The organism is Streptomyces aureus, assembly GCF_000725495.1.
GTDB classification, from domain to species: Bacteria; Actinomycetota; Actinomycetes; order Streptomycetales; family Streptomycetaceae; genus Streptomyces; species Streptomyces aureus_B.
The window spans coordinates 1-50,584 of the sequence record NZ_JNZD01000036.1 but is presented as its reverse complement, the minus strand read 5'-3'; the positions used below and the strand labels follow the sequence as shown (position 1 = coordinate 50,584).

The 50,584-nt window shown below is 69.7% G+C and carries 38 protein-coding genes and 3 pseudogenes; 23 read left to right on the top strand and 18 right to left on the bottom strand.

The annotated features are described in order from the left end of the window. Nucleotides 1–529: 529 nt before the first annotated feature. On the bottom strand, nt 530–2,692 hold the full coding sequence (locus IO36_RS33080; protein WP_037625368.1) for an MMPL family transporter: 2,163 nt from the start codon (nt 2,690–2,692) through the stop codon (nt 530–532). Nucleotides 2,693–3,087: 395 nt separating this feature from the next. Beyond that, complete coding sequence (locus IO36_RS33070; protein WP_078943597.1) at nt 3,088–5,760, bottom strand: LuxR C-terminal-related transcriptional regulator; 2,673 nt, start codon at nt 5,758–5,760, stop codon at nt 3,088–3,090. A 587-nt stretch (nt 5,761–6,347) separates the two neighbouring features. Here IO36_RS33070 and IO36_RS33065 point away from each other — a divergent pair. Further along, a complete protein-coding gene (locus IO36_RS33065) occupies nt 6,348–7,025 on the top strand; it encodes a GAP family protein (RefSeq protein ID WP_051901130.1) in 678 nt (225 codons plus the stop codon). Between the two features lie 541 nt (nt 7,026–7,566). After that, nucleotides 7,567–10,254 (top strand): FAD/NAD(P)-binding protein, encoded by a 2,688-nt coding sequence (locus tag IO36_RS33060; RefSeq protein WP_037625364.1) that lies wholly within the window; start codon nt 7,567–7,569, stop codon nt 10,252–10,254. Nucleotides 10,255–10,328: 74 nt separating this feature from the next. Here the strand turns inward: IO36_RS33060 and IO36_RS33055 are convergent, their stop codons facing one another. Further along, nucleotides 10,329–11,459 carry an RNA-guided endonuclease InsQ/TnpB family protein gene (locus IO36_RS33055; RefSeq protein ID WP_051901131.1) on the bottom strand — a complete coding sequence of 377 codons (1,131 nt, stop codon included), beginning with the start codon at nt 11,457–11,459 and terminating at the stop codon, nt 10,329–10,331. A 50-nt stretch (nt 11,460–11,509) separates the two neighbouring features. Here IO36_RS33055 and tnpA (IO36_RS47520) point away from each other — a divergent pair. Continuing rightward, nucleotides 11,510–11,914, top strand: a pseudogene (tnpA, locus tag IO36_RS47520) (IS200/IS605 family transposase). Nucleotides 11,915–12,522: 608 nt separating this feature from the next. Beyond that, nucleotides 12,523–12,696 (top strand): DUF6059 family protein, encoded by a 174-nt coding sequence (locus tag IO36_RS47170; protein WP_158997651.1) that lies wholly within the window; start codon nt 12,523–12,525, stop codon nt 12,694–12,696. Nucleotides 12,697–13,283: 587 nt separating this feature from the next. Here IO36_RS47170 and IO36_RS33045 read toward each other — a convergent pair. After that, entirely contained in the window at nt 13,284–15,401 is a 2,118-nt protein-coding gene (locus tag IO36_RS33045; protein ID WP_037625357.1) for an MMPL family transporter, read from the bottom strand. A 623-nt stretch (nt 15,402–16,024) separates the two neighbouring features. Between IO36_RS33045 and IO36_RS33040 the strand changes: the two genes are divergently transcribed. The 5 genes from IO36_RS33040 to IO36_RS33020 all read left to right on the top strand — a co-directional run bounded on the left by IO36_RS33040 (nt 16,025) and on the right by IO36_RS33020 (nt 18,396). Further along, nucleotides 16,025–16,486, top strand: a complete 462-nt coding sequence (locus tag IO36_RS33040) for a carboxymuconolactone decarboxylase family protein (RefSeq protein WP_037625355.1) — start codon at nt 16,025–16,027, stop codon at nt 16,484–16,486. Between the two features lie 291 nt (nt 16,487–16,777). Further along, nucleotides 16,778–17,188, top strand: a complete 411-nt coding sequence (locus IO36_RS33035; protein WP_037625353.1) for a VOC family protein — start codon at nt 16,778–16,780, stop codon at nt 17,186–17,188. After that, entirely contained in the window at nt 17,188–17,709 is a 522-nt protein-coding gene (locus IO36_RS33030) for a helix-turn-helix transcriptional regulator (RefSeq protein WP_051901129.1), read from the top strand. Before IO36_RS33035 ends, IO36_RS33030 begins: the two co-directional genes overlap by 1 nt. 5 nt (nt 17,710–17,714) lie before the next feature. Beyond that, nucleotides 17,715–17,906, top strand: coding sequence for a VOC family protein (locus IO36_RS33025; RefSeq protein WP_245173572.1), 192 nt, complete (start codon nt 17,715–17,717; stop codon nt 17,904–17,906). A 76-nt stretch (nt 17,907–17,982) separates the two neighbouring features. Next, entirely contained in the window at nt 17,983–18,396 is a 414-nt protein-coding gene (locus IO36_RS33020; RefSeq protein WP_037625349.1) for a VOC family protein, read from the top strand. A gap of 13 nt (nt 18,397–18,409) precedes the next feature. Here the strand turns inward: IO36_RS33020 and IO36_RS33015 are convergent, their stop codons facing one another. Continuing rightward, complete coding sequence (locus IO36_RS33015) at nt 18,410–19,642, bottom strand: RNA-guided endonuclease InsQ/TnpB family protein (protein WP_037625346.1); 1,233 nt, start codon at nt 19,640–19,642, stop codon at nt 18,410–18,412. 53 nt (nt 19,643–19,695) lie between these two features. On the opposite strand from IO36_RS33015, the pseudogene tnpA (IO36_RS33010) reads away from it, so the two are divergent. The 11 genes and pseudogenes from tnpA (IO36_RS33010) to IO36_RS32960 all read left to right on the top strand — a co-directional run bounded on the left by tnpA (IO36_RS33010) (nt 19,696) and on the right by IO36_RS32960 (nt 31,844). Further along, a pseudogene (gene tnpA / locus IO36_RS33010) lies at nt 19,696–20,095 on the top strand (IS200/IS605 family transposase). 128 nt (nt 20,096–20,223) lie between these two features. Beyond that, complete coding sequence (locus IO36_RS33005) at nt 20,224–20,658, top strand: YdeI/OmpD-associated family protein (protein ID WP_037625344.1); 435 nt, start codon at nt 20,224–20,226, stop codon at nt 20,656–20,658. Between the two features lie 255 nt (nt 20,659–20,913). Then, a complete protein-coding gene (locus tag IO36_RS33000) occupies nt 20,914–21,693 on the top strand; it encodes an alpha/beta fold hydrolase (RefSeq protein WP_037625343.1) in 780 nt (259 codons plus the stop codon). Nucleotides 21,694–21,810: 117 nt separating this feature from the next. Further along, nucleotides 21,811–22,383: an adenylyl-sulfate kinase gene (gene cysC, locus IO36_RS32995; protein ID WP_245173575.1), complete on the top strand. Its 573-nt coding sequence runs from the start codon at nt 21,811–21,813 to the stop codon at nt 22,381–22,383. 5 nt (nt 22,384–22,388) lie between these two features. Continuing rightward, a complete protein-coding gene (gene cysD, locus IO36_RS32990; RefSeq protein ID WP_107065857.1) occupies nt 22,389–23,318 on the top strand; it encodes a sulfate adenylyltransferase subunit CysD in 930 nt (309 codons plus the stop codon). Nucleotides 23,319–23,320: 2 nt separating this feature from the next. Then, on the top strand, nt 23,321–24,649 hold the full coding sequence (locus IO36_RS32985; protein ID WP_037625341.1) for a sulfate adenylyltransferase subunit 1: 1,329 nt from the start codon (nt 23,321–23,323) through the stop codon (nt 24,647–24,649). Beyond that, entirely contained in the window at nt 24,649–25,755 is a 1,107-nt protein-coding gene (locus tag IO36_RS32980; RefSeq protein ID WP_037625340.1) for an aliphatic sulfonate ABC transporter substrate-binding protein, read from the top strand. The genes IO36_RS32985 and IO36_RS32980 overlap by 1 nt, the downstream gene beginning before the upstream one ends. A gap of 59 nt (nt 25,756–25,814) precedes the next feature. Beyond that, complete coding sequence (locus IO36_RS32975; RefSeq protein WP_051901127.1) at nt 25,815–26,618, top strand: ABC transporter ATP-binding protein; 804 nt, start codon at nt 25,815–25,817, stop codon at nt 26,616–26,618. After that, entirely contained in the window at nt 26,605–27,522 is a 918-nt protein-coding gene (locus IO36_RS32970) for an ABC transporter permease (RefSeq protein ID WP_037625339.1), read from the top strand. The genes IO36_RS32975 and IO36_RS32970 overlap by 14 nt, the downstream gene beginning before the upstream one ends. 454 nt (nt 27,523–27,976) lie before the next feature. Continuing rightward, nucleotides 27,977–29,770: an ABC transporter ATP-binding protein gene (locus IO36_RS32965; RefSeq protein ID WP_037625338.1), complete on the top strand. Its 1,794-nt coding sequence runs from the start codon at nt 27,977–27,979 to the stop codon at nt 29,768–29,770. A 130-nt stretch (nt 29,771–29,900) separates the two neighbouring features. Beyond that, nucleotides 29,901–31,844, top strand: a complete 1,944-nt coding sequence (locus IO36_RS32960; protein WP_051901126.1) for a multicopper oxidase family protein — start codon at nt 29,901–29,903, stop codon at nt 31,842–31,844. 130 nt (nt 31,845–31,974) lie between these two features. Here the strand turns inward: IO36_RS32960 and IO36_RS32955 are convergent, their stop codons facing one another. The 3 genes from IO36_RS32955 to IO36_RS32945 are packed head-to-tail and all read right to left on the bottom strand — an operon-like array spanning nt 31,975 to nt 34,176. Then, entirely contained in the window at nt 31,975–32,637 is a 663-nt protein-coding gene (locus IO36_RS32955; protein ID WP_037625337.1) for a sulfotransferase family protein, read from the bottom strand. Nucleotides 32,638–32,655: 18 nt separating this feature from the next. After that, the gene (locus tag IO36_RS32950; RefSeq protein ID WP_037625335.1) at nt 32,656–33,087 is read right to left on the bottom strand and encodes a carboxymuconolactone decarboxylase family protein; all 432 of its coding nucleotides are present in this window, start codon (nt 33,085–33,087) and stop codon (nt 32,656–32,658) included. A gap of 60 nt (nt 33,088–33,147) precedes the next feature. Beyond that, a complete protein-coding gene (locus IO36_RS32945; protein ID WP_037625333.1) occupies nt 33,148–34,176 on the bottom strand; it encodes a methyltransferase in 1,029 nt (342 codons plus the stop codon). Nucleotides 34,177–34,397: 221 nt separating this feature from the next. Here IO36_RS32945 and IO36_RS32940 point away from each other — a divergent pair, with 221 nt between their 5' ends. Next, nucleotides 34,398–35,015, top strand: coding sequence for a mycothiol-dependent nitroreductase Rv2466c family protein (locus tag IO36_RS32940; protein ID WP_037625331.1), 618 nt, complete (start codon nt 34,398–34,400; stop codon nt 35,013–35,015). Nucleotides 35,016–35,046: 31 nt separating this feature from the next. Here IO36_RS32940 and IO36_RS32935 read toward each other — a convergent pair whose 3' ends face one another. After that, on the bottom strand, nt 35,047–35,925 hold the full coding sequence (locus IO36_RS32935; RefSeq protein ID WP_158997649.1) for an NmrA/HSCARG family protein: 879 nt from the start codon (nt 35,923–35,925) through the stop codon (nt 35,047–35,049). A gap of 103 nt (nt 35,926–36,028) precedes the next feature. After that, nucleotides 36,029–36,757, bottom strand: coding sequence for an SDR family oxidoreductase (locus IO36_RS32930; RefSeq protein WP_051901125.1), 729 nt, complete (start codon nt 36,755–36,757; stop codon nt 36,029–36,031). Between the two features lie 351 nt (nt 36,758–37,108). Between IO36_RS32930 and hemG the strand changes: the two genes are divergently transcribed. Beyond that, nucleotides 37,109–38,590, top strand: coding sequence for a protoporphyrinogen oxidase (hemG, locus tag IO36_RS32925; protein ID WP_037625327.1), 1,482 nt, complete (start codon nt 37,109–37,111; stop codon nt 38,588–38,590). 223 nt (nt 38,591–38,813) lie between these two features. Here the strand turns inward: hemG and IO36_RS32920 are convergent, their stop codons facing one another. The 8 genes from IO36_RS32920 to IO36_RS32885 form a co-directional block, all read right to left on the bottom strand. After that, entirely contained in the window at nt 38,814–40,565 is a 1,752-nt protein-coding gene (locus tag IO36_RS32920; protein ID WP_037625325.1) for an FAD-dependent monooxygenase, read from the bottom strand. Nucleotides 40,566–41,312: 747 nt separating this feature from the next. Next, nucleotides 41,313–41,807: a TIGR03668 family PPOX class F420-dependent oxidoreductase gene (locus tag IO36_RS32915; RefSeq protein WP_051901124.1), complete on the bottom strand. Its 495-nt coding sequence runs from the start codon at nt 41,805–41,807 to the stop codon at nt 41,313–41,315. 93 nt (nt 41,808–41,900) lie between these two features. Beyond that, nucleotides 41,901–43,178, bottom strand: a complete 1,278-nt coding sequence (locus IO36_RS32910; RefSeq protein WP_051901123.1) for an MFS transporter — start codon at nt 43,176–43,178, stop codon at nt 41,901–41,903. Beyond that, on the bottom strand, nt 43,175–44,545 hold the full coding sequence (locus IO36_RS43450; protein ID WP_051901122.1) for an SUMF1/EgtB/PvdO family nonheme iron enzyme: 1,371 nt from the start codon (nt 44,543–44,545) through the stop codon (nt 43,175–43,177). Before IO36_RS43450 ends, IO36_RS32910 begins: the two co-directional genes overlap by 4 nt. After that, on the bottom strand, nt 44,542–45,321 hold the full coding sequence (locus IO36_RS32900; protein ID WP_037625323.1) for a phytanoyl-CoA dioxygenase family protein: 780 nt from the start codon (nt 45,319–45,321) through the stop codon (nt 44,542–44,544). Before IO36_RS32900 ends, IO36_RS43450 begins: the two co-directional genes overlap by 4 nt. Then, the gene (locus IO36_RS43445; protein WP_051901121.1) at nt 45,318–46,682 is read right to left on the bottom strand and encodes an SUMF1/EgtB/PvdO family nonheme iron enzyme; all 1,365 of its coding nucleotides are present in this window, start codon (nt 46,680–46,682) and stop codon (nt 45,318–45,320) included. Before IO36_RS43445 ends, IO36_RS32900 begins: the two co-directional genes overlap by 4 nt. Nucleotides 46,683–47,321: 639 nt before the next feature. Beyond that, complete coding sequence (locus IO36_RS32890) at nt 47,322–48,863, bottom strand: alpha/beta fold hydrolase (RefSeq protein ID WP_037625321.1); 1,542 nt, start codon at nt 48,861–48,863, stop codon at nt 47,322–47,324. Nucleotides 48,864–49,025: 162 nt separating this feature from the next. Further along, the gene (locus IO36_RS32885) at nt 49,026–49,757 is read right to left on the bottom strand and encodes a gamma-glutamyl-gamma-aminobutyrate hydrolase family protein (protein WP_037625372.1); all 732 of its coding nucleotides are present in this window, start codon (nt 49,755–49,757) and stop codon (nt 49,026–49,028) included. Between the two features lie 312 nt (nt 49,758–50,069). Here IO36_RS32885 and IO36_RS32880 point away from each other — a divergent pair. Next, nucleotides 50,070–50,584, top strand: a pseudogene (locus tag IO36_RS32880) (RNA-guided endonuclease InsQ/TnpB family protein); the annotation flags it as partial.

Sequence of the window (50,584 nt, the reverse complement as noted above, 5' to 3'; positions counted from 1 at the left end):
AGGGCGCGAACAGGTCCTGCTCACCGACGTTGGGGAAAGCCAGGAAGAGGACCTTCTTGATGCTGCTCACGGTGTGCTCCTTACGGATGCGGGTGGATGATGCACTACGTCAAACTACTCATGCATCATGACTATTCCAGTTCGAAGAAAAAGTTTTCGAGGCGTGCCCCGCAGGCCTCCGGCAGCGCCTACCGGGCCTCTTCGCCGCGCCCATGCGCGCAGCCGCATCGGATGCCCGGCCCTCGGCACCACGCCGGTCGGGCAGTGCGCCCCGGCCTGGACGGCGGGACATCCTCGAAGGACATCGGCGCCGCCGGCTTCTCCTCGCCATGCGCGCACACCCCAGGGCCTGTAGCTGCGTCCGGGACGCACGGGGACGCTGCACCCGTCAGGTGTGTGCCCGACGGGTGCAGCGCTGCGACACCGACGTCCCCACGTCGTGCCGCGCATCCGGGTTGCCGCTCGCTCCAAGCGACCGGGCTGGGCCGGCCTGCCGACCAGGCCTCCCGCCCACCGGACGGCTGGGGAGTCAGGCTTCGACGAGCGCGTGGTCCGGGGCCGCGGCTGTCGTCTTCCGGGGAGTCCTGGAGAGCCCCTCCCCTTCGACATCGAAGTCGGGCAGGGCCCTTTCCAGCCGGCGGGGCAGCCACCATGCCCGGTGACCGAGCAGGGCAAGGACCGCGGGAACGATGGCCATGCGGACGACGAAGGCGTCGAAGAAGACGGCGACGGCCAGTCCGAAGCCGATCATCTTGATCATCTGCTCGCCCGAGCCGATGAATCCGGCAAAGACCGCGATCATGATGATGGCGGCCGCCGTGACCACGCGTGCGCCGTGCCGGAATCCGGTGACGACGGCATCGTGGGGCCGTTCACCGTGTACGTAGGCCTCGCGCATACGGGAGACGAGGAAGACCTCGTAGTCCATGGCCAGTCCGAAGACCACCCCGATCATGAAGATCGGCATCATGGACATGATCGGGCCGGTCTGCTCGACACCGAAGACAGAGCCCAGCCAGCCCCACTGGAAGACGGCGACGACGGCGCCCAGTGCGGCCACCACCGAGAGCAGGAAGCCCAGAGCGGCCTTCAGGGGTACGAGGATCGAGCGGAAGACGACCATGAGCAGGAGGAACGCCAGCCCCACGACCAGGGACAGGTAGGGCATCAGCGCACTGTTCATCTTCTGCGAGAAGTCGATGTTCAGTGCTGTCGTGCCCGTGACCAGGACGTCGTGTTCGGAGCGATTTCGGATCTCGTGAACCAGATCTTCGGTGGAGGCCGAAGAAGGGCGGTCCTGCGGGATCACGGTGATCACGGATGTGTCACCGGCGGCATTGATCCTGGGCGGACCGACGGCCGTGACGCCATCGATGCCCGTGATGGTCCGGGCCGCTTGTTCGCCAGCAGCCCTGTCACCGTCGACGACCACCAGGAGAGGGCCGTTGAAGCCGGGGCCGAAGTTGTCCGACAGCAGGTCGTAGGCCTTGCGCTGGGTGGTGCCGGAAGGCTGCGCACCGTCGTCGGGCAGGCCCAGTTGCAGGGAAGCCGCCGGGACGGCGATGGCGGCCAGCCCCAGTACACCGGTCAGGAGAACCATCAGCGGACGGCGCAGGACGAACCGCGCCCATCGGCTGCCCGCGTTGGCGTCGCTCCGGGCTCGCCGCGCCGTCTTCGCCTTGCGGTCCGTGACCCTGCTTCCGGCGAAGCCGAGCAGCGCGGGGACCAGCGTCAGGGCGATCAGGACGGCGACGACCACGGCGCCGGCAGCGGCCAGGCCCATCTTGGTCAGCATGGGAACGCCCACCACGGACAGGCCGGCCAGCGCGATGATCACGGTCAGGCCGGCGAAGACAACGGCGGATCCGGCCGTGCCGACGGCATGGCCCACCGCTTCCTCGCGCTGCTTTCCTCCAGCCACTTCCGCGCGGTAGCGGGAGACGATGAACAGGGCGTAGTCGATCCCCACGGCCAGGCCGATCATCATGGCCAGTGTCGACGTGGTGGATCCGAGATCCAGCGCGCTGGACAGGGCCGTGATGACGGAGATCCCGATGCCCACGCCGACCATCGCGGTCAGCAGGGGAAGCCCGGCGGCGACCAGAGAGCCGAAAGTGATCACGAGGACGACGCCGGCAATGACCACACCGACGATCTCTCCGGCACCTGGCGCCGGGGTCACGGTCAGGGCATCACCTCCGATCTCCACCTTCAGACCGACCTGCTCGGCCCGTTGTCCGGCCTCCTTCAGCGCATCGCGGGTGGCATCGCTGACCTCGGGCGGCGTGACCTTGTACGTGACGGAAACGTATGCGGTGGATCCGTCCTTGGAGACGGCTTGCGCCTGATAGGGATCCGCTACGGCCGCGACCTGACCGGAACCCGATCCGAGGTCGGCGACCACCTCCCGTACGGCGTCCTTCTGAACAGCGGCGGTCAGCTTCTGCCCGTCGGCGGCTCTGAGGACGACCCGGGCTGTCGCACCGTCAGCGCTGCTGTTCGGGAACCGCTTCTCGATCAGGTCAAAGGCCTGCTGGGACTCGGTACCCGGCAGGGAGAACGTCGCAGAGGTCGCCGACGATGCAGTCGCCGCGCCCACCCCCGCCACCGCCAGGAGGGCCAGCCACACCAGAACGGTGATGCGTCGCCGCCGGAAGGCGAAACGGGCAAGTCGATACAGATACGTGGCCACGGGAGCTCCCAGAGGCTCGGTCAGGCGGGAGGAACAGGGTCGGCCTGATGCTGCGGCCGGTATCGCCGAGCAGCTCTCTGCCCGATGCCGGATGGGGTCCGGTCGGGCAGTTCCTCCATGAGCGATGGTGGTCGGCCCGAGCCCCGCGTTCGTGAGCAGCCGGTGCCTATGTTCGCGCTCACCATCTACATGAGGTGCACTGGCCGCGGTCGATGACGCTGGTCGGGTTCGACGAATCGGTCGAGTCCACCCTCGTCACGTCGTTGGCCCGGCAGCCGTGGGATGTTGTGGTCGTCGGCGGCGGGATCCGCAAGGGCGGGCGCTGCTTGCGCTCTTCGAACGGATCGTGAACCTGCTCCGGCGCCATGCGCCGCAGGCCCGCGATTTCGTCGCGTCTACTCTGGCGCGTCCGATTCGAGGCGCAGGGATTTTCTGATGTCTCGGCGGCTTGTGATGCCCAGCTTGGAAAATATCTTCTGCAAGTGGTTGTTGACTGTGCGGACGGAGAGCACCAGCCGTTCTGCGATCTCAGCGCTGCTCATGTTCTGCGCGGCAAGGAGCGCTATCTGCCGTTCGCGGTCTGTCAGCTGGATTGCGTCTCCCACGGTCACGGACACTGGCGTACGGACGCCTGGGCAGTGCTCCAGAATTCTGGAACTGTTTCTCATCGTTCTGGCCGCAGCACGCTTGTTCCCCTGACGGGTGTAGATCCGTGACGCTCCGGCGTGAGACTCTGCTGCGAGGAGATGGGCGCCGCACGCCTCGAATCGCTTGCCCACGAGTTCCAGCTCTGCGGCATCTCTACTCGAGAGAGCTTCGATGTGCTGAACGCGAGCCGAGAGCAGCGGACCCTGGGGAGGCACAATATTCTGAAAGTAAAGTGCTGCTCTTTTGGCATCGCCGAGGCGCGCCAGTGAGTGCGCCGCCTCCAGTCGGATGGTCTCCCTCGCGTCATCCGGTCTTTCGAGGAATTCTGTGAGCTGTTGCTGCGCCGCGTCGATTTCACCGTCGGCGGCCGCAGCCCACGCTTCTGCGACGACTTGCGCTCCGACGGCGTAGGCAAGAGATTCATCGCCTGATCCGATGCCGGACCGCGCCATCGCCATGGACTTCTTGTCGTCGGTCAGGGCCCCTGCCTGCAGTAGACAGCAGTAGAGGTAGGTCCGGCCGAGAGGCCAGCCCTGTTCGACCTCGCTCGCAAGCACACGCGTCAATCGCACTGCCGCCTCACGCGCGTCCCCACTCAGAAGCTCGGCTTCCCCTCGGACTCCCTCCAGCATGGCCCGGGCGCTGGGAGATTCACGATAGACGCTCTCGATCCGGCCGCTGGAAAGCAGCTCTATCGCATCTCCTATCCGACCGGACTGCATCAGAGCGATTGCTTTGACGAGATCTTTCATGATCGGATGATGACTGATCAGCACCCGGCTGTAGCGGTCAAGTTCCGGGGGCTCGAGATTCTCTACGGCCCGAGAAGCGTCAGCCGGTCGCCCGTCATGAGCCAGGAGCAGTCCCAGAGTGATGCGTGCTTCCCATGTGACATAAGGGTCCATTGAATCCTGATATGAGCCGAGTATCTCTTCCGCTTCGGCTTTTCGGCTCAGGTGCAGCAGGAGCTTGGCTCTTCTTACCTGCAGGAGCCCGGCGTATTCGAGGTCGGGCAGGTCACCTTCACGTCCGGCCTCTTCGGGCTCGTTCTGGACCGCGAGCATCGCCTGCGTCAGGAGCTCCTCTGCCTCGTGGAACTTTTCGAGGCCTTCGAGTGTCGTGGCTCGTGCCAGTCCTACGACGGCTCTTTCCCGGGGGTCACGGACCCTGGACCATGCGACGGCAAGGACGTCCTCGGCTTCGCGGTAACGTCCCCTCATCCAGAGCACTGTCCCAAGGAGTGTGGAGATTTCGGCGGTCGGATCCGCCTTCCATGAAGCCTCTGAAAGTTGTTGCGCATTCTTCAGGTCGAGTGCCGCAAAAGAGATCAGCGCAGCATTGTGCAGTACGACAGGGTCCGGGTCCTCTCCCAGTTCGATGCTCCAAAGCGCAAGCTTCAGCGCCGCGTCGGCTCGGGATTGAGAATCCATACGATACAGCTTCACCAGTTCCCGAATATGACGGCGCCGCTGAAGCGAAGGCATGGAGTTCCGTAGAATTTCACTGTAGAGCGGATGGACGAAACGGACCTCTTCTTCAGCCCCTTCTTTCCGCACAGCAAGAATCGACCGACTCTCGAGTTCCTCCAGTTCTGAAATGTCGTAAGCATTCAGGAGATGCCTCAGCGGAACCGGCTCTCCCAGAGCCACAATTTGAAGCAGATCGATCTGCGGGAGCGAGGACTCCTGGATTCGCTCCTTGATGAGATCGACGAGCCGGCTTGCCGCGGTGATCTCACCTGAGAGCGACCAGGTTCCATTTTTGTGGGTGAGCTGCCCCTTCTCCTTGCTGGAAATGATCAGCTCCCGCACCGTCAGTGGTAGGCCGTCACTCAGCCGATAGATTTCAGAGGCGGTCATTGAGTCGACAGGGTCTCCGGCCACGGCTGCCGCGATTTTGGCGGAATCGTCCTCGCCGAGCACGGGCAGGTCGATCCGCGCAAGCAGGCCGTCTTTCCAGAACGCCATGATGTCATGAGCGGAGGCCACGTCCTCCCGGCATGTGGCTACCGTTGCTGCGCGGTGATGAGTAATCATCTGCCGCAGGAGAAGAATGGATGCACTGTCCAGAAACTGCACATCGTCGACACAGAGAAGCAAACGACGATTGCCTGCAACACGCTTCAGGGATTCAGCTGACCTCGCCAGAACCGAATGGGCTTCGGCAAGGCTGATCCTGTCGGGTGAAATCCATGGAGCAAATGCCCCCAGAGGAATTTCCCGGGATGCATGCGTTGCCGAGATGAGCAGCGGGTGAAACCCGTAACTCGAGGCGCGTTCATATGAATCCAATACCAGCCGGGTCTTCCCGGATCCGGCCGATCCCAGAATTATGGCGCCTCTCGGCGTGCCATTCTTCAGAATCTCTTCTATCTTCTGCTGTTCGGCGGCACGACCGATCAAAGGCCACTGCGTGTCCATGGTGCTGAGAATACCTCCGGAAGGCCGAACTCGCAGATGACGGCACTCATGGCCAGCCGACGAGACAGACCCAATACCGATTGGGCCGGTATCGGCCTGAATTCATGTCACCACCTCATAGCGCCAATGTGCTTGCTGGACACCCGCAGCGTTCAACCGTCCACCGTCGACTGCCTTCGCTTCTCGGCGCCACGAGCGCTCCTGGAAGTCCTGCGCCTCCTAGCACGCATCCGCCACGTGCTTGCGAGCCGGCGACGGCACGTGGCGTTCTCGTGAAGTCTGGGTGGCGGATGGCCGTCTCGAATGGGTATCCGTTACTCAGGTCGGGAGCGCGTAGCCGTTTTCTTGGGTGACAAGTAGGCGCGCGGAGAACTGACCGCCACATGGCCACGGCATGAGGCTTTGCGTGACGGGCGGCCGACCGATCTGGAATGTCCCTTCGAAGGAGTGCGCTCCGCCGGGGGCGGCCCGTTCCGCAGACGGGTGACGTCGGCGCGTTCGTACGGCGCGAGGGCTCCTGCTGGGGCAGCATCGGGATGCTGCCGGCGAGCGAAGCAGGTCACGCCGTGGGATGACGGAGGGATCGGGTGCTCAGCCAGGCGATGGGGGCCATGCTGCCGGCCGCGCTGGCGATCGCGCTCAGTCCCTTCCCTGTGATCGGGATCGTCCTGATCCTGTCCGGCGCGCGGGGCGGCCGCAACGGCCTGCTGTTCGCGGCCGGGTGGATCACCGGCCTCACGGTCACCGCGGCACTGGTCGTGGTGCTGTTCGGCGGGGCCGACACCCCCGGCAGCACGTCCTCGGCGATCGCGGACTGGGGACGGGTCCTGGCCGGAGGAGCCTTCATCGTGCTGGGAGCACGTACCTGGTGGAAGCGCCCGCGTGCCGGTGAGCAGGCGGAGCCGCCCCGCTGGATGGCCTCGCTCGAGGACGTCACGGCCGGGCGGGCACTGCTCCTGGGGGCGCTGCTGTCGGGCGCGAATCCGAAGAATCTCGTCCTGACGGCGTCGGCCGCCACCGCGGTCGTCGAGGCCGGCGCCCACGACGTCGGCCTCATCACGGCGGTCGCCCTCTTCGTGCTCATCGCCTCCTGCACGGTGCTCGCCGCCGTCGCCGTCCATCTCTCCGGAGGACAGCGCGCCGCGTCCCTCCTGGACGGTGTCAGACGGTTCATGGTCGCCAACAGCACCGTGATCACGGTGATCGTGCTGCTCCTGCTGGGTGCGAACGTCTTGGGCGAGGGGCTGTCCGGTCTCGGCCGATGAGAGCGGCGTGCCGACCCCCCGGCCAACTGCATTGGTGGCGCCCCATCCGGCGGTCCGGCAAACGACGGGCCGCCCCCAGGGCTCATCACCGGCGGACCTGAACGGGCGCCTTGCCCACCTGGAGGGAGCCGGGGGCAGCAACCGGCTCTTTACCGCCGGGAGATGGGCGGCTCAGGCCGTCGCCCCCGCAGGTACGGGGAGCGGTCCCGGCTGATGTTCCGGCGTGGTCCCGTGTACCCGGCGTTCCTCCCCCGTCTCCTGCCGATATGGAGCCGGGGGAGATCGGGGGCCGTCCGGGTTGCGAGCGGGCCTCGACCCGTCGTCGAGCGGGGGGCTCGAGGATGCGGCTGGGTGGGGGGTGAGAGACCTCCGTTCGGACGTGAGGAGTGCTTATGTGCAAGGTCGTTTCCCGTGACGGCATCACAGCCCCCTGCGAGAAGAAAAGGGGCTGCCCCGCGACCGTCCCGGGCTGCTGCACAGCCGGCGGGGGCATCACCGGCGTACGTGCGAACGGCGCCCCGGGCGCGGGAAGTCGGCTCTGATGCGCCGCGTCGCGGTCGTCGGGGCCGGAGCGGCCGGCTCGCTCACCGCCGTCCAGCTGATGCGGCAGGCCGACAGGCTCGGCCGGCCGGTCCAGGTCTGGCTGATCGACCCCGCCGAACGGACCGGGCCCGGAATCGCCTACAGCACCTGCGATCCGCGCCACCTGCTCAACGTGCCCGCCGGCCGCATGAGCGCCTTCCCCGACGACCCCGGGCACTTCCAGCGCTGGCTGACGGATCATCATCTGCCCACGGATCCCGGTGACTTCGTACCCCGCCGGGTGTACGGGCAGTATCTGAGCGACCTCGTCGAGCGCACCGCCGCCGCCTGCCGGCACGCCCGCCTGCACCGGGTGCGCGACGAGGTCGTCGCCGTACGCGAGCAGGGGCCGGGGCCGGTTCTGCGGCTCGCCGGCGGCGGTGAGCTGCGGGTGGACGCGGCCGTACTGGCACTGGGCAGCCTCGCCCCGGCACAGGACTGGGCCGGCGCCGGACTCAGGGACTCCGGCCGTTTCGTCGCCGACCCCTGGGCGCCCGGCGCGCTCGACCGGCTCGCCGGCGAGGGCGACGTCCTGCTCGTCGGCACCGGTCTGACCATGGTCGACCTGGCCGCCACGCTGGCCCGCCCGGACCGTGTGGTGCACGCGGTCTCCCGCCACGGACTCCTCCCCCAGGAACACCTGCCCTGCCCGGCCCCGCCGGCCGAGGCACCGGCGGGCCTGGACGGTTCGCTCGGTCTGGACACGCTGCGCCGGGTCGTACGACGGCATCTGTCCGCCACCCGGCGCGCCTGCGGGGACTGGCGGCCCGCCCTGGACGGACTGCGCCCGCTGACGGCAACCCTGTGGCAGCAACTGCCCGCCGCCGACCGGGCCCGCTTCCTCGCCGAGGACCTGCGGACCTGGGAGGTGCACCGCCACCGCATGGCCCCCGCCGCCGCGGCCACCCTGCGCCGGCTGCTGGCCTCGGGCCTGCTGCAAACCCGCGCCGGAACAGTGGCCGGTGCCGTGCCGGTCGACGGCGCGGTGGAGGTCGCCCTCGGCGACGGCACCCGGCTGCGGGTCGCCGCGGTCGTCAACTGCACCGGCGCCCGCACGGGCCCGCACGGCACGACGGACCCCCTGGTGCGCTGCCTGCTGGAACGCGGATACGGCCGCACCGGCCCCGCAGGCCTGGGACTGGACACCGCCGGCGACGGACGGCTGGTCCCCGCGCCCGGCACCCCGGGACTGCGGCTGTGGACGATCGGAGCCGCTCGGCGCGGGAACCTGCTGGAGACCACCGCCGTTCCGGAGATCCGCGCACAGGCCGCCGACGTCGCCACCCACCTGCTGGACGCGCTCACCGACCGCCGTGCCCCCGCGCCGGCCGACCGCTACGGGCAGCCCCTGAGCACGACACCCGAAGCCGCGGAGCTGTACGACCGGGCCCTGGAACGCATCCTGGCGGGCAGCCTCGGCGCCGAGGACCTGCTGAACCAAGCCGTCGCCGTCGACCCCGACTTCGCCGTCGCCCACGCGGCCCTGGCACTGCTCGGCCACGAACTCGCCGACGCCGGGCACACGCCCCCGGCACTCGCCGCCGCCCGCCGCGCCGCGGCCATGCGGGCCGACGACCGCGAACGCAGCCTGGTCGCCGCCGTCGACGCCTGCCTGACCGGCACCGAGGAGAGGGGCAAGGCGGCCCTGCTGGGCCACATCGCCGGCCACCCCCGGGACGCCCTGGCCGTGAGCGCGGCCGTACCGACCGTCTCCTTCAACGGGGTCACCAGCGCCGAGGAGGCACAGGAACTCGTCGAGGGACTGTCGACCACCTACGGGGACGACTGGTGGTACCTGGGGCAGCTCGCCTTCGTCCGCCAGGAACAGGGACACTGGGAAGAAGCCGAGTCCCTGGCCTGCCGGGCGCTGGCCGCACAGCCCTGCGCGGGGCACGCCGTCCACGCCCGGGCCCACGTGTACTACGAGACCGGCGAGCACCTGGCCGGCCTGGCCTGGCTGGACGAGTGGCTGCGCCTGCACGGGGGCGGGGCCGGTCATCGTTCCCACGTCGCCTGGCACGCCGCCCTGCACGAGCTGTCCCTCGACGACCGGCCCGCGCTGCTGCGCCGCTACCGACAAGAACTCATCGCCTGCAAGGTGGGCGGGGGACGGCTGCTGGTCGACTCCGCCTCGATGCTGTGGCGGGCACGTATGACGGACAGCTGGAGCGGCGAACTGCCCGTCGGTGAACTGCTGCACGCCGCCCCACGGCACTGGCTGGACGCACCGGCGACCGGCTTCGCGGCCCTGCACGGCGCACTCGCCCTCGCCGCGGCCGAAGACCTCGACGCCCTCGGGCAGTTGCGGGCCCACGCGCTGGCCCACCACCAGGCGGTGTTCGCGCTGGTGATCGCTCCGCTGTGCGAGGCGCTGTCGGACGTCGTCCGCGAGGACTGGGCACAGGCGGTACGGCGCCTTCGGCCGCTGCTCGCCCTGGTGGCACGCACGGGAGCCAGCAAGGCCCAGCAGGAAGTGGTCGAGGAGACCCTGCTGCACGCCCTGATCGCGGGCGGCGAGTACGACCGGGCGGCACGGCTGCTGGCGGACCGGCTGGACCGCCGCGCCTCGCCGCTGGACCGGCGGCGGCTGGACGCGGTACACGGACGGCATGCGGGACGGCGCGCTCCCGCCGTCATATCAACTTGACCCGGTCCTGACGGGCCGGGCTTGGAGGTGGTGCCCAGCTGGCTGCCGAGTGGACTCCTCCGTCCAGCACCCCCCTATGGGGTGGCAGGGACGCGTGACTCACGCCCCGCATTCCACACGCTCTCGCCACGGGTGGCGATGTTATGGGAAGCATTCCGGTCGGCGTGGGCAACGACCCCGCACCCCCGGCAGATGAAAAGCCCCTGGTCGACACGGTTGCGCTTATCGACGTGGCCGCACTCGGCGCACGTCTGCGACGTGTACGCGGGATCGACGAGGACCAGGGGCACGCCGGCCCTCTTGGCCTTGTAGACGACGAAGTCTCCGAGCTGGGCGAACGCCCAGGAGTGGAGGGCGACCCGCTGGGGCTTGCGGAGCCGTACCCGGTTACGGATGCCCTTGAGTTCTTCGAGGGACAGGCCGCGCCCGGTGCGTTCAGCCTCGGTCACGATCGTCTTAGAGATGATGTGGTTGGTGTTCGCTGCGTGCCGTGCTTCCTTGCGGGCACGGGCCTTGAGCCGCCGCCTGGCGCTCTTGGTGCGCTTCTTCTGGAGCTTGGCACGCAGTGCGAGCTGTCGTTTGCGGTACCGGTTGAGTCCGCGCCCGGCGGCCTGGTAGCCGGTGGATGTGGTGGCGATGTTGACGATGCCGAGGTCGATGCCGATGAACCCGTCCGGCTCGTACTGCTCGGCCTCGGGCACGTCACAGGTGGCGACGAGGTAGAACACGCCGTCACGCTCGACCAGATCGGATTCGCCCTGCCGGTATGCCTGGAGCATCCTGAGCGCATCAGCGGAACACACGAACGGCACGTTCTTGACCCGGCCGTCCACCGTCCAGACAGACACGGTCCGCTGACCATACTGCCAGCTCAGACACCGGTCGTCATACGGCTGAGCGGCCTCGGGCCGAAAGACGACCGGCTTGGACTCGGCCCTGCGGCGACGCCGGGAATCTTCCCTGCCGAGGTTCCCGGCCCGGATATTGGCCTTGAGCGTGGTGTAGGCGTCGCACACCTTCTTGATGGTGTGCTGCGCGGCTTGGGCCCCCAGCCCCCGCGCCTTCAGTTCCGCGTAGGTGTGCTTGCGCAGCTCGTACTCACGCGGCACGCCGTGCTCGAACGCCACCTCCGACACCCAGTTCGCGGCCTCGTTGACCGTGCGCAGGGTGCGCCCGAGCACAGAGGCCTGCACGGCATCCGGCATCAGCTTCACCTGCACAACAAGTTTCACGAACGTAACCGTAGCAATGCTCTATGTCACCACGCTGGGAACCGAACCCCAACATCCGCAGGGGCCGTAGCGTCGTCCACACCCTCCACGCACACTTGGTCTTCACCCCGAACACCGGCGCGGACCATTCACCGACGAGATCCTCAGACTCTGCGAAGAGGTCATGCGCGACGTGTGCACCGACTTCGGCGTGGAACTGCGGGACTTCAACGGCGAACACAACCAGTCCACCTGCTCGTGCACTACCCACCCAAGGTCGCCATCTCCCGACTCGTAGGCTCCCTCAAAGGGTGTCTCCGCACGACACCTACGGCAGGAGTCCCCCGGCCACATCCGCACGTCCCTGTGGGGTCAGCACTTTCGGTCACAGTCCTACTTCGCTCACCGTCATCAAGGCGTACATCGAGAACCAGAAACACCCCGGCTGAGGTCAACAGCGCAGACCCATGAGCCCGCGCGGGTCAGCGCAGCGTCAAAAAGCCTTTCCTCCCGGGCGTGAACGCCCGGGGTTCCGCGCTAAATCATGCTGAACGAGGTGTCGTCGGTTCCGCTGCAGCAGTCAAGGCGTCCTCCTCTTCGGCGGGTCGGCAGCCTTTCCGGCGTGTTTTCGATCTGACCGGCACGTGCCACGTGCGACTGCGGACGCGGGAAGGCAGTTGAACGCTTCCCGGGCGGCTCCGGCCGGCCCGTCCGGAGAGCTCGCCCGGCGTCGCCGCAAGCGTGGCGCGGCAGGGCCCGCCGGGTGGTCCGGACCGTCCGGCGTGCGGTTGCGCACGGCCGGTCCGCGCCTGGCCATCGGCCGCGTCGTCCGCCGACGGGTGACGGGTGAGGGCCTGCCCGGACGGGACAGCGGCACAAGCCGGTTGCAGGCCGAGGCGGGCACGAACGGCGGTGGAGCGGTTCTCGACCGTGCCTGCGGCGGCTGTCCAGTGTTTCTCGGCCGCATCCCCAGAAGGTGGGTTGAACGGCCCGTCACCACGGCCCTGAAGTGAGGTCGGACATAATGCGTTCATTTGCCCGCCGTTGCCTGCGTGAGGTGTACAGCGCCTTGAAGGCATACGGCAGTTACTACACAGGGGTGGATCCCGAACACCCGGAGCGGCTCCTGGGGCTGGAGGGCCCCGTGCCCGGGCACCCGGAGCGGCTGAGCCGGAAGGTGCCGCTCACACCGAAGGAGCGGACGCTGGTCAAGGAGCTGGAGCCGCACTGAGCCCGTCTGCGTCTGCGGATGAACGCCGCTGCCGGGGCTCTTGGGAGCCCCGGCAGCGGCGTTCGGGATACGGGCAGGCGCTCAGGCCGCCGAGCGCTTCATGACGAGGTTCTCGCGTCCCGTCGGGTCGGGGTCCGCGGCCGCGCACGGCCGGCCGTACCGGTCAGAGGGCGGACCCGCTGGGGGGATCTGACGGCGTCGGCGCCGCCGAGCGGGATCCGGCCGGCGTCGGGCGGTGGCAGCGTGGTGAGCGTGCGGGTCGTGGTCGTCCTGCCCGAGGCGTTGGGGCCGGGCGGGCCGACCACCGGGTTGTAGGGGATGGTCGGGTCGGCGCGGTCCGCGTCGTCGTGTGCCGTGCAGTTTTCGGCGGGTGGCGAAGGTGCCGCCGCCACCCGCCTCCACCCGCCTCCACCCGGGCCTTCACCCGGACGAGCAGGCCGTCGGGGGAAGCGGCGCGCAGACGCAGGCGGCCGTCCCTCGGCGCTTCGTTGTCCGACATCTCGAAGCGTGAGGAACGGCCGCCCGCGTCGTCCCGGGAAGAACCGCGGATCAGCTCGTCGAGTGACCCGCGGCGTCACACCGCAGGCTCAGGCGGTGGACGGCTCTTCGGCCCGGCTCTTGGCGGACTCGTGCGGCGCCGTCTCCTGTGGTGTCAGGCCCGGCCGCCAGAAGCGCGGTCCCAGGTCCAGGGCCAGCGCCGGGACCAGCAGACTGCGTACCAGGAACGTGTCGAGGAGGATGCCGACCGCTACGAGCAGCCCCTGCTGCAGTGCGCTCACCGTGGGGATGGCCGCAAGGACGCAGAACGTGGCGGCCAGCACCACGCCCGCCGACGTGATGACACCGCCGGTCACCGTCACCGCGGTGAGGATTCCCTCGCGGTGCCCGCGCAGCCGCACCTCTTCCTTTGCGCGTGTCATCAGGAAGATGGTGTAGTCGACGCCCAGCGCGACGAGGAAGATGAAGCCGAACAGCACCAGCCCGCGGTCGATCTTCGCGTGGTCGAGGGCGTGGAACAGCAGCGAGGCCGTGCCGACGGCCGCCGCGAACGACAGCACCACGGACCCGAGCAGCACAGCGGATGCGATGGTCGCCCGCAGCAGGATGAGGAGCATCACCAGCACCACCGCGAGGATCAGCGGGATCAGCAGCATCTCCTCGTCGCCCTGCGCCTCGGAGACGTCGAGCGCCACCGCGCTCTGGCCCCCGACGACCGCGTCGGCTGCCGGCCCGGTCGATCCGTCCAGCGCCGTCCTGATGTCGCGGACGGTGTCCTTGGCGGCCGCGGAGTCCGGAGCGTCGCGGAGCACTGCCGTCAGGTGCGTCCAGCCGCCCTTGGCCGCCTGGGTGCTGACGGAGGACACACCGGGCACCTTGGCGACGACGGCCGTCGCGGATGCGGCCCCGGCGTCGCGGACGTACACGTCCGCGGGAGCGGACGAGCCCGCGGGGAAGTGCTTGGCCAGAACCTGCTGGCCGGTGACCGAGTCGACCTTGCCGGTGAACTGCTCCGCCTGCGTCTGGCCGGTGTGCACGCCGGTGATGCCCAGCACCATGACGCCCAGTACCAGCGCCGTGCCGATCCACACCGCGCGCGGGCGCCGTCCCACGGCCTCGGCGATCTTCGCCCATGTGCCGTGGCCCTGCGCCGAGTTCGGGTCGTATCCCGCGGTGACGCGCGGCTTCACGGGCCAGAACACCCAGCGGCCCAGGATCACCAGCAGCGCCGGCAGCAGCGAGGTCATGGCGAGGAACACCAGGACCACGCCGATGGCGACGACCGGTCCCAGACCCCGGGTGCTGTTCATGCTGCCGAACACCAGGCACAGCGACGCGATCGTCACCGTCGCGGCGGAGGCGGCCAGGGCCGGCAGCGAGCCGCGCACGGCCAGCGACATCGCCGTGTGGCGGTCTTCGTGCCGGTGCAGTTCCTCCCGGTAGCGGGAGATGAGCAGCAGGGCGTAGTCGGTGCCCACGCCTACCGAGATCACCATGAGTACGTAGGCGCTCTGGCCGTTGACCACCAGCCCCGCGTGCTTGGCGAGGAGGTAGACCACGCCGCTCGCCACCTGGCTGGCCAGCCCCACGGTGATCAGCGGGATCAGCCACAGCACCGGGCTGCGGTAGGTCACGAGCAGCAGCAGCGCCACCACGCCGAGCGCGACACCCAGCAGCGCGCCGTCCATGCCGGAGTAGACGTCGGCGAAGTCGGCGATGCTCCCGGCCTCGCCGGTGATCTTGATGTCGAGGCCGGCGGGGGCGCCGGCGGAGGTGATCTTGCCGGCTTCGGTCACCTTGTCGGTGAGCACCTTGTTGTCGCTGGGCGAGGTGCGCAGCGGAACGCTCACGAAGGCCGCGACCTTGTCCTCGGAGACCACGGCGGAGGAGACCTTGCCGATGGCCACCTTGTCGGCGAGCCGGGCGCGGTCGGCGTCGATCCGGGACAGGTCGGCCTGGGTGAGGCCTCCTTCGCGGGCGTAGACGATGACTGCGGTGCTGGAGTCCTTGTCGGCGAAGTACTGCTCCGCGAGCTGCACCGTCTTGGTCGACTGGGCGCTCGACGGCAGCCAGGCCTCAGGGTCGTTGTCCTGTACGTCTGCCAGGCCGGCGGCCAGCGAGCCGCCGATGCCCATGAGCAGGAACCACAGCACAAGCACGACCCACTTGGAGCGTCGGCCGGCGACGAAGGCAGCGTATCGGCTCACAACGGTTGGGGATGGAACGGGCGGTGTAACCGTTTCTGTGGGGGATGGTGCCGGGATCTGGATCGTCATGTGACGCTCACCGAGGGTCAGGAGCCGTGGAGCGGGGGCTCGTACGGAACTGGGTACACGAAGGTTCTTCACCAGAGGGATGGAGTCCTGGTGGAGCGTCCCTGGAGTTGGCTTGAACTCGGATTTCCTCGCCCGATGGCGGTCCGTTTCCGGCCGAATTCCTGCTTCGGCCCTATGTGGTCGAGCAGGGGGCGCCCTGTGGGAGCTCAGCTTGGGAAGGGGCCCTCGCCGCTGCTGCCGATCTCGTCGAGCAGCGCGTACGACCGGGTGCCGCGACGCCGGGGGAAATCGCACCGGTGGACCGGGCACCCGTCTGCTGCGCGCGGTCGTACAGGAGTGCTTGAGGTTCCCTGGAGCGGTGGCACAGGCACGCATGAGGCTCGCTCGAGCCGTGACACAGACGCGCTTGAGGCTCCCTAATCGCCGCTGGTCACCGGAGGGGGGCGCGCCGCCGCTCGAAAGGTTCGCCTCGTTCGCCGGTCCCCCTCGCGGGGCGGGATCCGTCAGTGTTGTGACGGACGGAAGAACGAAGAACACTGCTGAGGGAGTACCCGATGAAGGCTCGTATGACGAACGCCGCCAAGGTTCTGCCGGACGCCATGAAGGGCATTCAGAACCTCTACAAGGCCATTCACCAGGGTGGGGTCGACCAGCACACGCTGGACCTGGTGCACCTGCGCGCGAGCCAGATCAACGGCTGCAGTTCCTGTGTCCACGCCGGCGTCACGGGTGCCAAGAAGGCCGGGGAGACCGACGAGCGCCTGCACTCCGTCGCCGCCTGGCGCGAGACGCCGTTCTTCTCGGACTCCGAGCGCGCCGCCCTGGCACTGACCGAGGCCGCCACCCGGCTGGCCGACCGCAGCGGGCAGGCCGTGCCGGACGCGGTCTGGGACGAGGCCGCCGACCATTTCACGGAGGAGCAGCTCGCCGCGATCATCCTCATGATCGCGACGACGAACTTCTTCAACCGGCTGAACGCCACCGTCCAGGAGCCCGCGGGCGCCGCCTGGAGCTAGTGCCGCAACAGGCACTCCCCAAAGGCCGGCGGGAGGGCCGCGAGGCCGTCCTGCCGGCCGGTGCGCGGAGGCGGGAAGGCGGGATCGCGAGGGCTTCACGGATCGCGGCCGCCGGCGGTGCGCAAGGCCTTCGCCAGGAGCGCGGCCGGGTGCTCGGGACCGCCCGCGACGAAGCTGTAGAGGCCCGCGGACACCGGAGGCGGGCCCGCCTTGGGAAACTGCGCCGGGCGGGTCCGGATCGGTCAGGAATCGAGAAGCCCGGTTCACGCAGCCGCCTCTAGCCTGCTCGCCATGGACATCACCATCCACACGGCTTCTCTGCCGTACGACGACCCGGACGCTTCGCTCGCCTTCTATCGCGACGTCCTCGGTTTCGAGGTCCGCGGCGATGCCGGCCAGGGCAGAACGCGCTGGATCACGGTGGGCCCGGCCGGTCAGCCGGGCACCTCGATCCTGCTGACACCGCCTGGCGCCGATCCCGGCGTCACCGAGGGCGAGCGCCGCATGATCACGGAGATGATGGCCAAGGGCACCTACGGATGGATCCTGCTGGCCACCCCGGACGTCAACGCCACGTTCGAGAAGGTGCAGGCCGGTGACACCGAGGTCGTCCAGGAGCCGACCGAGCAGCCGTACGGCATCCGCGACTGCGCCTTTCGCGACCCGGCGGGCAACCTGGTCCGCATCCAGGAGCTTCGCTGATGTGCAAGCCTGAATGGCGGCGTGCACGCATCCAGGCGCAGCGCCTGGCCGATCTCGCGCGGCTGCGCCGCGTCCGCGACCGGATCGACAGGGAATACGCGCAGCCGCTGGACGTGGAGGCGCTCGCCCGTGATGTGGGTGTGTCCGCCGGGCACCTGAGCCGGCAGTTCCGGGCCGCCTATGGTGAGTCGCCGTACGCGTACCTGATGACGCGTCGCATCGAGCGGGCGACAGCGCTGCTGCGGCGGGGCGACGTCAGCGTCACCGAGGTCTGCTTCGCGGTCGGCTGCGCGTCGCTGGGCACGTTCACCACCCGCTTCACCGAGCTGGTCGGCATGCCGCCCGGGGCCTTCCGGCGCCAGGCGGCAGAAGCGGCGGCCGACCGTGCCGGTGCTGCGGGTGCCCCCCGCGATGCCGGGTCGGCGATCACGGTGGAGGGGATGCCGGCGTGCGTGGCGAAGCAGGTCTCAAGACCGGTCAGGAATCGAGAAGCCCCGGCGGCCGCACGGCCCCTACGGTGATGGTCATGGCAACCACCGCTTCCGCCCCGGTCACCGCGTCCGTCGCGGCCGTCACCCTTGAGGTGGCCGACCTCGAGGCCGCCCGGCGCTTCTACAGCGCCTTCGGCGTGGACACGTACCTGCACCTACGGGCGTCCCAGGAGCACTCCGACCCGGACGGGTTCGTCTGGGAGGCTGCCGCCCCCACACCGTCCTGACCTGCGTTCCCGTGACAGCCGGGCCCCGGCCCGGATGTCCGACACGTACACCTCTACAGCTCCAAGGAGTTACGGCATGAAGGCACACGTCAGCTCGATCCTTCTCGGCGTCCGGGACATGGACCGGGCCAAGCAGTTCTACACCGAGGGGCTCGGCTGGAAGGTCCAGAACGACTACGGCATCTCGGTGTTCTTCGAATCGGACGGCGCCTCGCCCGTCGGCTTCTACAGCCGCGAAGGACTGGCCGACCAGGTGGGCACGGACCATGAGGGCAGCGGCTTCAGCGGACTGGTCCTGACCTACGTCGTGCGCAGCGAGGCGCGGGTCGACGAGGTCATGGCGGAGGCCGCGAAGGCCGGCGCCACGGTCCTCAAGCCCGCCGGCGCTCTGCCGTGGGGCGGGTACGGCGGCACCTTCGCCGACCCGGAGGGCTACGTCTGGAGTCTGGGCTTCAGCGCCCAGGGAACCGACCAGCCCTACGCCGAGTGACATCCTCCCGGGCCTAAAGGCCCGGGATTCCAATCTGCTCCCACTGCGGCGACGCGGTGGGCAGCTCCTGGCGGGTTCCTGTTTCGCTGCGCTGTGCCGGCACGGATGCCGGTCTTACCTGCGCTCCACAGGCTGATGCCGCCAGTCCGGCGGCCTTGGCGACGTTGAGTGCTGCGTTGACGTCCCGGTCAAGGACGGTCCCGCACGCCGAGCACGTCCACTCCCGGACGTTCAGCGTTTTGGGTCCGTCCTTGACGCCGCATGCGGAGCACACCTGGGAGGTCGGCTCGAACCGGCCGATCCGGTGGAACCGTCGCCCGTACCGGGTGGCCTTGTACTCCAGCATGGCCACGAACGCGGACCATCCGGCGTCGTGGACGGACTTGGCCAGGCGGGTGCGGGCGAGTCCTTTGACACACAGGTCCTCGACGGCGATCGCTTGGTTCTCGCGGATCAGCCGGGTGGAGAGCTGGTGGTGGAACTCGCGGCGTGCGTCGGTGACCTGCGCGTGAGCGCGGGCGACCTTCAGCCGGGCCTTGCCCCGGTTGTTGGAGCCCTTCTGTTTGCGGGACAGGTCCCGCTGCATCTTCTTCAGACGTTTCTCCGCCCGGCGCAGAAAGCGGGGGCTGTCGACCTTCCGGCCGTCGGAGAGGACGGCGAAGTGCCCGAGGCCGAGGTCGATGCCGATCTCTGGTGTCGTCTCGGGCAGTCCCGCGCAGGCGTCCGTCTTGACGACGAAGCTCGCGAAGTACCTGCCCGCCGCGTCCTTAACCACGGTCACGGTGGACGGGGTGGACGGCAGCGTCCGGGACCAGCGCACGGGAACATCGCCGACCTTCGGCAGTCTCAGTTTCCCGCCCGGCGTGATCCGCCACGAGGCGTTGGCAGTGAAGCGGATCGACTGCCGGTTGTCCCGCTTCGACTTGAAGCGCGGCGCGCCCGTCTTGGGGCGCTTGCCCTTGAGCCCGTCGAAGAAGTTCCGGTAAGCGGTGTCCAGATCGCGCAGGGACTGCTGGAGGATCACCGCCGAGACCTCGCCGAGCCAGGCCCGTTCCCATGTCTTCTTCGCGCCCGTCAGGTTTCTGGACAGTTCCGCCGAGGTGACGAACGGCGCCCCCGCGGCTCGGGCCTCCTCGCGGACGCGCAGCGCGTCGTTGAAGACGACCCGCGCACACCCGAACGCCCTCGCCAACGCCATGCGTTGACCGGCACTCGGGTACAAGCGGAAGCTGTACCGAAGCTGCACAGCGACCACCTTAGCGTTGGCCCATGTCGCCATGATGGGAACCAAACCCCGATATCCGCGCGGGTCGAACAGTCGTCTGCAACGTGCATACACACTTGGTGTTCGTCACCAAGTACCGGCGCGGCGTCATGAACGACGAGATGCTGACGCGCTGCGAAGAGGTGATGCGCAAGGTGTGCGAGGACTTCGGCGCCAAGCTGAAGGGAGTTCAACGGCGAGACGGACCACGTCCACCTGCTCGTGCACTACCCGTCGAAGGTTGGCCCGGCCGGCCTGGTGAGCAGCCTCAAGGGCGTCTCCTCGCGCCGTCTGCGTGCGGAGTTCACCGTCCGGGTGAACCGGGCGATCATGTACGGCCGGTTCTGGTCACCCTCGTACTTCGCCAGCTCGTGCGGCGGCCCGCCGCTCCAGGTGGTCAAGGACTACATCGCACAGCAGAAGCGCCCAGACTGAGCGCAGGTATCCGTGGGCGTGGGTGGATGGTGCGGACCCGTGCCCACAGCCGCGGTTGGAGCAGTCCGAAGATGCGATTCACCCTCGGCCTGAAGGCCGGGGCACTCTCTCAAGATCAGAGGTAGACCATGAAGTTTCTGTCCCACGTCGAGCCGCCCGAGCCCATGCGGGGCCTGCTGGTTCCGCCCGAGGTGGTGGAAGCTCTCGGCGAGGGCTCGCGGCCACCGGTGACGATCACGCTCAACGGGCATTCCTGGAAGAGCCGGGTCGCCTTCCTGCGCGGCCGCCACCTGATCGGCCTCAGCCACGCCAACCGGCAGGCCGCGGGTGTCGAGATCGGCGAGGAGGTCGAGGTCGAGCTGGAGCTCGACACCGAGCCGCGCGTCGTCGTCGAGCCGGAGGATTTCGCCCGGGCCCTGGACGACGACCCGGTCGCCCGCGCCGCGTACGACCGCCTCACCTACAGCCGCAAGCGTGAGCACGTGCGTGCTGTGGAGAGCGCGAAGATGCCCGAGACGCGCCGGCGGCGTATCGAGAAGGCCGTCGCCACCCTGCGGGGCTGACCCCGGTAGCAGGCCTTTGACGCCGTACGCACCAGCCGTTCCTCAGCGCTTCGTCGGTCGACACCTCGAAGCACCGAGGAACGGCTGTTTGCGTTCTCCCGGGAAGAACGGCAGGTCAGCCACTGAGCGTTGTCGGGGGCGGCGGGTGGTGCGAGCGGGCCGCTATCGGTTCTCGACCGGTGATGCACCGGCGCATTCGAAGCTGCAGACACAGGGCGAGGTGAGAGCACCTCCGGTCGGCACGAGGAGTGCGTGATGCGCAAGGTCGTTTCCCGGGACGGCACGACGATCGCCTACGACAGGTCGGGCGAGGGCCCCCCGCTCGTGCTGCTCAACGGTGCGTTCCGCGATCACACGATCTTCGACGAGCTCGTTCCCGAGCTGGCGCGGCACTGCACCGTGTACGCCTACGACCGCCGCGGGCGCGGCCAGAGCGGTGACGCTCCCGAGTACGCCGTCGAGCGGGAGATCGAGGATCTTTGGGCGGTGATCGAGGAGGCGGGCGGCTCGGCGGCGGTGTTCGCCGGGTCCACGGGCGCGAACGTGGCGCTCCAGGCGGCGTTCGCGGGCGCGCCGATCACCAGGCTGGCTCTCCACGAGCCGTTCTTCCGGGTCGAGGGGTTCCCGAAGCCCCCGTCGAACTCCGCGCAGACGCTCCGGGTCATCCTGGAGGAAGGCGACCGGCGCGACGAGGCGGCCGAGTACTTCCTCGGCCCCGTCCTGGGCCTCACCCCCGACGCGGTCGCGCAGTGGCGCAGGAGCCCGATCTGGGCGATGAACGAGGCGAACGCGCACACGCTGCTGTACGACATCGAGATCTGCGGCGACTTCACCGTTCCGGCCGGCCAACTTGCTGGATTTTGGACGCAGACGCTGGTCCTCAACAGCGACAGCACCAGTGACTGGCTGCGTGCGGCGGCCGCGGCGACCGCGGCGGCCCTGCCCAACGGCCGGGGCCTCGAGCTGCCCGGATCCTGGCACCGGATCGACATGGACGTGCTCGGCCGGACGCTGGTCGAGTTCGTCACCGCCTGAAAGGTCCCGCCGCCCCTGCCCGCGCCGACGCCCTGCAGCGCGGGGGGCGTAGGGCCCATCCCTGAAAGCACGCCCTCTACCTCCCGGGAGAACATCACCGTGACCACGGCTCACCCCCTGGCCGCCGGGGACACCGCGGAGGCGGCCTTGGCCGCTGCGCGCGGCGCCACCGTGTGGCTGACCGGGCTGCCCAGCGCGGGCAAGACCACTCTCGCCCGCGCCCTCGCCGAGCGCCTGCGCGCCCAGGGACACGAGGTCGAGGTGCTCGACGGCGACGAGATCCGCGCGTTCCTCTCCGCGGGCCTGGGCTTCGGCCGCGCGGACCGGCACACCAACGTGCAGCGGATCGGTTTCGTGGCCGGGCTGCTGGCCTCCCACGGCGTCAAGACGCTGGTTCCGGTCATCGCCCCCTACGCCGACTCCCGCGCCGCCGTCCGGGCCCGGCACGCCGCCCGCGGCACACCGTTCGTGGAGATCCACGTGGCCACCCCGGTCGCGCTCTGTTCCCAGCGGGACGTGAAGGGCCTGTACGCCCAGCAGGCGGCCGGTGAGATCTGCGGTCTCACGGGCGTCGACGACCCGTACGAGGCGCCGGAGAGCCCGGAGTTGCGCATCCAGACGCAGGACCGCTCGGTGGCCGATTCCGCAGCCGAGCTACACGCCTTCCTGATCGAAAGGGGCCTGGCATGACGGTCATGACCCATCGCCTGATCGAGGCGTCGGGGAACCCCTTCGCGCTGACGCACCTGGACTCGCTGGAGTCCGAGGCGGTCCACATCTTCCGCGAGGTGGCGGGCGAGTTCGAGAAGCCGGTGATCCTCTTCTCCGGGGGCAAGGACTCGATCGTCATGCTGCACCTGGCGCTCAAGGCGTTCGCGCCCGCACCGGTGCCGTTCGTGCTGCTGCACGTCGACACCGGTCACAACTTCCGCGAGGTCCTCGACTACCGGGACCGCACGGTGGCGCAGCACAACCTGCGCCTGCACGTGGCCTCGGTCCAGGACTACATCGACCGCGGCGTGCTCAAGGAGCGTCCCGACGGTGTCCGCAACCCGCTGCAGACCGTCCCGCTGACCGAGGCGATCCAGCAGCACAGGTTCGACGCCGTGTTCGGCGGCGGACGCCGTGACGAGGAGAAGGCCCGCGCGAAGGAGCGGGTCTTCTCGCTGCGGGACGAGTTCTCCCAGTGGGACCCGCGCCGCCAGCGCCCCGAGTTGTGGAACCTGTACAACGGCCGGCACGCGCCGGGCGAGCATGTGCGCGTCTTCCCGCTGTCCAACTGGACCGAGCTGGACGTGTGGCAGTACATCGCCCGCGAGAAGATCGAGCTGCCCGAGATCTACTTCGCCCACGAACGCGACGTCTTCCTGCGGGGCGGCATGTGGCTGACCGCCGGCCGGTGGGGCGGTCCCAGGGACGGCGAGAGGGTCGAGAAACGGCTCGTGCGCTACCGCACCGTGGGCGACATGTCCTGCACCGGTGCCGTCGACTCCGACGCGGCCACGCTCGACGCGGTGATCGCCGAGATCGCCGTCTCCCGGCTCACCGAGCGGGGCGCGACCCGGGCCGACGACAAGCTGTCCGAGGCCGCGATGGAAGACCGCAAGCGCGAGGGGTACTTCTAGCGATGACCACCACCACCGAGCAGCTCAGCGCCACCACGCTGCTGCGCTTCGCCACCGCGGGTTCCGTCGACGACGGCAAGTCCACCCTGGTCGGACGCCTGCTGCACGACTCCAAGTCGGTCCTGGCCGACCAGTTGGAGGCCGTCGCACAGGTCTCGGCCGGCCGTGGGCAGGACACCCCCGACCTGGCCCTGCTCACCGACGGGCTGCGGGCCGAGCGGGAGCAGGGCATCACCATCGACGTCGCCTACCGCTACTTCGCCACCGCGCGCCGCCGGTTCATCCTCGCCGACACCCCCGGGCACGTGCAGTACACCCGCAACATGGTCACCGGTGCCTCCACCGCGGACCTCGCGGTCGTGCTCGTCGACGCCCGCAACGGCATGGTCGAGCAGACCCGCCGGCACACCGCGGTCGCCGCCCTGCTGCGCGTCCCGCACGTGGTCCTGGCCGTCAACAAGATGGACCTCGTCGGCTACGAGGAGTCCGTGTTCGCCGCGATCGCCGAGGAGTTCACCTCGTACGCCGCCACGCTCGGGGTCAAGAACGTCGTGGCGATCCCGCTCTCCGCGCTGGCCGGCGACAACGTCGTCGAGCACTCCGCCACCATGGACTGGTACGGCGGCCCGACCCTGCTGGAGCACCTGGAGAGCGTCCCGGTCGGCAGCGACCCGAGACAGGAGCCCGCCCGCTTACCGGTCCAGTACGTGATCCGCCCAGGGAGTGCCGAGCACCTCGACTACCGGGGCTACGCCGGCCAGATCGCCTCCGGCGTGCTGCGGGTCGGGGACGCCGTCACCGTCCTGCCCTCGGGCCGCACCACCGCCGTCGCGGCCATCGACGCGCTCGGCACGCAGACGGACGTCGCCTGGGCGCCCCAGTCCGTCACCGTCCGGCTCACCGACGACGTCGACGTCTCGCGCGGCGACCTGATCGCCGCCAAGGGCACGGCCGGGGCGCCCGCCAAGGACATCGAGGCCGGCGTCTGTCACCTCAACGAGCGCCCCCTGCACGTCGGCGCCAGGGTCCTGCTCAAGCACACCACCCGCACCGTGCGCGCGGTGGTCGAGGACATTTCGTACCGGATCGACATCAGCACGCTCGAACGGCGCCCCGGCGGCGAGGGCCTGCAGGTCAACGACATCGGCCACGTCGTGCTGCGCACGGCCGAGCCGCTCGCGCTCGACCCCTACGCCGACAACCGCCGGACGGGCTCGTTCCTGCTGATCGACCCGGCCGACGGCACCACCCTCGCGGCCGGCATGGCGGACGAGCCCTTCGAGACCGTACGGCGCGCAGCCGAAACATCCAACGAGGAGGACTGGATCTGATGCAGTATCGGACGATCGGGCGCATGGCCGTGGCGGCCGTGGCGGTGACCGCGGCTGCCGGACTGCTGTCGGGCTGCGGCTACGGCGCCAGTGCCGAGACAGCCCCGGCGAAGCAGACCGAGGGCGCCTCGGGTGCGAAGCTCTCCGCCGACACCGTGAAGATCGGTTACTTCCCGAACCTCACGCACGGGACCGCTCTGGTGGGCCTGCAGGACGGTCTGTTCCAGAAGGAGCTGGGCTCGACCCGGATCAAGTCCCAGTTCTTCAACGCCGGTCCGGCCGAGATCGAGGCGCTCAACGCCGGTTCGATCGACATCGGCTGGATCGGCCCGAACTCGGCGATCAACGGCTACGTCAAGTCGCACGGCACGTCCCTGCGGATCATCGGCGGCGCGGCCTCCGGCGGTGTCAAGCTGGTGGTCAACCCGGCGAGGATCAGCTCGCTGAAGGACCTGCGGGGCAAGAGGCTCGCCACCCCGCAGCTGGGCGGTACCCAGGACGTCGCCCTGCTCAACTATCTGGCGGGCAAGGGCTACAAGGTGGACGCGGCCTCCGGCGCGGGCGACGTCAGTGTGCTGCGTACGGAGAACAAAGTGGTGCCGGAGGCGTACAAGTCCGGTTCCATCGACGGCGCCTGGGTGCCCGAGCCGACCGCCTCCAGGCTGGTCACGCTCGGCGCGAAGGTCCTGCTGGACGAGAAGTCGCTGTGGCCGGGCGGCAAGTTCGCGACCACCGACATCATCGTCTCCCAGAAGTTCCTGACCGCGCACCCCGACGTGGTCGAGGCCGTGCTGCGCGGCTCGCTGGCGGCCAACGCCTTCATCAAGGCCGACCCGAAGAAGGCGAAGGCCGACGCCAACCTGCGGATCAAGGCCGACACGGGCAACGCGCTGCCGCCCGCCATCCTCGACCCCGCGTGGGCGAGCATCGACTTCATCGACGACCCGCTGGCCGGCACCCTGCGGACCGGGGCCGACCACGCGGTCGCCGCGGGCCTGCTCGACAAGCCCGACCTCTCCGGGATCGTCGACCTGACCCTGCTCGACAAGGTACTCAAGGCGGCGGGCCGGCCCGCCGTGGCGGACGCCGGGCTCGGCGTCAGGTGACGACCCGCATCCCGTAGCTCCGCGCAGTGCCCCCGTCCACGCCCGCAGGAGGTTCCGCCATGACCACGGCACTGGCCGTCCCGAAGCACGTCCCCGTCGTCGAGACCACGCACGAGGGCCCAGCGGTCCGGCTCTCGCACGTCTCCAAGGCCTTCGGCCGCCCCGGTGCGGGCTCCGTCGTGCTCGACGACATCGACCTGGACGTTGCCCCGGGCGAGTTCGTCACCCTGCTCGGCGCTTCCGGCTGCGGCAAATCCACCCTGTTGAACCTGGTGGCGGGGCTCGACGAGCCCAGCGCCGGAACCATCGATGTACCCGGTACCCGGCCGTCGCTGATGTTCCAGGACCACGCGCTGTTCCCGTGGCTGAGCGCGGGCCGCAACATCGAGCTGGCGCTGCGTCTGGCGGGCGTGGAGCGCGAGAGGCGCAGGCCCGAGGCGGAGCGGCTGCTGGAGCTGGTCCGCCTGGGCGGCGCGTACCGCAAGCGGGTGCACGAGCTCTCCGGCGGCATGCGCCAGCGCGTGGCCTTGGCGCGCGCGCTCGCCCAGGGCAGCACCGTCCTGCTGATGGACGAGCCGTTCGCCGCACTCGACGCCATCACCCGGGACGTCCTGCACGAGGAGATCACCCGGATCTGGAACGAGCGCAAGCTCACCGTCCTGTTCGTCACCCACAACGTCAGGGAGGCCGTGCGCCTCGCCCAGCGCGTCGTCCTGCTGTCGTCCCGGCCCGGCCGGATCGCCCGGGAATGGCGCGTGGACCTGCCGCATGCGCTGCGGGGCGAATCCGCCGAGGTCGCGGCGCTGTCCATCGAGATCACCGAGCACCTGCGTGGGGAGATACGCCGCCATGTCCAGCACTGACACCCGGTCCGCGGTGAGCGGCCGTGCCGACCGCCACGACGGCGCGGGCGCCGGCCTGGACACGCTGCGGGCCGGCCTGGACGCACTGGAAGCCGGCCACGCGCAGGGCGTCTCGTATCGCCAGGTACTGAGGGCGAAAGTGCTGCCTCCGATCCTGGGCGTGATGCTGGTCGTCGGTCTCTGGCAGCTCGCCTGCAGCCTGCACCTGGCCAGCCCCGAGAAGCTGTCGAGTCCGGCCGAGGTGTGGCACGCGCTCACGCTCCTGTGGAGCGAGGGCACCTTGTTCTCCATCATCTGGACCAGCCTCTGGCGCGGCGTCACGGGCTTCGTGGCGGCCGTCGCGATCGGTACGCCGATCGGCCTGGTCGTCGCCCGGGTCAAGCCGATACGGGCCGCCATCGGGCCGGTGCTGACGGGCCTGCAGTCGCTGCCTTCGGTCGCCTGGGTGCCGGCCGCCGTCATCTGGCTCGGCATCAACAACTCGGCCATGTACGCCGTGATCCTGCTGGGTGCGACGCCCTCGATCGCCAACGGCCTGATCGCCGGGATCGACCAGGTGCCGCCGCTGTTCCTGCGGGCCGGCCGTACGCTCGGTGCCAGCGGTCTGCGCGGCGCCCGGCACGTGCTGCTGCCCGCCGCCCTGCCCGGGTACCTGGCCGGTCTGAAGCAGGGCTGGGCGTTCTCCTGGCGGTCGCTGATGGCCGCCGAACTCATCGCCTCCTCCCCCGATCTGGGGATCGGCCTCGGCCGCTACCTGCAGAACCAGCGGGAGTTCTCCGACATGCCGGGTGTGCTGCTCGGCATCATCCTGATCTTCGCCGTCGGCGTCGCCATCGACCTGCTGTTCTTCAGCCCGCTGGAGCGCCGGGTGCTGCGCAGCCGCGGACTGCTGGCGGCGCGCTGAGGCGCCCGTCCTCCAGCGGAACTCGACACGGCCCCGACGTCCTGTCGAGCACCGTTGCACACGATGACCTGGGGCGGTTCCCCTACGAACGGAGACCGATATGGGCGCGGGGCCCAGTTCCTCTCTGCGTCTTCTGTGGAAGACGTTGAGCGAAGGCCTGATGTGGACGGGGTTCGCGTGGAGCGGCATGTGTCCTCCCTGCGCATGGAAGGAATCCGCCGCCCTGCCTGCCGACCGGCCGTGTCTGCCACCGCTGTCGGACGCGGAGATCGCCCAATGGACGGCACTGGTCAGACAGCTGGGATAGGCACGACCTGGATCTGGTGACCACGCCGCGGCACACGCCCGTGTCCACGGCTCTCGTTGTGGCACGGGGCCCGCCCCGGCGGCTTCGACTCCGCAGTCGTCCCGCGTTTTGTCGACTGGAACCGACCAACAAGCAAAGGAGGCCAGGGTGAGCAGCGCCGGCTCGGGCACCACGCGTCCCCAGGCACTGACGAAAGACGGCCAGTTGCGACGCATCCTCAAGCTGTTCCGCCCGTACCGGAGGAAGCTGCTGTCCGTCGTGTTGCTGGTCGCGGGCTCCTCCCTGGTCGCCCTCGTCAACCCGTTCCTGATCCGCGAGATCATGGACACGGCGCTGCCGCAGGACAGGCTGGGGCTGCTGTCCCTGCTTTCCCTCGGCATGATCATGGTGTCGGTCACCACCAGCACGTTCAACGTCTGGCAGACGCATGTGTCGGCCACGGTGGGCCAGCTCGTCATGCACGACCTGCGCACGGCGGTGTACGCCCACCTCCAGCGGATGTCGCTGGCCTTCTTCTCGCGCACCCGTACCGGCGAGGTGCAGTCGCGCATCTCCAATGACATCGGCGGGATGCAGGTCACCATCACGACCACCGCCACGGCGCTGCTGTCCGACGTGACGGTCGTCATCGCCGCGACCACGGCGATGTTCCTGCTCGACTGGCGGTTGACGCTCGCGTCCATGCTCATGCTTCCGGTGTTCGCCCTGGTGAGCCGTCGCGTCGGGAACCAGCGGCGGAACATCACCCGTGACCGGCAGGGGCAGCTGGCCGAGCTGTCCTCGACCATGCAGGAGTCGCTGTCGATCAGCGGGATCCTGCTCAGCCACACCATGGGCCGTTCGCACTCCCTGACCGACGACTTCGCCCGGCAGTCGCGCCGGCTCACCGACGTCGAGGTGCGCGTCACCACCGCGGGCCTGTGGTACCAGTCGACGATCTGGGTCGTCATAGCCTCCATGCCGGCGATGATCTACTGGGTCTCGGGGCTGACCTCGAGCAACGGCCACATGGCCATCTCCATCGGCTCCCTGGTCGCGTTCACGTCCCTCCAGCAGAGCCTGTTCCGCCCGGCGCAGCGGCTGCTGACCGTCGGGATCGAGATCCAGGGCTCTCTCGAGCTGTTCGGCCGCATCTTCGAGTACCTCGATCTGCCCGTCGACATCGCCGAGCCCGAGCGGCCGGTCGAGCCGGCCGCCTTGCGGGGGGAGGTGCGCATGCGGGGGGTCGGCTTCTCCTATGCGGGAACGGAGCGGCCCACGCTGGCCGGCGTCGACGTGATCGTCCCCGCGGGCCGCAGCCTGGCGATCGTCGGAGAGACGGGCTCGGGAAAGACCACGCTCAGCTACCTCATCCCGCGGCTGTACGACGTCACGTCCGGTTCCGTCACGATCGACGGGGTCGACGTACGCGACCTGTCCTTCGACACGCTGACGGCCGCGGTCGGCGTCGTCGCCCAGGAGACCTACCTGTTCCACGCCACGGTCGCGGACAACCTGCGGTTCGCCAAGCCCGACGCGACCGACGAGGAGCTGTTCGCGGCGGCACGGATCGCCCACATCCACGACTATCTGATGCTGCTGCCCGACGGCTACGACACCGTGGTCGGCGAGCGCGGGTACCGGTTCTCCGGCGGTGAGAAGCAGCGCCTGGCGATCGCCCGCACCATCCTGCGCGACCCGCCGATCCTGGTGCTCGACGAGGCCACCAGCGCCCTGGACGCCCACACCGAGCAGGCCGTGCAGAAGGCCATCGACGCGGCCAGCGTGGGCCGTACCACCATCACGGTCGCCCATCGGCTGTCGACCGTCCGCAACGCCGACGAGATCATCGTGCTGGACCGGGGCCGGGTCCTGGAGCGCGGCACCCACGACGAGCTGCTCATGCGCGGTGGCCACTACGCGGCGCTCATCAACCGGGACAGCGAGCCCGTAGCGGTCTGAGATCCGCTTCCCCTCCCCCGGCGGCCCCGCCCCCGGCGGGGCCGCCGGCCGGTGCCGGGCCGTGCCGCGAAGACCCGTCCTGGAGCCGGGTTCGAGTTCGACGAGAGCGGCTGCCCCTACCTTCGGGCGAATGGATCCCACAGCCTCCGAAACATTCGAGCCGTCCGGGCCGAACCGCCGCACGCTGCTGCGTTACGGCGCCATGACCGGGCTGGGCGCCCTGGTGACCGCCGCCCCCTTCTTCAGGTCGGACGGCGCGGCGGCCGTGACGGCCGGCGGGCCCGAGCCGACGGCGCCCGAGCTGAAGCTGACGAAGTTCAGGGATGCGCTGCGGGTCCCGCCGGTGCTGCGGCCCCGCGACCGCGGCGACCATGACGAGCTGACCGTCCGTCTGCGCACCGCCGACGTCACCGTGCATTCGGAGATGCCGCCGGTGACGATGTGGACGTACGAGGGCGTCTACCCGGGCCCGACGATCAAGACGGTCAGCGGCCGTCCGCTGCGGATCGTCTGGGAGAACCGGCTGACGGGCAACATCCCCGTCACGGCCGTCGACTTCGGTTCGACCGCGGGCCGTTCGCCCGACCCGCTCTCCAACTACCCGGGCACGGCGGGGACCCAGGTGGTCCCCGGCGTGTCGGACCTGGAGCCGTGGGCCGCGGTGCACCTGCACGGCATGCTGACCGGCGGCGGCAACGACGGCTGGATGGAGAACCTCATCGGCCCGGGCGACGTGCAGTTGTCGGCCTATCCGAACAACCAGGCCGCGACCACGCTCTGGTACCACGACCACACCCACCACGTGAGCCGCTTCAGCGTCTACGCCGGGCTCGCGGGCATGTTCCTGTCCCGCAACGAGGAGGAGGAGGCGCTCGACCTGCCCCACGGTGCCTGTGACGTGCCGCTGTTCCTCAGCGACCGCAACTTCGACGTGGACGGGTCCGGTGCCCTCGTCGGCCGGTTGGTCCACAAGGTGGAGATGGTCGGCCCGCAGCGGCTCATGCGTACCCACGCGGCCCCCTACACCCTGGTCAACGGGGTGGTCTGGCCGTACCTGGAGGTCGCGCCGCGCTGGTACCGGTTCCGGATCGTCAACGCCGCGAACTCCCGGATGTACCGGCTGATGCTGCTGTCGGACGGCCGGCCCGTCCCGGGTGCGCTGCGGGTGATCGGGACCGACCAGGGTCTGATCGACAAGCCGCTGGCCGTCGACGGGGCGCTCAACCTCTCCCCCGGCGAGCGCGCCGACGTACTGATCGACTTCAGTGCGTTCCGGGGGCAAGCCCTGAAGCTGGTCAACACGCTGGAGGGCATCGCGCCCGGTGCCTCGGACAAGCTCAACGACCTGCTGGAGCCCGACGTGATGCAGTTCCGCGTCGCGGACCAGGGACCGTCCAAGGGGTTCGTGCTGCCAAAGGTCCTCTCGCCCACGTTCGAGCGGCTCACCCACCACGACCTGCCCCACGACGTCGCCCCCCGGTGGGTGGTCGTGGTCGGTCCCGGCTCGACGAACATTCCCGAGCTGTGGGAGATGGAGGAGGTCGATCCCGCGGGGATCACGTTCCCCTCCCCCGGGACCGTCCAGGTCAAGGACGCCGAGGGCACCGTCACGACGCTGCGCAGGACGGCGATGGCCTACGACGACGGCAGGACGTTCACCGCCGCGCTCGGCAGCGTGGAGATCTGGAAGTACCTCAACCTCGCCACGTCCCCGCACCCCATGCACATCCATCTGTCGCACTTCCAGGTGCTGTCCCGCGAGAACTACGACATCACCGGGTTCGACCGGGCCACCCGCGGCTCGGCCCGGCCCATCGCGTTCAAGGCCGCGGGGGTGCTGGAAGCGCACGAGCTCGGGGAGAAGGACGTCATCCGGGTGGGTACGGCGGGCCAGCTCACGCCGAACGCCACGGTGGGCGAGCTGGTCACCGTGGCGGTCCGGTTCCCCGTCGTGGGCAGGGGCGTCCACCACTGCCACATGCTGGAGCACGAGCAGCACATGGTGCGGCCCCTCGTGGTGTCGCCGGCCGCCCATCTGCACGCGGGCGGCGACCACATGCACGCGATGCGGTGAGCCCGCGCCGGTGACCGGCGCGGGCCCGCGGAACACGCCCGGAACCCCGGAACCCCGGAGCGACAAGAACGGCAGGCCGCGGCCCCGGAGGCCGGCTGCCGTTGTTGTCCTGATGCCGGGGCTCTCCGGCTCAGGGGGCAGGGACCGGGCCGGCGGCGGCCGCCTGGGCTATCCGCCGGCGCATCTCCTCGGAGCTGTTGGCGCGCGGGAACTCCTCGTCGGGAACCTCGACCCCGAGGAACGCGCACAGCGGCTCCCAGCCCTGCTTCACGTCGTACACGAGGACGTTGTCCGCGCCGAGGGCGCGGACGACGTCCTCGGTGTGACGGTGGTAGACCTCGATGGCGTGGTCCTTGTCCGAGAACCGGCCGTCGAAGAGGCCCTCCCAGACCAGGGCGTTGACGACGCGGAACAGCCGGGCCTGGCGGGAGCCCGGCTCGGGCGGGTGCTCCATGGTCCGCAGCGCGAACTGGTACAGCGTGTCGTGGGTGCTCTTGTACCAGCTCTCGGCGTCGCGCACGGTGAGGACCACCCTGGTCCCGGGGAGCGCCTCACTGATCTGCCGGTAGTAGACGGTGGAGGGACCGTCCACCGCGCAGGTGTAGCCGTCGTAGAGCGCGGCCCAGTCGGGGCGCTCGCCGTCGCAGATGATCCGCTCCCACCGGGCGAGGCGCTCTTCGTCGTCGACGATCTCGAACATGTGGAAGCAGGGCCCCAGACCGAGCCGCTCCAGGGCCACCTGGAGTGATGTCGTGCCGGTCCGGCCGAGGCCGGCGTTGATGAGCTTCAACACGGTGGTGTCTCCTCTTCCTCAGCGCCAGACCGCGTCGTCCTGGTGGGTGGCGACGTTCACCCTGTTCCAGAAGTTGACCAGACTGATGTGCATGACCAGGGCGCCGAGCTGCACGTCGGTGTAGTGCTTGGAGGCGTTCGCCCAGACCTCGTCCGACGGCGCGCTTCGGGCGTCGGTCTGCACGGTGACGGCCTCGGCCAGCTCCAGGGCGGCGCGCTCGGCGTCGGTGAAGGAGGGCTCGGTCCGCCACGTGTCCACCAGCAGCAGGCGCTTGTCCGCGGGCTCGGCCGGGAAGGTGTAGACCCGGCCGTTGAGCGCGGCGACGCGCAGCCGGATGTAGTCGAGGGTCGACTGCTCCACGCCGACCTTGCCGATGACCTCGGACAGGTCGAGCAGGGGCTGCAGGGCGCCGGGAACGACCAGGGAGGGGTTGCCCATCCGTTGAGCCATCGGGAGTTCTCCTGTGTGATAGCGGTGCGCTGGAAGGTGAGAGGACGCCGGACAGGGCCGTCAGACCGGGATCGCCTCAATGATCGAGATCGGTGACGCGGTGGGGATCACCCTGCTGATCCGAAAGCCCGCCCTGGCGAACAGCTCGGTGTACTGCGCGAGGGTGCGGTCCTGGGAACCGATCATCAGCATCAGCCAGAGGTCGATGGTGTGACCGATGTGGCGCTCGTTGTTCTCGGGGAGCACGTACTCGATGCAGAGCAGCTTGCCGTCGGGGCCGATCGCCTCGTGTGCGTTGCGCAGGGCGGTCAGAGCGTCTTCCTCGGAGAAGTTGTGGATGATGCGCTTGAACAGGTACGCATCACCGCCCTTCGGCAGCTTGCCGAGGTAGCCGCCGTGCTCGACGGTGCAGCGGTCCGCGACGCCGGCCTCCTCGAAGAGCGAGGCCGAGTCCACGGTCGCGATCTCGAAGTCGTACAGCACGCCCTTGGCGTTCGGCGCCTGCTGGAGGACCCCCGCCAGGAGGTAGCCGCGGCCGCCGATGACGTCCACGACGGTGTGGAACCCGGAGAAGTCGTAGGCGGCCAGGACCGGGTCGGTCTCCGACTCCGAGACCTTGCCGAAGGCCTGGAAGAACGCGGCGGCGTAGGAGTGGTTCGCGTGGAAGAAGTCCAGTGTGCTCATGCCGCGCAGCTTGGGCAGGTTGGCCTCGCCGGTCCGCACGGTGGTGAGCAGGTGGCCCCACTCCTCGTGCAGCAGGGGGTGGCTCATCAGCTGGGCGAACTTGCGCATCGAGTCCTGGGCGTCCTCGCGGAGCTTGTCGGACAGCGCCGTGTTCTCGTACCGCCCGTCCGGACGGACCGCGAAGACTCCGTGGCCGGACAGCGCGCGCAGGATCCGGTGGGTCGCCCGCGGGTCGGCTTCGACCCGCAGGGCGATGTCCTCGGCGGACAGCGGCGCGTCGGCGAGCACGTCGGCGATGCCGAGCCGGGCCGCGACGGAGATCGCCTGGGTGATGACGGCACCCTGAATCAATTCGAGCAGCGCGTAGGAATCCGACTGGTCGCGGACCTCGGCCGATGCGGGCATCGCTTTCCCCTCAGAGTGGCTTTTCTCGGATTCCGGACGATAAGTCGACGCTTCTCTCCGCCGCAGCCGGCCAAGTTTCTCACGTCATTGACGAGAATATTCAACCGGTGAATTCTCGCGTTTGAACGGAGCCCACCTCCACTAACACTCGACCGGGAATCCGACCCCTCTTGTCAGGCTGTGCCGACCGTGAACTCGCCATCGCCTTGAGGAGGCCGACGTTGGACCGCGACACCCCGACCCCGGTGGATTTCTGGTTCGACCCGACCTGCCCCTGGGCGTGGATGACATCCCGGTGGGTCCTCGATGTCGCAAAGCAGCGGCCCCTGGAGATCCGCTGGCACATCATGAGCCTGACGCTGCTCAACGAGGGACGCGCGGACCTGGACGAGCGCTGGCACCGTGACCTGGCCCTGCGCATGGAGCCGGTACGGGTGTGCGCCGCCGTCGAGCACACGTACGGGCCCGGGGCGCTGCGCCGGCTCTACACCGAACTCGGCACCCGGTTCCATCTCGAGAAGGCGCCCAAGGAGCGGGCCACCTACGAGGAGGCCCTGGCCGCCTCGGGCCTCGACCGCGCCCTGGCCGACGCGGCCGGGTCCGACGCGTTCGACGGCGCGGTGCGTGCTTCGCACCACGACGCCATCGCCCGCGTCGGCACCGATGTGGGCACCCCCGTCATCGCCGTGGGGGACGTGGCCTTCTTCGGACCCGTGGTGACGCCCGCACCGCGGGGGGCGGCCGCGGTGAAGCTCTGGGACGGCGTGCTCGCGGTGGCCGAGACCGACGGGTTCTTCGAGCTCAAGCGCACCCGGAACCGGAACCCGATCTTCGTCTGAGCTCCGGCGTCCACCACGGCCGGCCCGGGCGTCAGCCGCGGGCCGCGACCGCCGGGGCGGTCCAGTTGTCCTTCAGCCACGCCTCCAGGGAGACCAGGTCCGGCCTGTTCTTGCGCAGTTCGGCCAGGTCGGCCCGGAAACCGTCACGCTCGAACCAGTCGAACATGTTGGCCAGGTCCGGGCGGCCCGCGCGCAGCGGCTCGATGGGCAGCTGCTGGAAGCGGGTCGGGATGCCGGAGACGGTCTCGAACGCCGCGGCCATCTGCGGCCCGGTCAGCTCGTCGCTGGCGATGTCGACCGTCCGGCCGATCCATTCCCGCGGGTTCTCGAAGGCGTCCGCGGCGAAGGCGCCGATGTCGCTCGTCGCCATGATCTGCACCGAGGTCTCGGGGTGGAGCCACATGGCCAGGACGAGCTCGCCCCCCCGCGCGCGCGGGGCGATGTCGAGGAGGATGTCGTGGAACATCGCCGGCCGCAGCACCGTGGTCGGCAGGTCGAGCGTCGCCAGGTACTGCTCCCCCACCAGCTTGCTCTCGAAGTGCGGGACGCGGGTGTCCCGGTCCGCGCCGCCGACCGAGCTGTAGACGAAGTGCTTCACCCCGGCCCGCACCGCGGCGTCGGCCACCGCCTTGCCCTGGCGGATCTCGGCCTCGACGCCGCCGGCGCCCCGGAAGGTCTGCACGCTGAAGACCCCGTACGCGCCCTCTGTCGCCGCCGCCAGCGACGCCTCGTCGTCCATGTCGCCGTGGACGAGGACCGCGCCCGCCTCCTCCAGCGCCCGCGCCTGTGCCTTGTGCGGGTCGCGGACCAGGGCGCGTACGGAGAAACCGCGCCGCAGCAGGTCGCGGGCGACCGCCCCGCCCTGCCGGCCGGTGCCGCCCGTCACCAGGATCGTCTTAGCAACCGCCACTGTCTGCCTCCATGTTGTGTGCCCGCCGGGCCTCGCCCGGCGGGCTGTCAGGTGTGATGGCCGCGAACGGCCGAGGTCCCCCGCGCGGTGGTGACGTCGCGCGCTACCACGGAACGGGGCCGTCGTCGGACAGGCACTGGCCCGACGGGCCTGCCTCGTCCAGCGTGGCGAGCCGGACGGCGATCTCCGCGCCCTCGGCGGGCGACCGGAACCCGCGGTTGTGGTTGATGTCGGTCGCCACCACTCCGGGGAGCGCCGCGTTGACCTTGATCGGGGTCTCCCGCAGCTCCTTGGCGTAGGCGAGCGTCACCGCGTTCAGGGCGGTCTTCGAGGACTGGTAGGCGATCATGTTGAGGCCCGCCAGGGGGCCGCTCGGAGCCGAGGCCAGGGTCAGCGAGCCCACGTGACTCGACAGGTTGACGATGCGGCCGGCCGGGGAACGGCGCAGCAGCGGCAGCATCGTGCGGGTCACGGTGACCACCCCGAACACATTGGTCTCGAAGACCTCGCGCAGGTCGGCGGCGGTCGCCTCGCCGGGCGTCCCGGTGAAGCCGCCCGCGATGCCGGCGTTGTTCACCAGGATGTCCAGGCGCCCGAACAGCCGCTCGATCTCGAGGGCCGCCTCCTCCACGGAGGCGGGGTCCCTCACGTCGAGCCGGAGCGGCACGGCCGTGACGCCGTCGTCCGCCAGCGCGTCGGCGGCCTGCTTGCCGAGGACCTCGTCCCGGGCGCCGACGACAACGGTGATCCCCTGCTCGCCGAGTTGTCGCGCGATGGCGAATCCGATGCCCTTATTGGCGCCCGTGATGAGCGCGACCTTCTCGAACGGCACGTTTTTCCCTTTCGTGAGGTCCAGGTTCCGCTTGCCCGGAGCGCCCCTTCGCCGGATACGCCAAGGCGGCGGGCGGAACGTCGTGCGCCTGGTTTTTAAGCAATGAATCAATGCGTTCACGGCATGAAACGCAAATTCCCGGGCGCCTTCGATGGTGCCGGTCGGCCCATCCTGTTCAAACGCTGAAAACCCGCGGTCGAACAGCGGACCGGCGAGCGATCGAGAAAGATCGGCCCGCCTTCAAGGCGCCCTCCACCCGGGGTCCGGGGCGCTCGGCGAGACTGCCCACGGCCTGTCTCGGCGCCGGCCGTAGGGGCCCTACGACACCGTAACCATGAAGGAGCTGGTGGAATGACTGGGAGCGAACAGGCTCGGGCGGGCGGCAAGCCCCACGTGGTCATCGTCGGTGGGGGGATCTCGGGACTGGCGGCAGCGTTCCACCTGCGGAACGAGCCGGTGCGCGTGACGCTCCTTGAGGCCTCGTCCCGGCTGGGCGGAAAGCTGCTGGTCTCCGACGTGGCGGGAGTCGCGGTCGACGAGGGCGCCGAGTCGCTGTACGCCAACCGCAAGAAGACCACCGGCCTGATCAAGGAGGCGGGACTCGGCGAGCAGATCATGTCGGCGGGCCCCGTCACCGCGTCGGCGATCTGGACCCGGGGCACGATCAGGCACCAGCCCGACCGTCAGTTCATGGGTGTGCCCTGTGACATCGACGACCTCGCCCGGTCCGGGGTGCTGTCCGCCGAGGGCCTGGAGCGGGCGCAGCAGGACCTCGTGCTGCCCTCCTTCGACCTGAAGGGCGACATCTCGGTCGCGTCCTTCGTCGGCGGGCGGTTCGGCCAGGAGGTCGTGGACCGCCTCGTCGAGCCGTTCCTCGCCGGTGTGTTCGCCGGGCGTGCCTCGGACCTCTCGTTCGAGGCCACTTTGACCCCGCTGGCGAGGGCGTCCCGCGATCACATCTCGCTGGCTGACGCGGCCGGCTCGCTGGTGCCGCACCTGCAGGAGGGCGAGAAGCCCCCGCCGGTGAGCGTCGCCACCCTCGAGGGCGGCTTCGGCACGCTGCCCGCGGCGATCGTCCGTCAGGTGCTGGACGCCGCGCCGGACACGGCCCTGCGCACCGGGGCCCCCGTCCGGGACCTGACGGCCAAGGGTGACCGCTGGCAGGTGACCGTGGGGTCGGCCACCGACTCGGAGGTCATCGACGCCGACGCGGTCATCATCGCCACCCCGGCCGGCCCGGCGGGCAGCCTGCTCGCCAAAGTCCCGGGTACGTCCTTCGCCGCCTCGGCGCTCTCCGAGGTGCCGTACTCCAGCGTGGCCATGGTGACGCTCGCCTACCCGCGCACGGCGTTCCCCGGCGGGCTCTCGGGCCGCGGCTACGCCGGCTACCGGGTGCCGGCGGAGGAGGGCAAGGCCGTCAAGGAGGTCACGTTCACCACGGTGAAGTGGCCGCACCTGGCGGGCGAGACGGAGATCGTGCGCTGCTCGCTCGGACGGTTCGGCGAGGAGCACCTGCTCCAGCTCGACGACGCCGACCTGGTCGCGCTGGCGACGGCCGAGCTCGCCGAGGCCACCGGCGTGAGCGGTGTCCCGGTGGCGTCCCGTGTGAGCCGCTGGGAGAGCGCCCTGCCGCAGTACACCGTCGGCCACGTGGACCGGGTGCGGCGGATCCGTGAGGCCGTGGCGACCCGGCCCGGACTCGCGGTGTGCGGTGCGGTGTACGACGGCGTGGGCGTCGGTGTCTGCATGATGACCTCGCGCAGGGCCGTCGACCAGATCCTCCCCGTCGTCAGGAAGGCCGCGGCAGCCGACTCGGTCGCGGTCGGGGTGTGAACCCGAATCCGCTGGAGTGATCCCGAAGTGATCACTCCAGCGGATTCGGCGTACGTGCGCCCGGCTTACGGGCAGCGGGAAGGGGCCGTGCCGTGGCACGGCCCCTTCCCGCTGCCCGTTCGTCGCGGACGCGGCGGCCCTCGTCGCGGGACCGGAAGATCCGGCCAGGGATCGGGCCTGTGGCCGGATCCCTGGCCGGATCCTGATCGGATCCCTGGCCGCGTCAGCGGTCCAGGATCGTGGCGAAGACCTCCGTCAGCGCCTGCTCCGCGTCCTCGTCGGCGCCGGTGCTGCGCCAGGCCACGTGCTGGTCGGGACGGACCAGGAGCGCGCCGGCGCCGGTGATCTGCCGGACGGCCTCCCAACCGCCGTCCTCGTCGGCGTACTCGGCGCCGTCGCCGATGCGGACCGCGTTGACCTGGACGGAGAACTTCTCCGCCACGCGCGGGGCCGCCTCGCTCCACGCCGTCCCCTCCGGGCCGGTGATCAGCGTGAAGCCGGTCCTGCCCGTCAGGTCGAGGGTGGACAGGCGCTCGCCGTCCCGGGTGATCCAGGCGTGCGGCAGCCGGTGGCCGGGGCGTGATGTCGGCGTGTGCTCGTCGCGCATGGGGACGCGGGCCGGGCGCTCGGTGCCGTCGGGGACGACCGCTCCCTCCTCGTAGGCGAAGCCGACCTCCATCTCGAACGACTGGCAGCCGCCGCGGTGGGTGTCGAATATCTCCAGGGCCCGCGCCCGCACGGTGTCGCCGAGCGGCGACGGGTCGAAGTACGCCGCCAGACGCTGCCCGCGGCGCCCCGCCGGGATGTTGTGGCCGCCGCCGATGGCGTCGATGACCGCCTGGTGGTGCTGGGCGGCGGAGACCGCCCAGTCGACGTTCTCGCGGCCCACGGGCCGGCGCTCGGCCTCGTAGGTGTCGATCAGGCTCTCGGGCGCGCTGCCGTTCAGTACCGCGGCCAGCTTCCAGGCGATGTTGTGCGCGTCCTGGATGCCGGTGTTGAGGCCGAGGCCCACGGCGGGCGGCTGCTTGTGCGCGGCGTCGCCCGCGATCAGCACCCGGCCGACCCGGTACTTGTCGGCGAGGATCGCGTTCACGATCCAGTCCGTGACCTTGTGCACGGTCACGTCCAGATCCGGCACCTTCAGCACTTCACGGATGCGGTCGACGACCGTCTCGTTGTCCCAGCGGCCGGGCGGGCCGGGGGCCATGTGCAGGCCCCACTGCTCGCAGGCCTTGCCCCAGCTCGGACCCATCTCGATGAGGTTGACGGAGAGGTCGGGGTCCTCCGGGCTGAGGTAGTGCGTGATGAGCGTGCCCTCCTCCCACCACTGCGACAGGTCCGCGGAGAAGTACACGGTCGTCGTGTTGACGTTGCTGGGCGGGCCCTGCATCTCGATGCCGACCTTGTCGCCGACGAAGCGGCCGCCGTCGGCGCCGAGCAGGTACTGCGCCTTGACCGTGATGACCTCGCCGCTGTCGACGTTGCGCACCTCGGCGATGACGTGGTCGCCCTCGTCGGAGAAGTCGAGCACCTCGTGGCTGAAGAGGATCCGTCCCGGGTTCCGCTGCTCCGCGTGCCGGCGCAGGATCGGCTCCAGCCACATCTGCGGCAGCTTCGAGGGCAGTTCCGGGCCGGCCGCCGCGTACTTCTCCGTCAGTCCGCCACCGCCGAAGGCGTCCATCTCGTGGATCCGGCGGGCGTCGAGCGGGCCGTCACCGGCGAACGTGGTCGCCCAGCGCACCTTGCCGAACTTGTCCAGCGGCGCCGCCTCCGCGAGGACGTCGTCGCGGACACCGTGCTGGCGGAAGATCTCCATGGTGCGCTGGTTGAGGTAGTGCGCCTTCGGCACCCTCGACGTGTCCGCGTGCCGCTCCACCAGCAGGTGGTCGACGCCCTGGTCGGAGAGGAACACGGAGGCGGACAGGCCGCACCCGCCGCCGCCCACGATCAGGACCGGAACCTCGATTGACGTCATGTTCGCCCTTCCAGAATTCAGATGGCTTCTCCCCCACAGCCTGACAACGTCATCCGCAACCCTGGTCAAGAACGACTGGACTCCGAAAAGCCACCGGCAGTTGAAGGAGAGGGGAATGAGCTACGGACCGCCCGAGTCGCCCGCCGAGGCGTCCCAGAGACCGACGTCGTTCTCCAGTCTCCTGCGAGTGTCCTCCAGGCGTTCTTCGAGCCCGCGCGGTGGCCGCGACGGCCGCACGCACTCCGATCATGTCGTGTGCCCGGTGCATGGCGAAGCGCACGAAGCCGTTGGGCAGGGGCAGTACGCGCGCGCCCGAGCCGCCTTCCACGCCCGCCGCAGCGACAGGCCCGGCCCGCGGGTGGTCCGCGAGGCCGAGCCGACGGAGAAGATCATCGAAGTACCCGAGCACTCCCGCGGCGCCTACGGAGCCCCACGCGTCCATGCCGTCCTGCACCGGCAGGGCGAGGAGTGCGGACGGCGGATCCAGGATCCTCCTCGAGACTGTGGGCCAGGAGACGGTCGCGGAACCCCGCCGAACGCGGACCTGAAGACCTCGTCGTCCAACAGTGGACCGAGCGCGTCCCGTTGGCTCAGCTGCATGCAGAGAACGGCCGGCTTCCGTGCGCAGCCCGTTCTCGGCCCGACAGGGCACCGACCCACGACGATGCCTCCCGGCGTGAGCCACCCCCGCGAGCACGGGGACGTGCCTTGCCAGGGGCAGCCCGGCAAGGCCGTCGTCAGCACCGGTCAAGCACGGCTGGACCGCAGCCAGGACCGCTCGCGCCACGGGCGCCGCCGGCCGGTGTCCGCGGACTGCTCGCTGTAGGCCCAGCCGAGCCAGTCCGTGATGTCGATGGCGACGACGGGCCCGCCGTCCCGGAGGTAGCGGGCGCCGTCGAACTGCTCGTACTTGCCGTCCAGCAGGCCCAGCGCGCGGGTGCGCTCGGCGCCCTCGTCGATGACCCGGGCGGTGCCGCGCAGCCGTACCCACCAGGCCTTGAGCCAGTCCTCGTCGTAGCAGTCGGCCAGGACCGTGGCCCGCTGGTCGCGGTCGAGGTTGCGCAGCCGCTTGGGCCGCGGGTTGCCGGTCTTGGGCTTGTCGGTGGGTGAGTAGAAGGTGTCGCCGTCGACGACGAAGATGATGGGCACGACATGGGCGCGCCCGCGCTCGTCGACGGTGGCCAGCCGGACGGCCCGCTCCTGCTCGAACCGGCTGCGCATCTCTTCCTGTCCGAGTTTCATCACAGCTCCTTTTCTGCGGGGTGGGGCCCAGACGCTGGGCATGACGAAGTGGCCCCTGGCAGGGGCGGTGGGTCGCGCAGTCCCCGGCGGGGCTCAGCGTTGTGCGGTGTCCAGGAGTGGTTCTTGCCGCTTGTGGCGGCGGTTGCGGCGTACCAGGAGGATCAGGACCGTGCCGAGGGCGGCGAGGGCGATGGTGGTCTGGCCGGACAGTTTGATGGTGTCCTGCGCGCCGAGTGCGCCGACCATGGGGCCGCCGAGGACCGCGCCCAGCGGGGTGGCGATCACCAGGATCGCGCTGCGGAAGGCGCTGAGGCTCACGAGTTCCTCGATGGGCGCCTTCTGCTGCAGCAGGGTGATGGTCACCGGCCCGTAGGGTGCGTAGATCAGCCCGCCGAGGCCGAAGCCCGCGATGCCGGCGGCGAGGGTGCCGAACTGGGCGAAGGGCAGGATCGCCAGCCCCCAGCCGGCCACGATGCCCAGCACGGTCGGCCACAGCGGGAGCCGTCGCAGCGATCCGGTGATCCACGTCCCCAGCACCGCGCCGACGCCGAACGCGCCCCAGATCCAGCCGAGGGCGGTGGGGTCCCCGCCCATCCGTTCGGCCACGACGACCGGGACCGCCACCTCGATCGGCCCGTAGAGCAGGTAGAAGAAGAACGACAGGACGAGCAGGCCCATCAGTTCCGGGTGGCGGGCCAGGGTGTTGGCGCTGCGGCGCAGCGGCACCGCGGGACGGCGTTCGAGGGTGCCCTCGCCGCGGACCCGGGCGGTCACCAGGGCCAGGTACAGATAGCTGGCCGCGTCGGCGGCCAGGACCGCGGCCGGTCCGAACGCGACGGTGACCAGGCCGGCCAGCGGCGGTCCGGTGATGAACGACAGCTGTTCCTGGCTGCCCACCAGTGCGTGGCCGGCGAGCCGGTCCTCGGCGGGCAGGGTCTCGGCGACGAACGTCTGGCGTCCGGCGATCCCCCAGGCGTGCAGGACCGAGGAGAGGGCGAGCAGGGCGATGTAGGTCGTGGCGTTCAGCAGGCCGGTCCAGTACAGCGCCGGGATCAGTGCGAACAGGGCGCCGCGCAGGAGTGCGTTGACCAGGATCAGGCTGCGGGCGTTGCGTCCGCTGAGCCAGCGTCCCAGGGTGAGGGAGCCGATCGCGGCGGGCAGGCTGTAGGCGGCGACGGCGAGGCCCACCACCAGGGAGCGGTGGGCCGGGGCGGCGAGTTCGACGGCCAGCCAGGCCACGCCGATGAAGCTCATGCCGTCGCCGAGGAAGGAGACCAGGAATCCGGGCTGCAGCCGGCGGAAGTCGGGGTTGGCGAGACAGCGGGTGTAGCCCTGGGGCAGCACCCGCTGCAGTCGCCGTGCTCGGGTCATCGAAGAGGCACCTCGGATTCGCTCACCGCGCAGCGGAACCCGATCTCCGGGCTCCTGGTCACCAGTGTCTTGCCCGCGCGGCTGACCGCGGTGAGCAGGGCGGGGGGTGAACTCCACGCCCCGCCGCGGACACTGACCTCGGCCGACCACTCGCCCCACAGGTCGCCGGGGTCCATGGTGCCAAAGCGCGGCTCGAGGGGGAGGCCGTCCAGGAAGCGGGTGGAGGTCCATTCCCATACGTTGCCGCACAGGTCGCGGACGCCGAAGGGGGATTCGCCGCCCGGCAGGTTCACCGGGCCGGTCAGCTCGGGCAGTTCGGCGACGGACAGGTCCGTGAGCCGGCGCAGCCAGGCCCGGCGGTCCAGGCCGGCCCCGGCGTCCTCGCCGAGGACCGTGTGCAGGCCTCGGACCGGTTCGGGCCGGAACTGCTCTCCCCAGGGGTGGCGGCGGTGGTCGTCGCCGCGGGCGGCCCGTTCCCATTCGTCCTCGGTGGGCAGCCGCTTGCCGCACCAGGCGGCGTAGGCCACCGCGTCGTACCAGCTGACCCCGGTCACCGGGTGGCTGGCGGCGCAGCGGGGGTCGTCGGCGGTGGAGCGGGTGTGGTCGGTGTTCCTCGGCTCGTCCGGGTGGCACCACAGGTGGCCCTGGGCGCCGACGTCGGCGACGAAGGCGTCGTACTCGTCGTTGGTGACCGGGCAGGTGTCCAGGTAGAAGCCCTCGACGGTGATCTCGGGCACCACGGGCTCGCCCGGGTCGCCGAAGGAGTCCTCCTCGCCGGCGTGGGTGCCGCGGCGCAGCTGTCCGGCGGGGATGTGCCGCATTCCCTCCAGGGAGAGGCGGCTGGGCAGCCGGTCGGCGGAGAGCGGGACGGGCAGGTCCTCGAGGACGGTTGCGGCCAGTGCCGTGTCGGCGAGGAGTGTCTGGGCGGAGGCCAGGGCGTGCGCGTCCGCGACCGTCACGTAGTTCCCGACGCCCGCGGTGATCTGGTCCGGTGAGCGGCCCAGGACGGCGAGCAGGGCGTGCAGTGCGGAGGGTCCGCCGGCCGAGCGCAGGTCCGGGGTCCGGGCCAGGGAGGCGAGTGCGGGTGCGCGGACGCTCTCGTCCGGGTCGGCCAGCGCCCAGCCGACGGCCTCGGCGGCGAGTTCGGGGGCGAGGCGTACGGCGGCGGCCAGGGCCTGGCGTCGTATCTCGGGCGCGTCGTGCAGCAGGCCCACCGCGAGGCATTCCTCGAGCAGCTGCGGGTCGGTGAGCTGTTCGAGGGTGTTCAGGTAGCCGTCGAGCAGGGTGTCGCGTTCCGCTGCGGGGCCGTCGGCCCAGACGGCGATGTGCAGGACTTCGGACGGGACGTTCGGGGTGGTGGTGGTCATCGCGCGCCGGCCTCCGCTCCGGTGATCATCTTGGCGAAATCCTCGCCCGCCCGGTGGCTGTACGCGGTGCCCGCGTCGGGCTTCTGCCCCGCGGAGTAGTAGACGTACAGGGTGGCCCGGCTGGTGTCGTCGAGGACGGGGCCGGAGTGGTGGAGGATGTTGAAGGTGTGGCAGATGACGTCGCCCGCCTCGGCCTCGATCGGGAGTCCCAGGGGCTCCAGCCGCCGCGGCGGGTAGCGGTGGGATCCGGGTACGAGAATCAGGCAGCCGTTGCGGACGGTGGCGTCGTCCAGGTAGATGCCGACGTTGACCAGGGGGGTCAGCGGGAGGTCGTGCGGGAAGTCGAGGTGCCAGTCCAGGGCGCTGTAGGAGCTTCGCTTGCCCCGTTTCATCTGCCACACGGCTCCGTCGATGGCGTCCTCGAACCGCCAGGTGGGGCGTCCGAGCAGGCCGGGGCCGAGTGCGTCGAGTTTCCGGCGCTCGATCAGGTCCCGGGTGTTCGCGCTGTGGAGGGTGAAGTAGGGCAGCCGGTGCAGGGTGGCCCGGCCGTTCTCGTCGTAGGAGGGTTTGATCACCTGGTCGCGGTGCTCGGCCGGCACGTTGCCCTCGAGGGTCTCGCGTTCCAGGTGTTCGGCGTCGCGCCGGATGACGTCCACGTCCTGCGCGTCGAACAGGCCGCGGTAGATGACGAACCCGTACTGCTCGTAGAAGGCGCGTTGTTCGGCCGTGACGGTGCCGTCGTAGCGGAACCGCGGGATGCGCTGCGGGGAGCTCATCGGATCACTCCCCGGAATCCGATCTCGTTGTGCCGGTCGGTGAAGAGGTCCTTGCCGCGGAAGTAGGCGGTGACCTGTTCGCGCATGGAGGTCCAGGCGCCGCCCCGGATGACCACCGAGGTCTCCTCGGCGGTCGCCCATTCGGTGCGGGGCCGCCCGGAGATCATCGGCTTCATCCGGTCGCGGGTGAAGAAGTTGGTGTCGGTCCATTCCCAGCAGTTGCCGACCAGGTCCACGACGCCGTAGGGGCTGGTGTTCTTCGGGTGGGAGCCGACCGGGACGGTGGTGACGGCGGGCGTGGTCTCGTCGAAGGTGCTCAGGGTGTCGCGCCAGTGCTCCAGGCTGTGTGCCTCGCCGAAGGAGGCGCCGAACCAGCGCAGCGCGTCGGGGTCGAACTCGTCGCCCCACGGGTAGAGGGAGCCGTTCTCGCCGCGTGCGGCCTTCTCCCACTCCAGTTCGGTGGGCAGCCGCTTGCCGAGGTGCGCGAGGTAGGCGTAGGCGTCGAACCAGTCGACGCCGGTGGCGGGGTGGTCGGGGCCGAAGCGGGCGTCGCCGATGATGCCGCGGCGGTGGTCCTTGTCCTCGGGCTCGTCCGGGTGGCACAGCGCGTGCTCGGCGGCCTGCGGGCCCTTGGCCCACGCGTCGTAGTCCCGGTTGGTGACCGGGTGGCGGTCGATGAGGAAGTCGGGCAGGTGGCGGGTCTGCCGGGGGGCGGCGTCGTCCACGTCGTAGAGGGGGTGGGCGACGTCGTCCATGCCGATTCCGGTGACGAAGTCGGAGGCGGGGACGAGGACCATGTCCCCGGGAACGGGACGGGGCAGGTTCTGCGGGTCGTAGTCCCAGTGCTCGCCCAGCGCGGTTCCCCGCGGCAGCTGTCCGGTCCTGGTGTGCTCGCGCTCGATCTCGAGCCGGTCCGCGCGGTCGGTCGCGCCGAGGATCTCGTCCATGGCCTTGGCCACGACGGCGGCGCCGATGCCCACCGGCTTGGTGCTGCGGAACAGGCCGGCCTCGGCCGGTCCGGTGATGTGCAGCAGTTCCTCGTAGGCCTCGCCGATGCGGTGCCGGCCGGCGATCTTGGCGGCCGTGAAGACGATGAAGTCCTCGTCGTCGCCGAGCAGCCAGACGAGGAATTCCCTGGCTGCGGGAAGCGTGTCCGTGAGCGGTCCGACACCTTCGAGAACCGTCAGGCGGACATCCGCACGGGGGTGGGTCGCCGCCATCGCGCAGAGTTCTTCGATGACCTGGGGATGCCGAAGTCCGGCGATCGTCTCCCGCAGTTCGGCGCGTTCTTCACCGGTCAGCGGTTCGCGTGATTCCTGCCATGCTTCCGGGGCCAGAAAACGTTCGACCAGCCCGTTCAAAGTCTTCTGCTCAACGGCAAAACGTTCGTAACTCCACCTGTGCACTGATCCCACCTCGATTGCCACGGTCAGATATCCCTGAGGCCCAAAACTCTGGCCTGTGGAGGGTGCCAGGACCCTCCACAGGCCACGGGAGCGCCTGATCAGGCAGCCCACTTGAAGTACTTACCGGCCGGGCGGACACCGCCCTTCCGCTGCGAGCGCAGAGCGTTCCACTGACGAAGCGTCTTCATCTGATTCACCTCCTCGGATGGATGTGCAATCGAGTGGTTAGACCATCCCGTCGAAAGCCCATCTGTGTCAAGTTCCCTGTTTTTCTTGTTCAGTTGACGAGCATTCCCGATGAACGAAAGGACTTGTTCAACTGCCGAATCCCCCGGTTGAACAAGCGGGCCCGAACACGCGGGCCTGAACAGGCAGTGCAGAGAAGAGAATTCCATTGCCCCCCATTTGCAAGGAGCTCGTCGTGCGAGTTCTCGTCGTACCGTTTCCCTGAAAGGCGCAGGGCAGGCGGAGAGGCTGAACGCCCCTGGGGGGCCGGTCAGCCCGGGGGGAAATGCCGTGCCGGGCACGGCCCGTTGAACACGGAGACGGCCGGGCCCCGCACGGTGATCCGTGCGGGGCTCGGCCGACGAGAGGTCAGGACGTCGGCGGCACCGGGTCCGCGGCCGCCTGGCAGGTGGCGTCGATGCCCCACGACGCGGTGGGACGGGTGCCGTCCCTCAGGTAGTCGCTGACGTAGGTGTTGAGGCAGGGATTGTTGTTCGCCGACAGTGCCGAGCCGACGTTGTGGCCGCCCGCCTCCATGATGAGACGGGAGTTGGGGAACCGGGTACGCATGTCGAGAGCGCCGAACATCCCGTGTGCGTTGTCGTACTGCGGCTGCACCAGCAGGATGTCGGCGCTGGTGCTGCCGACCCGGACCGGAGCCTGGGCCCGCGCCGGCCAGAACGCGCACGGCGCGCCGTACCAGCCGTTGCTCCAGGTCAGGAGGTGGTTTCCGGCGGCGTACTGGCCGCTGAGGGTGGTGCTCCACACCTTCCAGTCCTTCGGCCACCGGCCTTCGGTGCAGTTGACCGCGTTGGTCATCGCGACGCGGTTCTGCTGCGGGAAGCCCGGGGTCGGGGAGTCGGCGCGCAGCGCCGTCGCGTCACCGCGCACCACGAAGTCGGAGAGTATCTTCGCGCGGCTCACCCAGGTCCAGCTGCGGTAGACGACCTGCTCGAAGACGTTCGCCCACTCGCCGGGTCCGATCCTGCCGTCGACCGGCGCCGCACGGAGGGCGTCCTGGCCCTTGTAGTAGTTCGCCTCGACCTCGTCGGCGGTCGTGCCCAGGTGGTAGACGGAGTCGTACTCGGCGACCCAGGCGAAGAACAGCCCGGCGTTCTGCTCGGACGTGATGTTCTTGGACATCTGGTTCTGGTACCCCACGCCGCTGGGGCTGGGCACGCTGTCGAGCACCATGCGCTTGACCCGGGTCGGGTACATCGTCGCGTAGACCGAGCCGAGGTAGCCGCCCCAGTCGATGCCGTAGTAGGTGATCTGCTCCTGGCCGAGGGCGATCCGCATCCGGTCGAGGTCGCGCGCGGAGTCCTTGGTGGTGAAGTGGTCGAGGAGGTCGCCGTACTTGTCACCACAGCTCTTGGCGTACGCCTTGGCCTTGGCCACGGCGTTCTGCTCGTCCGCGGCCGTCTTGGGCACGGGGTCGGCCAGCATCGGGTTGATGTACGACGGGTCGCACACGATCGCCGGCTCGCTGGCCCCGACGCCGCGCGGGTCGAAGCCGATCCAGTCGTAGGCGGCGCCGACGTCCTTGGCCAGTCCGGTCGTGCCCTTGGCGTACCGGGTGGGCATGTCGCGGCTGATCGGGCCGGGCCACTGGCCGCGGTGCAGCAGCACGACGCCCTTGTACTGGTCGTCGGGGACGGTGTGCCTGGCGCGGGTCAGCGCCAGCTTGATCTTCTGGCCGTTGGGCCGGGCGTAGTCGAGCGGGACCTCCAGCGAGCCGCACTCCAGGCCCTTGAGCAGCGTGCCGAGGTTCGGGTCGGTGTCGGGACACGGCGACCAGGCGATCGTTCCCGTGTCCGACGCGGTAGCCCCCTGGGCCGCCGCCACGGGGGCGGCGGCCGGAATCGACAGGCCGATCACGATCACCGCATTGACCAATGCGAGCTTTTTCATGGATACCCCTTCTGGATGCACGGCGCACACAGCGTGGCAAGGGGGTCTTTGAAGCGGCTCGAAACCCGCTGGAGTTGGAAATGAACCGATGAGCGGGCCGCGGACCGGCGGAGAGGCTCGCGCGGGGTGGGGCACGTTCGGTGTTCGCCGGAGATCTGCGGTTCAGCGTCCGGCAGCGTGCACGAGTGCGTGATGGAGTCGTTGGTCGGGTGTGAATCCCGCTTCCCATTGCACGCCGACGGCGAAGGGGCGGTCCGTGACTTCGACGGCCTCGACGGTGCCGTCCTGCGCCCAGCCGGTGGCGGTGAGTCCGGCACCGAGCCGGTTGACCCCCTGGTGGTGATGACAGGCCGTCACCGGCGCGTCCTCGTCGAGGATGCCGGCGATCCGGCTGCCCGGCTCCAGCTTCAACGGGTGGGAGCCGAGGGTGAAGGACGGCGTGTCGGGGCGGTGGCCGTCGTGGCCCGTGACCTCGGGCAGGTGCTGGTGCAGCGTGCCTCCGTGCAGCACGTTGAGCAACTGCATGCCGCGGCAGATGCCCAGCACGGGCAGCTCGGCGTCAAGTGCCGCCCGGATCAACGCCAGTTCGGCGCGGTCGGCCTCCGGGGTCGCCGCCCGCGTACCGGGGTGCGGCTCCTCGCCGTACAGTGCCGGATCGACATCGGGGCCACCCGGGATCAGCAGGCCGTCGATCCGGTCCGCCATGGCCTCGACGCCGGGCAGCAGCGGAAGCAGCAGGGGTGTGCAGCCCGCCGCGGTCAGGAAGGCCAGGTGGGACTGGAGCGCGAAGCTGACGACCATGTCGCTGCCCTGGAACGTGACCGGCGCGGTCCGCGCACAGATCCCGATCACCGGCCGCCGCGTGCTCGCCGAACCGTTCACGACTGAATTCATGGCCACCTTCATTGATTTCCGGGTTCAACTGAGGAAAGTAGGCAGATGAAACATCCGCTTCGGCGGAGAGTCATAGCGGCAATAAAATAGCCGTACACGTAAAGCGACGGCCATCGTTCAGAACCCGGCGGGCCGACGCCTACTGAACGAAATGACCTTCCTGTCGAATCGCCGTCAGGGCGATTCGGCGTCTGCCACCGTGGCGCGGTAGTCGCCCTCGATGCGGTGCAGGATCTCCGAGTTGAGGGGCTGTTGGTTGTTCTTGGCTTGGGTCGTGAGCCACGCGTGGAGGTTGGTGGGCAGGCGTAGTGTGATAAGACGACGTGCGGCCCCGCCCAGCTCGACAAACTGCTGACCGAGGCCAGGGCCGCGATGGCGTGGCTGCGTGAAGGCGCCTCGGTACCGCAGCAGCAGACCGTCCGGGACTTCGCGAAGTCCCGCGCGAAGGCGCTGAAGGACATCAAGGCAGGGCTGCCGATGCGGCAGCGTGCCGGGATGCCCCGCATCAAGCGCAAGCGGGACGCGCTGCCGTCGATGAACTACACGCGGCGCGGGTTCCGGCTGAAGGACGGATGTCTCCACCTGGCGGGCGGGATCGTCCTGAGCGTGGTGTGGTCCCGCGACCTGCCCGCCGACCCCACCAGCGTGCGCGTGTACCGCGACAGCCTCGGCCACTGGTACGCCTCGTTCGTCGTTGAGACGGCCACCCGGCCACTCCCGGAGACCGGCCGGGTGGTCGGGATCGACTGGGGCGTCAAGGAGACCGCCACCACCACCAGCGACAGCCACGACCTTCCCCACCCGCAGCACGGCAAGACCGCCGCGGC

Bases quoted from the DNA above. Each gene is read 5' to 3' on its own strand.
- IO36_RS33070 (WP_078943597.1), bottom strand. From the start codon at position 5,760: ATGGACACGCAGTGGCCTTTGATCGGTCGTGCCGCCGAACAGCAGAAG.
- IO36_RS33060 (WP_037625364.1), top strand. From the start codon at position 7,567: ATGCGCCGCGTCGCGGTCGTCGGGGCCGGAGCGGCCGGCTCGCTCACC.
- IO36_RS33055 (WP_051901131.1), bottom strand. From the start codon at position 11,459: ATGCCGGATGCCGTGCAGGCCTCTGTGCTCGGGCGCACCCTGCGCACG.
- IO36_RS33040 (WP_037625355.1), top strand. From the start codon at position 16,025: ATGAAGGCTCGTATGACGAACGCCGCCAAGGTTCTGCCGGACGCCATG.
- IO36_RS33035 (WP_037625353.1), top strand. From the start codon at position 16,778: ATGGACATCACCATCCACACGGCTTCTCTGCCGTACGACGACCCGGAC.
- IO36_RS33030 (WP_051901129.1), top strand. From the start codon at position 17,188: ATGTGCAAGCCTGAATGGCGGCGTGCACGCATCCAGGCGCAGCGCCTG.
- IO36_RS33025 (WP_245173572.1), top strand. From the start codon at position 17,715: ATGGCAACCACCGCTTCCGCCCCGGTCACCGCGTCCGTCGCGGCCGTC.
- IO36_RS33020 (WP_037625349.1), top strand. From the start codon at position 17,983: ATGAAGGCACACGTCAGCTCGATCCTTCTCGGCGTCCGGGACATGGAC.
- IO36_RS33005 (WP_037625344.1), top strand. From the start codon at position 20,224: ATGAAGTTTCTGTCCCACGTCGAGCCGCCCGAGCCCATGCGGGGCCTG.
- IO36_RS33000 (WP_037625343.1), top strand. From the start codon at position 20,914: ATGCGCAAGGTCGTTTCCCGGGACGGCACGACGATCGCCTACGACAGG.
- cysD (WP_107065857.1), top strand. From the start codon at position 22,389: ATGACCCATCGCCTGATCGAGGCGTCGGGGAACCCCTTCGCGCTGACG.
- IO36_RS32985 (WP_037625341.1), top strand. From the start codon at position 23,321: ATGACCACCACCACCGAGCAGCTCAGCGCCACCACGCTGCTGCGCTTC.
- IO36_RS32980 (WP_037625340.1), top strand. From the start codon at position 24,649: ATGCAGTATCGGACGATCGGGCGCATGGCCGTGGCGGCCGTGGCGGTG.
- IO36_RS32975 (WP_051901127.1), top strand. From the start codon at position 25,815: ATGACCACGGCACTGGCCGTCCCGAAGCACGTCCCCGTCGTCGAGACC.
- IO36_RS32970 (WP_037625339.1), top strand. From the start codon at position 26,605: ATGTCCAGCACTGACACCCGGTCCGCGGTGAGCGGCCGTGCCGACCGC.
- IO36_RS32960 (WP_051901126.1), top strand. From the start codon at position 29,901: ATGGATCCCACAGCCTCCGAAACATTCGAGCCGTCCGGGCCGAACCGC.
- IO36_RS32950 (WP_037625335.1), bottom strand. From the start codon at position 33,087: ATGGCTCAACGGATGGGCAACCCCTCCCTGGTCGTTCCCGGCGCCCTG.
- IO36_RS32945 (WP_037625333.1), bottom strand. From the start codon at position 34,176: ATGCCCGCATCGGCCGAGGTCCGCGACCAGTCGGATTCCTACGCGCTG.
- hemG (WP_037625327.1), top strand. From the start codon at position 37,109: ATGACTGGGAGCGAACAGGCTCGGGCGGGCGGCAAGCCCCACGTGGTC.
- IO36_RS32920 (WP_037625325.1), bottom strand. From the start codon at position 40,565: ATGACGTCAATCGAGGTTCCGGTCCTGATCGTGGGCGGCGGCGGGTGC.
- IO36_RS32915 (WP_051901124.1), bottom strand. From the start codon at position 41,807: ATGAAACTCGGACAGGAAGAGATGCGCAGCCGGTTCGAGCAGGAGCGG.
- IO36_RS32910 (WP_051901123.1), bottom strand. From the start codon at position 43,178: ATGACCCGAGCACGGCGACTGCAGCGGGTGCTGCCCCAGGGCTACACC.
- IO36_RS43450 (WP_051901122.1), bottom strand. From the start codon at position 44,545: ATGACCACCACCACCCCGAACGTCCCGTCCGAAGTCCTGCACATCGCC.
- IO36_RS32900 (WP_037625323.1), bottom strand. From the start codon at position 45,321: ATGAGCTCCCCGCAGCGCATCCCGCGGTTCCGCTACGACGGCACCGTC.
- IO36_RS32890 (WP_037625321.1), bottom strand. From the start codon at position 48,863: ATGAAAAAGCTCGCATTGGTCAATGCGGTGATCGTGATCGGCCTGTCG.
- IO36_RS32885 (WP_037625372.1), bottom strand. From the start codon at position 49,757: ATGAATTCAGTCGTGAACGGTTCGGCGAGCACGCGGCGGCCGGTGATC.